This is a genomic window from Bacillus sp. 105MF (assembly GCF_000374885.1).
In the GTDB taxonomy this organism is placed as follows: Bacteria; Bacillota; Bacilli; order Bacillales; family Bacillaceae_G; genus Bacillus_A; species Bacillus_A pseudomycoides.
The window spans coordinates 1-57,671 of the sequence record NZ_KB895577.1; the positions used below are offsets into that span (position 1 = coordinate 1).

Below are 57,671 nucleotides of genomic sequence, written 5' to 3' on the forward strand. Positions count from 1 at the left end.
TTGAATTGCTGTACTATAGTTATTGCTAGATGTTTGATTAAATTCATGTAGATGATCTAACTTTTCTTGCAGTTTGTGCCTCATGGCAGTAAAAAGATTCGCCATAGCGTCCATACCCGGGAGTGGCATAGCTTGACTGACAGCTTCCATACTTGTTTTCATTCGGTCAATTTCTTGAATTTGTTCTAATATTTCTTGTTCGATTACATCCGTTGAAGCTACTTGTGATTGAAATTGACTTGGAAAGGCATTATTCTGACGGATTAATTCTTCACATAAGTAAATGATTCCTTGTGCTAAAGGACGAAAGGTTTGTACAAAAAATGATTTTGCACTGCTATATGTTTGTCCTTGTAGAACAGTATCAATTGCAAAAGCGTCAATCGCCTGAATGGCTTGTTCCATACCTTGAATGGTAGCGGTACATACAGCATTCATGCTTTGAGTCTGATTCTGTACTTCTCCCAAATACATATTTAAACTCATGCATTGACCTCCCTTGCTACTTGTTGTTACTGATAGGAAAGGTCGTTTTCTAAGTCACGAAGGTCTCGTTTCACTTTAAGCAACGTTTCTTTTTGGTTTTCTAATTCGAATGTAAGTTTTCGCTCAATGTGCCCTGCTTCTTGACGCATATTCATAAAAAAATGAGATAATTCTTTATCGCCGTGCCAAGTTTCTAGAATTCGGTTAAAGTTTCCTCAAAAAATACAGTTTATGTCATATGTGTTTCTCGTAGTTATTAACAGGCTGACAAGATAATAGAGGTAAAAAGGGAGAAAAGAATATAATAGAAGAAATATAAAAAAGTGCTAGCAAGTTTGCAAACGAACTTGCTAACACCTATACGAAATAGATATAAAATAGCGCTGATATGTCACTTGGTAAATTGATAATAATTTAAATAGATAAAACGAATAAACATTCCTTAGAAAGCAAGACTTAGTATATTCTATATAACTATGAAATACAATAAATTGCAAAGACTCTCTGCTCCACGATAAAAAGTCTTGCCAGAAGCGACAAGACTTTTAAATTTGTAAACTATAATTGTATACCAAATGTTGCGTACAATAGGTCTGCATATTGTTCTTTTGTAATCTCTTCTTTACTCTGTTTTCCTTGCTTTGTTACTGTGAAACGATCTTTTGTTAGAGTAGCATGCCCATCAGAAGTTAGTTTTACGGTGAGAGGTACTTTATTAAAAGGAGAGTCTGTATGTTCTACAATTGTTTTTTGTGCTTCATTTAATTTTCTTTCATCAACTGCCTCTATATAAAATGCGTAACCTAATGCCCAATCTTGAGAAGAATCCTGATTTAGAAATTCATTATTTTTTTTCATCTCTAAAATATAGTTTCCCTTTGTAGTTGTTTCTTTTCGAATGCGATAGTCCCCAGTAACGGAATGAACAATCTCACCGGTGAAAGGAACCGGTGAAAGTGGAAGGTTTGAACCGAAACCGACTTCAATTAAATAAAATTCAGTATTATGTTTTAAAACAGTTGCCACATGCCCTGAATCAACAGCCCAAGTATTAGAAGCGGCATGATAAACTGTTCCTGATACTAAGTGAACATCAAAACCGCAATCTTTAAGGAAGTAATACATCGTTGGATTTAATTCGTAACAAAGGCCACCGCGGTTATGAACTAAAATTTTTTCTTGAAGGTTTTCTTTTGATATTTCTTTCACTGTTCCTTGAATAATATCCAAATTTTCAAATGGAACTGCTTGAGCCATTGCATGAAGGATTTCGTTTAAATCTTCAAATGAAATGGACTCTCTTTCTTGTATATTTAATCTGGAAAAGAATTGCTTTTGTAGTTCTGTCATGTGAATCGCTCCTTATCCATGTTACTTATATATAATTGTATCGAATGTTGAATAAGAAAACATCCGTAATACGTTGAATAAACAATTCATATATATACTTACGACTAAAGTATAATAAGAAGAATATTGTAAAGTATGGAACCTTTACTTCTGTCGTAACATATAGTATGATAATTTCAATAAATTAGATTTCAATGAACATAATTATAAATTAATGAGAGGTGCTTTTTGTGAGTGCGGTAGGTTCTAAATAGGAAAAAATTGAATGAAATAAATCTAATGAGAACAGGGGATTTTTATATACTTCTAACCCCTAACTTTGTCATGGATTTATTTCAAATAACCTATGAAGATACCTACAATACTTTATAAAGCGTGTAATGATTATGGGATAGCCATATGTTTTTTTGAGATGGTTTTATTTCCTTATATATTGCACAGGCCTTGTAAATGTAAAAAGCTGCGGTATCTACGCAGCTTTTTTGTGTTTATTTTTATCATATGAAAGTTATATTTAATTAAATATATCTCATTGAAATCTAATGGGTAGGTATCTTCATTTTTGATGTGAGTAAATCATAGTGAGGAGAATAGGAATTGAATAAAATGACTTTTGAAAAGTTGCAATATAACGAGTTAAAGGAAATAGTTAAATCGTATTGTGTGAGTGGATTAGGAAAACAATTGTTAGATAAATTGGAGCCAAGCGCAAGTATCAAAGTAGTGAAAAATCGTTTGAATGAAACAACGGAAGCACGGGCGATATTGGATGCAGAAGGGCATGTTCCTTTTTTCGGAATTTCTAATATCGATAGTACAATTCAAAAATTGGAAAAGGGAATGATTTTAGATCCAACCGAGCTAGTTAGTGTATCAGACTTTTTACGAGGGTGTCGAAAGGTTAAAAAGTTTATGCTGGATAAAGAATTTTTTGCACCAGTACTAGCATCATATGCGAATTCAATGTCTGAATTCAAAAGTGTGGAAGAAGAAATTAACTTTTCAATTAAAGGAAATAGTATTGATTCTGCTGCAAGCAAAGAATTAAAACGAATACGAAATAATATCGACTCCGTAGAGGGGAAAATTAAGGAACGTTTAAGCAAATTTTTAAATAGTAGTGCAAATAAGAAATATATTCAAGAGTTCTTCATTAGTAAAAAAGACGATCGATATACGATTCCAGTGAAAGCTTCCTATAAAAATCAAGTTGCTGGAACAATTGTTGAAGTTTCTTCTAAAGGCTCTACCGTTTTTATAGAGCCAAATACAGTTACAAAGTTAAACGTGGAACTAGCAAGTTTAAAAGCTGAAGAAGCGATGGAAGAATATCAAATATTAGCCACTTTATCTGGAATGATCTTAGAGGACATTTATAACATTAAGATTAATATGGAGCTGATTAGTCAATATGATATGGTGTTTGCAAAAGCGAAATTTAGTAAACATATTGGCGGGATAGAGCCGAAATTAAATGATTATGGGTATGTAAAGTTAGTTCATTGTAAACACCCATTATTAGCAGGTGAAGTTGTACCACTTCACTTTGAAATTGGACCAAATTACCGAAGCTTAATTATTACAGGGCCAAATGCTGGAGGGAAAACGATTGTTTTGAAAACAATTGGATTATTAACATTGGCGACAATGTCAGGATTGCACATCGCTGGAGACAAGGAAACGGAAATTGCTGTTTTTGAAAATATATTTGTAGACATTGGTGATAATCAAAGTATAGAAAATGCGCTAAGTACATTTTCATCTCATATGAAAAACCTTTCAGAAATCATGAGAGTATCAAATAATAATACACTTCTACTATTTGATGAAATAGGCAGCGGTACGGAACCGAATGAAGGAGCGGCACTTGCGATTTCTATTTTAGAAGAATTTTATCATATGGGTTGTACGACTGTTGCAACTACTCATTATGGTGAAATTAAACGCTTTTCAGAAATGCACAGTGACTTTATGAATGCGGCGATGCAATTTAATAGTGAAACATTGGAACCAATGTATAAGTTAATGATAGGGAAATCAGGAGAGAGTAATGCTCTATGGATTTCTAGAAAAATGAACGTGCGAGAAAACGTACTGCAAAGAGCGAAAGGCTATATGGAAAATAAAGAGTACCACTTAGAGCGAGTGAATGAAAGTAGACTGAGAAGGCCTAAGATTGTCAAGGAGAAAGCAGAAGAGAAGAATGAATATAAAAAAGGGGACCGTGTGAAATTATTAGACTATGATGACTTTGGAATTGTATATAAAGAAAAAGACAATTTCTTCAATATCGTTGTGTTTTATAATGCCCAATTCATTGAAGTAAACGTTAAGCGAATTTCTTTAGAAGTACAGGCAAAGGAATTATATCCAGAAGGGTATGATTTAGACACATTGTTTGTGGATTATAAAGAACGGAAAATGCAGCATGACATAGAGCGAGGATCGAAAAAAGCGCTGCGAAAAATTCAAAAAGAAATAAGAAAGAATAGAGGATAAGATGCTGTGAATATAAAGATTAGACAAGAACTTGAGAAAGATTATAACGGGGCAGAAGAGGTTGTAAAACAAGCATTTTTAAATGAAGCATTTAGCGATCAGAAAGCGCACGAACTTGTAAATCGTATCAGAAAATGTGATGCGTTTATTCCAGAGTTATCATTAGTGGTGGTAGATAAGGAAGTTGTTGGTCACGTTCTATTATCTAAAGTTAAAATAGTAGATGGTGATACATCTGTAGAGTCGTTAGCCCTTGCTCCAGTATCTGTTGTACCAGACTGCCAGAAAAAGGGAATTGGAAGTCTGTTGATTTCTCATGTATTAAGAAAAGCAAAAGAGCTTGGGTATCATTCAGTAATTGTGTTGGGGCATAAAGATTATTATCCGAAATTCGGTTTTAAACCAGCTAGCATATGGAATATATGTGCGCCATTTGAGGTGCCAGACGAGGTGTTTATGGCAATGGAATTAACGGAGAATGCTCTTCAAAATATACAAGGGATAGTACAATATTCGGAAGCCTTTTCTGAATAGAACGGAAAAAAGATAGCTAGAAGAAACCTTCTAGCTATCTTTTTTATTCTGATTTTTAAGTGGAAATTATCATGGTATCAATAAAATTTTCCCTGTACTTTTTCGATTTTCCAATAATCGATGTGCTTCAGCACCGTTTTCTAAAGCGAAAGTTGTTGGAGTTTGGATATTTAATTTTCCAGCAGTAATCCAAGCAAATAGTTGGCTTGAACGGTTTTTGCGTTCTTCATACGTTGTGAGTACGTTCCAAAGATCTCCGCCAGTCAATGTTTTTGAAGTATCCATCAACATTCGCGGATCAACAGGAGCAGGATCACCACCGGCCATTCCGTAAAATACGACGGTACCACCGATTTTTGTGGCTTTAAAGCTTTCTTCTAATGTAGAACCTATTGATTCGTACACAACATCTACACCATGTCCTTTTGTGACTTGTAGTATTTCTTCATGCCATGATTCTGAATATAAAAATACGCGGTCCGCTCCAGCTGAATAGGCTGCTTCTGCTTTTTCTTTAGATGAAGTAAGGCCAATTACTTGCGCATCTCTCATTTTTATCATTTGAATGAGAAGTTGACCAACTCCTCCAGCAGCCGCGTGAACTAAAACAAAATCACCAGATTTTACTTTATAGCTGTCTTGTGTTAAGTAATGCGCTGTTAACCCTTGTAATAAAACGGAAGACGCTGTCTCAAAGGAAATAGAGTTTGGGAGTGGAATCGCTTTTTCTTTTGGAACAGCTACTAACTCTGCATTTGCGAATGGTACATCAGCAAATGCAATGCGGTCTCCGATAGTAATATCGGTAACTTCAGCACCAATTTGCTCTACAATTCCTGAGCCTTCATACCCTAATATATAAGGTGGTTTACCAGCGAGATGATAGTCACCTCTACGTCTATATATATCAGCAAAATTTAAGCCGATTGCTTTTGTGCGAACAAGAATTTCATTTGGATTTATAATTGGGTCTGACACTTCTTGATATTTTAATACATCAGCATTTCCGAATTCCTTGAAACAAAGTGCTTTCATATGGAATACCTCCAATTTGTAAGGTGCATGAATATTGTTTGTTAATGGTTCTTATCATACAATACATATATCAATAGGAAAAGAGGATTATTTCGATGAAATCAATCGGAAATATCGATTGAAAAGAGGGAATGATATTGGAAATAAAACAATTAATTACATTTAAAACCGCTGCGGAAAATTTGAATTTTACGCAGACTGCAAAGAAATTAAATTTTGCTCAATCGAGTGTGACTGCTCAAATAAAAGCATTGGAAGCTGAGCTTGGCACACCACTATTCGAACGATTGGGGAAACGTCTCTTTTTGACTGAAGCGGGAAGAAAGTTTCAACTATATGCGGATAAAATGATTGCGTTAAGTCATGAAGCAAAAATGGCTCTGAAAGGTGATGAAGAAATATCCGGTACGCTAGTTATTGGTGCTCAAGAAAGTCAATGTACATATAGGCTTCCTTCAATTTTAAAAGAGTTTAAGACGCAATTTCCTCAAATAAAACTTATATTTAAGCCTGCTCATTCGAATGAAGATGTGAAGGAGCAACTGATGGAAGGAAAATTAGATTTAGCCTTTATTTTAGATGAATGTAAGGCAGAAGATGCTTTACATGTAGAGTCGTTGGTTCGAGAAAAATTAAAAATAGTAGTATTTCCTAATCATCCTTTACTTGAGAAATCTATAATTTCTACAAAGGATTTTGAAAGTGAGACACTTTTATTAACAGAGCTTGGTTGTTCCTATCGTACTATATTTGAAGAACTATTCCGTGCAGAAGACGTATATCCTGTAAACAAAATTGAGTTTGTTAGTGTGGAAGCAATTAAGCAATGTGTAATTGCGGGCTTAGGCATAGCAATTTTACCAGCAATGGTAGTAGAAAAGGATATACAACAGGGTACAATGAAAGAGTTAGTCTTGGAGAATACAATTTCTCCTATTTTTACACAAATTGCTTGGCATAAAGATAAATGGATCACTGCGCCATTGCAGCAATTTATAGAGGTAACAAGAGTGTCAATAGAAAAGTAAAATAGAACAAGCCAACTTTCTATATGGAAGTTGGCTTGTTTTTATGTTCTTTCAAATGTTTAAGCTGAGCGACAATCATGATGCTAATGACAACGAGTAAAAACCATGAACTAATCTTTCCAATGTGAACAAGGCTCCACGCTTCTCGTTGATTTGGGTATTGCCATGCTCCGAAGAAAGTAGCGATGTTTTCTGCAATCCAAATAAAAAATCCAATAAGGAAAAACGAGAGAACAAGCGGCATTGTATATGTAACGTTCTGCACTGAAAATTGAACAAACGTTCGAAAGAAAACAATAAATAAAAGGGCAGTTAAAACCCAGCGAAAGTCATATACAAAATGGTGTGTAAAAAAATTCAAATAGATCATAGCCCCTAAAGGTACAGTCCACATCGCCTTGGGCCACCTATGCATTTGCAAATGCAACCTTCTCCATGCTTGGCATATATAACTAGCAACACTAGCATACATAAATCCGCTATAAAGTGGGACACCAAAGATTTTTGAATATGCTTCTTCAGGGTAACTCCATGAACCGAAGTGAACTTTATATGTTTCTAGTAGGAGCCCGATGAGATGAAAAACAGCAATTACTTTCAGCTCATCTTTTGTTTCCATACCCGTTTTGTACATGATGTATTGCATAAGAAGGCATACGATAAGGATAAAATCATAACGATAGAGTCCTGGGATTGAAATGAATTTTGACAGAGCAAGTGTTACAAAAATAACGACAGGGAAAATACAAGATAAAGCTTGTTGATAAGCAAAGAAAAGAAGTTGTTTGATATAAAACATTGTTTCTCCTTTCTTACATGTGAGTTAGTTTTCTGAAAAAACAGGATGGAAACTTACTATACTATAAATCTTTAGAATAAAAAGTCAATAGTTAAAAATACAAGGATAAAGTAGTGAATATTAATCATACATCCATCAAGGGAAGAACTAAAAAGTAAGTTGAATGAATAATCCGAAAAGTATAAAATGAATGTAATCATATGAAAAGGAGCTGTGCCAATGTTATCGCTTATTGTAAATATCCCATCATTACTGAAGACTATGGAACAAGGGGATAGATAGTCCTGATAAACTACAGAGCTATCCCCATAATTGAAAAGGGGGATTTTTGAAATGAACACGAGATTGAACAATCTTTTTCTAGGTGAAAATATTAAGTTATCAGCAATCAGAGCTGAAGATATTGAACAAATGGCTATTTGGCAAGAGGATAGTGAGTATTTAAGAAATGTAGATACGGATATAGCGATTCTACAATCTTTACATGAAATAAAGGAAAATGAGCTATTAATAGGGAAAAAGTCAAATAGTGTTTCTTTTATGCTAAGAACGATTCAAGATGATAGTTTAATTGGCTTTGTGGCACTTCATAGCATAGAGTGGAATAATAGAGCTGGCTTGCTAGCAATTGGTATAGGTGATAAAAATTATAGAGGTAAGGGATATGGTACGGAAGGATTACGCCTTATTCTGAAATATGCTTTTTACGAATTAAACTTACATCGTGTAGGTCTCGATGTTATTTCATATAATAAATCGGCAATTGAAGTATATAAAAAGGTTGGATTTAAGGTGGAGGGAAGTATGAGAGAAGCTGTTCAGCGAGATGGGAAGAGCTTTGATCGCATCATAATGGGTATATTGCGAAATGAATGGATAGCCATGCTAGAATAATTTATCCCGCTATTTGCGGGATAGTAATTAGTGGGGGAAGAAAGAAACCTTACTGATTAAAGTTTCAATTTTTTCATAGCATATGGTGTTGTGGCATATAAAATTAACCAATTGATGTTTATTATGAATGAAAATATTGCTATAAATACATTCAATAACATGCATGTGTTTTGTAGGATAAAGAATAATTCGTGTCGAAATTTTACAGTATATGGATTGGAATAAGGAGTCGTGTCAGATGAATTTAGAAAAACCAAAACCAGTAAATGAAGAGATAGCCGAATTAAAAGAACTTGTAAAAGAATTACATGGTAGTGTACATCAGCTACAAAGTGAAGTTCAGCAGCTTAGGCATGAAAAGCCGGTTGTTGAAGTAAGAAAAGGGGTTCAATTATCACCAACAATCGTTGGACAAATTGGTGGTATGATTTTAGGTGCATTGGCAATTATTGGGATATTTTGGTGATAAAAAGGTTTGCAGCAAATTGCTGCAAACCTTTTTACATTAAATAACGTAAATATATATAAGCATGTGATAATAATAATGCAATGATTGTTAAGGGTAAGCCAATTTTTAAGAAATCAAGGTAAGAAAATCCGTGTCCTTCGCGGTTAGCAATACCGGCAACAACTACGTTTGCAGAAGCACCAATTAATGTTCCATTTCCTCCTAAGCAAGCACCAAGTGATAATGCCCACCATAGTACTTCAATTTGAGGAGAATCAACAGAAAGTCCAAGTCCTGATGCTAAATCTTGAATCAGTGGAATCATCGTTGCGACAAATGGAATATTATCAATAGTAGCTGATGCTGCCCCTGATACCCATAAGATAAGAATCGCTGCAAAACCGATATCACCATTTGTTATATCAATCACTTCTTTTGCCAGAGATGAAATAAGTCCGATATCAATTAAACCACCAACAAGAATAAATAATCCAGCGAAGAAGAAAATTGTTACCCATTCTACATGAGCAAATACATCTTCTAATTCATGTTGTTTCACACCAATTAGCATGAGGAGCGTTGCACCGGTCATCGCGATAACTGCCGCATCTACATGAATAATTGAATGAAGAACAAACCCGAGAATTGTCAAACCTAAAATGGAAAGAGATTTTAGGAGTAAGCTTCGGTCACGAATATAGTCTTTTTCATTTAGTGCCATAAGCTTGGCAATTTGTTCAGATGTTGTTTTTAATTTGTTACGATACATAAGATAAATAATGCCTAATGTAACAATAGAAATGATAAGTACAATTGGCGTTAAATTAAGTAAAAAGGCATTGAAATCTAGGTGTTTATTAGCAGATCCAATCATTATGTTTGGAGGATCACCAATTAATGTCGCAGTACCACCAATATTTGAAAATAATACTTCAGAAATCAAATAAGGAACAGGTTGTACCTTTAAAATGCGTGTGATAGATAGTGTAACAGGAACGATTAATAAAACGGTTGTTACGTTATCTAAAAATGCAGAGCCGACTGCGGTTAATAGGGATAAAAATAATAAAATTCGAATGGGCTTTCCGCCCGCTGCTTTTGCTGCTTTAATGGCTACATATTCAAATACACCAGATTGACTCGTAATATGTACGAGAATCATCATTCCAATTAAAAGGGTAATGGTCTCCCATTGGATATGCGATGTAAAGGCAGTATGTAAGTCTACAATGCCAAAAATAATCATTATGGCAGCACCCAGCAGTGCAATTACAGCACGGTTCAATTTCTCAGAAATAATAAATCCGTATGTTACTAAAAATACGGCGATTGCAAAATAATATTGCCAATTTGCTACTTCATGTGCTGAATGTTCCAACATGTCACCTTCTTTAAAATATGTATTAAATTGTCGAAATATATCCCTCCGCATAAACTCTATTGTAGCAAATTCAAAAAAGAAAGAAAACTATTTATGGATAGTGAGGGAATAGTAAAATTTCATATCTCGTATTAAAAATTAAAAAATAAAATACAAATTATTATGCAAAGTAAGTAATGTCCTCTATTATAGAGATAGCAATTTACATTGTTTTTGCGTAAAATGGTTTAAAGAGGTGAAATCCGATGGAAATAGTAAAAGATAGTGCTGTTATTCAACATGAAATCGAACGTTTTGTAAATAAAGATGTATATATTCATTTAGAAACGACAAATGGAGCATACGCTTCACATTTTAATGAAAAAATGATGACAGTCGGAGCGTTCATTCGAAATGCGATTATTCGTTTTGAACGAGGGAAAATAACAGGAACAAATCCATACCGAGTTGGTCTCAAAATGGACCATGGCTGGGTATATGCTGAAGGTATTACGCATTGGGAAGTAGACGAGCAAGATCGTCTGTTACTAGCGGGACATGATAATAAAGGGCGCTTAGCTGTAGCACTTGAGTTAAGCTTAACACCATTTAAATAAAAAGGAGGGGAAAGTATGGAAAGACATGTGCTTGTTGTATTTCCGCATCCAGATGATGAATCATTTGCAGCAGGAGGAACAATTAGTTTATTAAGAAAGCAAGGAGTACCTGTAACATATGCGTGCGGGACGCTTGGACAAATGGGACGCAATATGGGTAAGAACGTTTTTGCCAATCGCGAAACGATTCCAAATATCCGTGAAAAGGAATTAAAAGATGCGTGCGAAGCAATGGGCATTGAAGATTTAAGAATGCTTGGTTTCCACGATAAAACATTAGAATTTGAAGATGTAGATTTTGTAGCAGATAAAATTGAAACAGTCATTCGCGATGTACAGCCATCACGAATTATTACATTCTATCCAGAGCACGGTGTTCATCCAGATCATGATGCATTCGGCCGTGCTACCGTTCGTGCAGTCTCACGTATGCCAAAAGAAACACGTCCGGTCATTCATGCAGTTGCGATTACAAAAAATCGTGAAGAAGTATTAGGTGAACCAGATGTTGTCAACAACATTAGTGAAGCCTTCGAACAAAAATTAGCAGCTTTACGTGCGCATCGTTCACAAACAGAAGCGATGTTAGAAGAAACGGAAGTAAAGCTGCAAAACAAAGATGCTGCAACATTAAAATGGTTACAAATTGAACAATTTTGGACTTATAAATGGGAATAGGCTAGAGGATTTTCGGCTAGTCTTCCATACATACAAAAGCGATGTCACATTGTGGTATCGCTTTTTCTGTTAGATAGGTACTTCTTGAATGCAGGCCACATACACTACAGCAAATCTTAAAAAGAGGAGGGTCATATGTACTATTCATACGAAGATGTGTTCGGTTATTTTCGAGATGGTTATGAGATAAGTGGTGATGTGGTTGCACTTGTTGATCCATATGTTGTACAAACATTGCAATCTATCGTTGGGAAAAGAATTGTAGTGGAAACAATTCGGGGAAGTGTAAATGGAACTTTGAGAAGTGTGAAGCCAGATCATCTTGTATTAGAAGAAAAAGAAGTGCCGGTATTTGTACGAATTCAGCAGATTGTGTGGTTTACGCCGGAGTAATTAATGAATTTAAATAGTCAAAAACACCTTTCTAAGTTTAGAAGGGTGTTTTTGGCTTTATGAGCGTATTATAAATTTGCCTTTCAGTTTAAATGTAAACGAAAATATCCTAAATCACGAATATATAGTTCATTCTTTTGTGCCATGCCTGTTCGAGTTGCACTATATGCCTGATCACTTCGTTTTCCTGGTTCAATTTCCACATCAGAAAATTCTCCACTCAACAAGTCATACTCTAGTTGAATTTTCACACCAGCTTTATGACTACATCCTCCGGCACCAGGATAAGTAGCTGCAAATCGATCTGGAACTTGGAAGGTTGTAGAATCAAGGATTCGAATCCGCTCAAAATACGCAGAAAGAGAATGAGGAATCTTAGATACTCCTCCAATTTTAGCTTGTAGAAGTGTAGTAAATACAGTTCGAAAGAAGGCTACAGAAGCCGATTTAAATCGTCGATTAAGTCCCTCCGGACTTAATAAAATTCCTGTTGAAGTTTCTAATTGACTACAAAGCTGAGTAAGAGAGGTAGTAGCGATTTGTTGATTTAACCATATACACAAAGATAAGAAATGGTGCCCGTGGCACTTACGTTTTCGCTTCATCCCGCCTGCTTCTATGGCTAATTGATTAAGTGTAGCGGGAGACATATATCGATATAACTCTTCGGCAAATAAAGATAACTCTTGTTTTTGGTGCATATTCATAAAAAGCACGTCATCCTTTCTCATTAACATAAGAGAATAGTAACGTGCTTTTAACCTCAAAAATAGTCTAAATCCTTAAGTTGATGGATGTGGGGCGGTACCCCATCACCATCAAGTTAAGAAAAGCAAATACCCCAAAACGAAGAAAATGAGTTGAATTCTCATAAATAACTGTAAAATAATAAAATTTTCGTTTTGGGGGCACTTCAAAATATTAGCTTGATTGGCATGTGGTCCCACCCACATTTTAACGAATGTTGGCGGTACGCCATATAGTAGTAAATGAAGCTTATATATATGTGATATAAGAGAAAAGGGCTCCCGTAAAAGGGGGTCTAATTTTACTGCTCAAGGTATGCTAGAAAAACGTTCCACTATTACTTTCCGTTAAATATTTGGTATCTACATAACCAAGGTCTTGAACGTGTTGATCCAATTTCTGTAGTAACTCCTCATTTTTACATAAAATACTAATATCATAACTATCAACTATATTTAACAAGAATTCACAATCACTATTAATAAAATCCGTTGCTGTAATTATCGATGTATAATTTTCCTTTTCAGTAAAAGCAGACATCGTCAAAAAGAATAAATAATATTTCTGGTTTAAGGTATGTTCTAAATCACTCCCAGTTATGAAACGATCATTATTGAATGAAAATGCATTTGGAAAATCACCGTTAGAATCTTTAACGTATACTTCAGTTGTATCAATTTGCCATACATAGTTTTGGAAATTAAAAGGTTCTAATAAACTCAGTACGGATAAACTGAAATTTTCATCTTCTGGAGCGTGGAAATGTATTCCTATATTCATTGTATGATAACCTCCTATTTTTATTATTAATATATATAATTTTATTGTATAATAATGGAAATTGAGGATAGTTTTTAAAATTATTGACTGAACCCCATGCCCATCAAGCCAGGAAAATTGGTCGCCCCCCAAATGCTAAAAACAAATCAAAAATTTTTCAATCTAATAATAATTGATTTTAGAATCCAATAGAGTGCCCCTCGATTTAAGCGGATTTCAAGTGTTAATATTTACCTGATAATATTATAATTTATTATATAGAAAATATATAAGAAACGGAGAATTATCATGCTGAATATAGATATTAATCGTTTAACTGATATTTGTTTAGAATATCAACAGTCTAGATTTTATGTTGGTAGAATACCTGATGATTTCTTGTCAATTGCAAAAAAACGTTTCTCTATACCAAAGGATGATCAGATTATTGCTTTTTTAAGTTGTAATTTGTTTGGCTCAGGAAAATATGGTGTCTACTTTACAAGTTCAGGTCTATATTGGAAAAATTGGCTATTAGGTAAAGGAACTATGAAATGGGATAAATTAGATGAAGTGCAGCAAATCGTAATTGATAAAGATGGGTTTTTATCTTTTGATGCACAAAAAAGTTTTAATATTAACGGGAGTGATTATCCAACATTGTTATTTAAAGAATTACTTATAACTCTTAAAAATTCATTCCATAATTCAAAGAAAACTGATATACATCCAGTTGTAAAAACTGATGAGATAAAATCAATCTGTAATTTGTTTGAGACATATGATGAATTATTAGAACCTGATAATGGGTTGTTTATAGACACTCATATTTCAGACAAAAAGTTAAAGGTAATTTTGGCACGATATATTATTTCAAAAGAAGAAGAAATCATTGCTTTTTTAGATACATCTGTCCTTGGTAATTTGAGTAAAGGATCCGATGGGGTATTAATTTGTCAATCGGGTATATATTTTAGAGAAACTTTTGTACACTTGTATTTTCCATGGCATGTCTTTAGGAATATCCCTATTACTTTGGTTTCAAACGAGTTAGAAATCGGAAAAGGAAACATATTTCATCTTCAACATGCTAGAATGCCTAGTCAAGAGATTCTATTATTCATCAAGAATTTAAAACAGCACGTTAATTCTTTATATGAGGAAAATAAGGGTTCTGTTGCAAAGTTTTTTTACACATAGAGACATGGGAAGATTGTGGTCAATTTTTATGAAACCGTTAATAAATTCTGTAATTCGTTATACGCCGAAAAGACGGAGTCTGGTTGAAGACTTGGTCTTTGTTTGTATATGGCATGAAGTATTTCTATCCCTTTTATCGTACGTGAGGCATGACGAAGACTTTGAAATCCTAAGGAACGAGCGAAACGGCGCTTCACGTGTCGATGATCTTGCTCAATGAGATTATTGAGATATTTTGTTGTACGATGAAAGATATTTTTGTAAAAGTCTATCCTCTGTAATTTTTTTACATGCGCAAATTAAAGAAGGAGCCTTATCTGTAGTCAGAACCGTTGGTATAAGTTCGAACCAGTCTTTTCATAAAAGTATATGCCGCTTGTGTATCTCTCTTTTTACACAGTTGAATATCAAGCGTTTGCCCCTCTTTGTCAATGGCACGATATAAATAACACCATTTTCCTTTGACTTTAATATAGGTTTCATCCAAACGCTAAGATAACTGTACCGTTTTGTTTTTCTTTTTCCAAATCTGATACATCAGATTGCCATATTCATGTACCCAGCGCATAATCGTTGTGGGATGAACTGAAATACCCCGTTCCTTCAGAATTTCAGACACATCACGATAGCTTAGAGAAAAACGACAATAATAGCCAACGGCTACTAAAATGATATCTTTCTTAAACTGTTTTCCTTTAAAATATCTCATCTTGTCGTGCTCCTACTCATTTTTTCTAAAATGTAACGTGTTTTAGAGAACTTTGCAACAGAACCAAAGATTTTATGTAGCAAAAAACATCAAGAATAAAAAATATTCATTTGATATGATTTAGATAGACGAAATGACAAGGGGGCTATCAAATTGTTTCAAGTAAAGGGGTATTTTGCATCACTAAGTGGAAGTTATTATGAAATCGGTAGACAACAAGGTGAATTTGTTAAAAATAATCCATTTCTTGTATCTCACTTTATACAACAAGAAAAATATATATCTGACGAGTATTGAACAGAATCTAGAAATATTTTGGAACAGTATTGCCCAGGGATAAATGAAGAAATTGAAGGATTTTGTGATGTGCTAAAAATCTTTCCTAGACAAGTCATGTATTATTATCAAACGTATTTAAAAGCAGGATGTAGTCACTGTGCGATATTGCCTCAGAAAACAGATTCAAAACATACATATGTATTAAGAAATTATGATTTATCACCACAAGTTGATGATATGCGTTTTTGTTCTACTCGTGTGTCAGGTTCATATTATCATAGCGGCTTTTCTACTCAGTTTTTTGGAAGAACTGAAGGTATGAACGAACATGGATTATCTGTTACCTTTTCAGCATGTGGTCAACCGGTTGGAAATATTGAGGGAATGAAGAAGCCAGTTATAAATGGTGTGCAGTGCTTTGCTGTGATTCGTGTTTTATTAGAAAAATGTAAAAGTGTGGAGGAAGCAATTACATTAATAAAAGAAATGCCAATCGCGGCAAATATAAATGTGATTATATCTGATTGTTTTAGGGTGGCACGGATCGAAATATTTGATGGATGTAAATCTGTAACAAGAATAGAAGGTAATGAAGCTTTTATTGTATCAACAAATCACGCAGTTAGTTCTACAATCAAGAAGTTAAATAATAGGAAGTTAGAACACTCTTCAAAAAGATTTCAGGTTTTGCATAATAATTTAGTTCAAAAAGAATACATAAGCATGGAGAAGCTGAAAGAATTAGTAGAGAATGAATATCCTGCTGGCTTAACAGTTCATAACTATCAAGAGTGGTTTGGAACATTACACTCATTATTGTTTGATTTGCATGAACGAACAATGGATGTTTGTTTTGGGTCGCCACTTTTAAATAAATGGTACTCTTTGAAAGTTGGGGAGGAGCTTCCGTTTTCTGTAGTGGATGTGAATTTTGTAAATCGACCATACGCTGATTTTTGGAGAGTAGAAAATAATTGAGTAATAGGGGTCACTATACATGCCCATCAAGTTAAGATTTTATTGCACCCCCAGAACGAAATTTTTAGGCCTTTGGGTAACAAAGAAATATATTTTATCGTTTTGGGGGTGACTTGATTTCTTAAGTTGCTGGCGATGGGTACCGCCAGCATTTCGGAAAAAACCCACGCTAAGAGCATGCAAGATTTTATACAGTTTTTCGGCTAATCCAGTAACAAACGAGAATCCTAAAACCACGCCAGGATAGGAATGTATAAAAAAATGCATAGATCCATAGAACAAAAAAAGGAGGATCCCTTGTGAGAGTAGGGATCCTCCTTGTCCTTGCTACCGATAATGGGACGTTATGTCAACCTTATATGTATAGGATATATATAATAAAAGGATGTATTTGTTTTATATAAATTCCCTTTTGAGCAGGGTTATATTATAAAAAACAAGAAATAGTGCTTAAAGTAGAAAGGAATGGGGAGATTTGATGAAATTAAGGTTATCTTTCATTGCCTTATCTGTAATACTTAGTGTTGCATGCGTATTCTTTATACAAAAAAAGGATGTCATTTTTCAAGAAGGAAATCCGATACCACTGGCAATTGCTATGTCAAAGATGGTACTTGCAGATAAAAATATAATGGAAGTGCAAACAGATGATATTACCCACCCTTATTTAGTAAAACGAGGAGAGCTAGATCCTTATATTGAAATGAAAGAGAAAAACGGATGGGAATTTATAAGTAGAGATATATATGGAAATTCTTTAACTTTTCAAAAAGGAAATACAACAGAAAGTATTCCTTACAGATATTTCACACGATATTATACAATCATTAATTTCCAATATTAGTAGATGCATTTACTTCCAATAACAAGAATTATGTAAATGAGCTGTCCATATGGACGGCTTATTGTATTTTTTGCTTAGCGTGGTTTTTTTTCAAAATGCTGGTTGTACCCCATCGCTATCAAGCTAAGAAAATAGATAACCCCCAAAACGAAAATTTTTTGCCTTTTATAGCAACAAAGTTCATTTTTATCATTTTGAGGCATTAGATAAGAAAGGATGATTCGTTCAATATAGAGGCGAATATCCTTTCTTTTTTATACATATCAGAAATATAAACAATAGCCTCAAAAACTGGAGGCTATTCAATTTCACAATCTATTATGATCAATTACAATAGGTAAGCTCTTTAAAGCCTGTCCCATCGCTGAATCCGTTAAATGATGAATAACATCAAACCCCTCAACTTGACGGATATTAGCGAACCGTTTCACAAATGAAGTTAAAGCGATGCGCGCTTCCATTCGAGCGAGCGGGGCGCCCAAACAGAAATGTGGACCAGATCCAAAGGCGAGATGGGATTGGTTCTCTAGGCGATGGATATCGAACTCTTCCGCATTGGTAAATTGAGATTCATCTCGGTTGGCAGCGCCGATCCAGACCATAACCATTTGTCCCTGTTTCATTTCGTGCCCAAAAACTTTCGTATCTTGCACTACCTTACGATCATTGGTAGACGGAAAGCGAAAACGGAGCACTTCCTCAATCAACTTGGGAACCAATGAGAAGTCAGCTCGCAATTCTTGATAAACACCTGGTTTGTCAAACAGCATAGAATAAAATATGTTAGAAATTAGTGTCGTTGTCGTTTCATTCCCCGCACCAAGTAGTCCAATGGCGGATATAACAACCTCTTCCTCTGTCAATCTTTCACCCTCGAGCTCGGCTTTAGTCAAGTCGGAGATAATATCATCAGCAGGATGCTTCCGTTTCTCCAGAACAATTGGATACAAGTAGTAGTAAAACTCCTTCATAGCTTCCTCTTTTTTGGTGACAATGTCGCTGTAAGTTTCTTTCTCATACGGGAAGAAGAGGATGTCTGACCAAGATTTAATCATCGCCCGATCTTTAGAAGGAACACCAAGAAGCTTGGCGATAACAATTACCGGAAGTGGAATCGCCAGCTTCTGTATAATATCTACAGCTGATTGTCCTTCCATCTCTATGAGCAATTCATCAACAATTGCTTGAATTCGCGGTTCCCAGCTTTCAAGAGAGCGCGGGGTGAATGCTTTTGCTAACAGAGCGCGTCGATTTCGGTGTTGTGGCGGATCGCAGAAATTTACGTTGCTTCTATTATCCATGATTTTAGGAATAGGAATAAAGCTTCGTTCTTTTTTGTTGGAAAATAATTGATGATCAAACAGCACACGTTTGGCATGTTCATACAAAAATACATTCCAAACATCCTGCTCGGCATCGTAAAAAACAGGATGATTCTCTCTCATATACTGATACCAAGCATACGGATTCCAAAGCTCCTCTTTTGTTTTCAGTTTGGAAATTTCATTAATTAAAATTACATTTTCAGGTGATTTCATAGCCTCTTCCTCCCGTTTCTTTTACAATACAATTATGAGGTCAACCTTACAGCAATGTATAACCTAACATATGTTATTTTAACATATGTTAGGTTATAATTTTCCAAATGTAAGCTTGAGAAATAATAGGGGGATTTATATGTATGTTGATATTCTATTACTAGCTGAACTAACATCTGGACCAAAATACGGATATGAAATCAAGAAAAATATTCAAAATCGTCTGGGAGAAAATTTTGAATTAAATCATAACATGCTTTATCCTGCCCTCCGTCGCTTTGAAGATATGGGTGGTATAACAAAAAAAGTCCATCAACAAATAGGGAAACCAAATCGTAACATCTATGAGCTAACTCTTATAGGAGAAGAACTTTTATATGAAATGATCCGAGAATTTCCTGAAAAAATTGCTGCTAATAATGCAGAATTTCTTGTACGTATTTCTTTATTTGAGAAACTTGATTATGAAGCTAGAAAAGAAATATTAACAATACGTTGTGATATCTTAAATAAGCAACTAATATCTATAAAATCATTAAATGTAGTATCTCCTTTTCCTTCTGAAGTGGTGCAATATAGTAAATCACGGATTGAACATGAGTTAGAATGGATTATGTCTCTCATGAAAAAAATATGAATAATAACAATTACTTAGTAAGAATAAATTTTCATGGGGTACAGTAGAATGATTAGGCAAGCTGTAGGTGCAATCGTATTCCAACATAATGAGTTTTTATTGGTACATAAGGTGAAAATTAGCAATATAGCAGAAGAACATACTATGTTAAAGGGTGAATGGGACTTTCCAAAAGGAGGAGTAAAACATTCAGATGATGACTTAGCAAGTGCTATTTTGAGAGAACTTGAAGAGGAAACTGGTTCCAAAGAGTTTAGGGTTATTAAACAATTCAAAGACAAGATTTGTTTTGTTTTCCCTAAAGAAATCCAATCGAATCTCGGATATGAAAAACAAGAAACCACTATGTTTTATGTAGAATATATAGGTGATAGAACAGATTTACATCCAAAAGATAATGAAATAAGTCATGTGGAATTCTTTGAAACACCTAATTTATTGGGGGTTTTAAATCATGATGATACAAAGGGGTTTTTTGAAAGGATACTTTTAAAGAATTTTCAATAATCCTTAATTATTTGTGTCGCGCGTTCATCAAGTTGGGACTTTTATGTCGCAGAGTAAAAGGAAACATAACTAAACTTAAAATGCCAAGAGTAACGAACGAGGTGACTGTATGAAAAAAAGAGTAAAAATGGGTTTCATAAGTGTATTACTAGGAACATGTTTAACACTTACAGGATGTAAAGTTGCGTATAAGGATATTGTCAAAGCACTGGATGAAGGTGATATGAAGACTGTCATGGCTACAAGTGATGATGGGTATGCTTATGTGTCAGTGGGTGTTTATAGAATTCTAGAGTATCCGAAGGTGGAAGAGAAAAGGGATGAAGCAAGAATAGATCAGGTCACGGAAGGAACTTTTTCGATAAGGGATTGTTCGTTTTATGGTGTAACTTCATAGTCTAAGAGTACGTACACAATACATTACTCTGGAGAAAATATAAGGGGTACAACGGATAAAAAAGAAGAAGATGTGTATACAACAAACATAAGTTATTCCAATAAGAACATTCAGTTTTCTACACCTAATGTAGATGCATCTTTAGTTACTTTCTTTTTTACAGATTTAAAAGGGCTTGCGAAAGTTACACCTGAAGATACAAGAAGAGGACTCGATGAGCCTGTACTGGTTAGGTTTAAGTTTAATAAACAACAATTTGATAAAATTGTAAAACCAAAACTACACTTGGATTATGATGAATTTATATCAGCAGAACTAGAAATGAAGCTAAATTCACCTAATGAGCCTAATAGAATTGTGGATATGGATTTGGATATCAATTATAAAAAGAAAGTTCAGGATCAGTTGTTATCCTATCGAGAAAATTACACTGTAAGCTTTTCACCTAAACAATATAATGATAAAGATGGAAAAAAGGAGTATTTAGACTCTAAAAATAAATTTAATGAGGGGAGAGAGTAGGAATGACTAAAATCCGTTCTGATGTAGGGAAACTGGAGTTAGCCAGCGAGGGTGTTTATGATCATAAAAAGAAGGATGTTACTAAGATTAGTACAGAAGAAGGACAGTTAAAATTAGCAGGTACAGGAATTTATGCCTATGATGAGGGGAAGATGTCTAAAGAAGAATTATTAAGTCAGTATAATGCTAAAGAACTAACTGTTGGTGTTAGCAGGCCCAGCAATCCAGAAATGGGTTTTGGCGCTTATGCTTTGCAAGATGATACTACAGGAGAAATAGTCATCTCCTTTGTTGGGACACAGCCGTCCAAAGATTATGGTGCTGACATAGGAACGGATGGTGTACTAGGTCTATATAACGCGTTTCATCTCAATTTAACCCCAGATCAAGTAGAACAGGTCAATAAATTTTAGGAACAAGTAAGAAAAGATCACCCAGACGTTAAATTTACCATAATTGGTCATTCATTGGGTGGCAAAAAAAGCAACTTTATCAATCTATGTATTGAGACGGAATATGTTGTTCTTTAACTTTGTAATATAGGAAAATGAAACAAATAATATATGTTAATCTTTGTAAAGAGAAGTAATGAAAAATAAATGTTAATACCCTCCTATAGGTATTAACATGAAGCAATTGAGGTGTTCTTTTTGATGTATTATAACCGTATTTCTATCATGGCCCTCCAGTTCCGTAGTGAAAGAAAGCTCTAAATATCTGAGATTTTCTAAGTTAAAGGAGGGCATTGAAACCTCCTTTAACTTTAAGAATGGTAAATAGGAACGCAACTAATAAATCAATTTTATTTGATTTATTAGTTGCATTTATAATAAAGCGGTGCATATAATATAAATATCAAAAAAAATTGATGAAAGGAGTGAAGCGTGTGAAAGAAAACTTCGGACAGTTTGAAAAGAAATTTAAAGCTCTTGCAGATCAAAAAAGGTTAGAAATTATGTATGAGCTGTGCCAGCGTGGACAAACATGTGTGTGCGATTTAACTGAGGTATTTGGAATTTCACAATCTAAACTTTCTTACCATTTAAAAATATTACTTGATGCGAATTTAATTGTAAAAGAAACAAAGGGAACATGGAGCTATTATGATTTAAATGATGAAGAAGTAAATAACTTGTTATCTGAAGAACTGTGTTGTGTGTTCCGAAAAACTGGCAGAGGAAGTTGCTGCTAAGTTTTTTGTGCTACATAAATCAGAAAAAGTTGATTAATAAAATTGAGGGAGGAATAGGATATGCAATATGTACATGTTGGGATAAATGTGACGAATTTGAAAAAGTCAATCGAGTTTTACAGCAAGGTATTTGGCGTAACACCAGTGAAAGTAAGAGAGGATTATGCAAAGTTTCTATTAGAAAATCCGGGATTAAACTTTACTTTAAATGTAAGAAATGAAGTAAAGGGAAACCAGGTAAATCATTTTGGTTTTCAAGTAGAAAATCAAGAAGAAATCATCTTGCATAAAGAACGTTTAGAAAAAGAAGGGTTCTTTGCTCGTGAGGAAATGAATACGACTTGTTGCTATGCTGTGCAAGATAAGTTTTGGGTGACGGACCCTGACGGGAATGAATGGGAGTTTTTCTATACGAAGGCTGATAGTGAAATTCATAAAGTAGAAACGTCTAGTTGTTGTGTAAGTTCTGATGAAAAGAGTATAAATTCAACTTCGTGTTGTTAAAACAAAAAGGAGAAAAAATGAAACGGTTATCATTTTTAGATCGGTATTTAACCCTTTGGATTTTTGTGGCGATGGTAGTGGGAATTGCAATAGGGTATTTATCACCTGGGTTTGTGGATGGAATGAATCGTTTACAGGTGGGAACGACCTCGATTCCACTTGCAATTGGATTGATTTTAATGATGTATCCGCCGCTTGCAAAAGTTCGTTATGAAGAGATGGGGCGCGTTTTTACAGATGTAAAAGTCCTCATATTATCACTCGTACAAAACTGGATTATCGGGCCAATTCTTATGTTTGCTTTAGCTATTATATTTTTACAGGATAAGCCAGAATATATGGTAGGACTCATCATGATCGGCTTAGCTCGTTGCATTGCAATGGTTATCGTTTGGAATGACTTAGCAAAAGGTGATACAGAGTATGCAGCAGGATTAGTAGCATTTAACTCAGTATTCCAAATGTTATTTTTCTCAGTGTATGCGTATGTGTTTGTGACAGTCATTCCAGAATGGCTAGGAATTGAAGGGGCTGTTGTAGACATTACAATGGTAGAGGTTGCAAAGTCAGTCTTTATTTACTTAGGAATTCCGTTCATTGCTGGCATGTTAACACGCTTGATCTTTATAAAAGAAAAAGGTCGAGATTGGTATGAAAAAGTATTGATTCCAAAGATTAGTCCAGTTACCTTAGTCGCATTACTATTTACAATCATTGTGATGTTCTCATTAAAGGGAGAAGTGATTGTTAGCGTACCACTTGATGTTGTACGTATTGCGATTCCATTACTCATTTATTTTGTATTGATGTTCTTTGTTTCTTTCTTTATGGGCAAGAAGATTGGTGCAAGTTATGGGGTAACAACAACATTAGCTTTTACAGCTGGAAGTAATAACTTTGAGCTAGCAATCGCTGTAGCGGTAGGGGTATTTGGAATTCAATCTGGAGCAGCATTCGCGGCAGTTATTGGGCCTTTAGTTGAGGTGCCCGTTATGATAGCACTTGTAAATGTAGCACTATGGTTTCAGCGTAAATATTTTCAAACAGAACCGAAATAAACATTTATAATAAAAGGTGGAATTCACATGGGAAACAAAAAAACAATTTACTTCTTATGCACAGGAAACTCTTGTCGCAGCCAAATTGCAGAAGGGTTTGGAAAGAAATATTTAGGTGACAAATGGAATATATATTCTGCAGGAATTGAAGCGCATGGTGTGAATCCAAATGCGATTAAAGCAATGAAAGAAGTAGAAATCGATATTACGAATCAAACATCTGATATGATTGATCGCGACATTTTAAATAAAGCAGATCTTGTTGTTACGCTTTGTGACCATGCAAATGATGTATGTCCGACTACACCTTCTCATGTAAAACGCGTTCACTGGGGATTTGATGACCCAGCGGGTGAAGAGTGGTCTGTATTCCAACGTGTTCGTGATGAGATTGGTGAACGCATTAAGAAGTTTGCTGAAACAGGAGAATAATCAATATCGTATCAGTATAGAAAAGAGGCTGCTCTAAAAGGTTGTTTTTAAAGACATTTTCGAGTAGCCTCTTTCTATTTTTACTTTTGCTGAAGCTTTATTACACACTACAGTTTATATGATTTTTTTAATAGAATCATAAACCAAACAAGACTGAAACCAATGATAGAATGAGAGATTCCGACTATATAAGCTAATCCTTTGAAATCAGCTCCATTTAGCTGAAGAAGTCCACGAGTTGCCAGTGAAGAAAGTGTTAAAATTAATCCAATATTATGGACGATGAACCACATATTAAAACCCTTCACTTTATGAAATGCAAATGATTTTGCTAATGCTAGGGCAATTAAGAAAAATAAAAATCCAAGTACGAGCGTATGTGTGTGTAAAAGGTTCAGCAGAGTGGACCCTAGAATGCCCTTTGATTTTGCATATTCTCTAGCGAATACACCAGATAATAAACCGATAACTAAATATACGAACGATGCAAAATATAATTTTTTCATTATATACCTCCTGATGCAAACTCTGTAATGTTGGTTTTTGATTCGTAAATTTCTATTGTATTTTCAAATCATGGTAGTTACATAACCAAGACTCCTAGTTTTCCAGGAGTCTTGGTATAACAGGTTTAAAATTATTTTATCATAATTATAGGGTATTCGATTATATAAAATAATCGAACTTTATGTGAACAAAGAGAGATTGTCAGAATCGTATTTAAAAGTGATGAATCCGAACTATTAGAGCAATTCGAAAGTGAACCAGAAGACTTTTTGATTGAAGGTGCAGGCGTGTATCTGGATCATAAAATGGATCACTTAGGATTTAAATTAATAATGATTATGTCAATTTATGAAAATACAGTTGAATTAAGTCTTTCTTATAATGAAGGATACGTGTTTGATGTTAATATGGAGTTTGTGGAAAGAGAAAAGGGCTATTGATGTAAGATTTAAACAACATTTTGCAATCAATATCAGAGAATATTAAAAAGCAATATACACTGTAAACTAGGAAGGTACTCTATAAATGACAGAGAAGGAATTTCCTTATTGTACTTTAACGTAATAGGGGAAAGCCTTGGACTCTTTAGGAGGTATAATTCAGTTTTTTTAATCTTCTGGTTTTGGTAACTTTAACATTTTCTCGAAATTCATCACCCACTTCTAAACGTGAAGGCGTGATAGCCCAATGAAAGTAGGTGATGAAATTTTGTTAGGCAAAGCCGAAGCCTATTTTTTAAGTGATTTTGGTCATTATGGGCAGAAAAGGGTTAGAAAACTACTGGTAGAGTTGCAAGAGAACGGAATTTACTATAATTATAAACCAGTTGTTCGGGTTTAGTTGCTAGGCGCAGATTAGGTAGACGTTGCAGCAATGTGCCAAATGCAATCTGTCCTTCCAAGCGTGCTAATGGAGCACCCAAACAGCGATGGATACCATTGCCGAAAGCTAGATGATCATTTTCCTCACGTGTAATATCTAATGCTTCGGGATTAGAGAATTTTTGCGGATCAATGTTGGCAGCTGCTAGGGAAAACAGAACCATTTCGCCTTTGTGGATTATTTTTCCATGCATTGTGATATCTTCACCTGCAAAACGGTTACCAATCATGATCGGTCCAGCATAGCGCAACAGCTCGTCGACAGCAGAGGAAAGCATGGAAGGATTGTCCCGTAGCAGATCCATTTGTTCGGGATGTTGCAGTAACGCCAGTACGCCATTACCGATGAGATTAACTGTTGTCTCATGTCCAGCAATAATGAGAAGCCAAATCGTCGAAAGAAGCTCGTTCTTACTCAACTTGTCTTCTTTCTCTTGTGCTTGGACCAGAGCGCTCATCAGATCATCGCTAGGATTTACGCGCTTTTCCGCCAGTAATGTTTCGATGTAATGAATAAACTTTTCGAGTGTTGCAGTAACTGCAGCCCCCTGACGAGGATCCATAGCAGCGTTCATGAGCTTATGTGTCCAGTCACGAAATTGGTTTCGATCAGTAACGGGGATTCCAAGCATCTCTGAAATAACAATAATGGGCAGAGGGTAGGCAAAATCTGCAATAATATCCATTTTTCCTTTTTCCTTCACAGCATCCAACAATTCGTCGGCAATCTGCTGAATACGGGGATGAAGATTCTCGATTATACGCGGAGTAAAGGCTTTAGAGACCAACCGGCGTAAGCGGGTATGATCAGGCGGATCGACCGTAAGCATATTCGGCATATTCATCATCCATTCAAACAGCTTGCTCACAGATGTATTTTCCTCAATGAATTCCTGTTTATCTTGGGGCGGTTCGAATTTTCGTAAATCTTTGAGAAAACGCGGATCTTTCAATATGGTAACAACATCGTCATAGCGTAATGCGATCCATGCTCCTCCCATACCGTAAAAGTCATCCAGACGAAAGAGGGGCTCTTGTTGTTCGAAGAAAGGTTTATAGTACACAATGGGATCGCGCATAGTTTCCGGTGAGTTTAAATCGCCAAGAGTAATTTTTTTCATTCGTTTGCTCCTTTCATTATAACTGGTGAGTGAAATGGCTTATACATCCTCTTTACTGGACAATTCCAAAATGGATCATGCTACAAAGAACATTCATCCGATCGAACAAGTTTTGAGCATACTCGTCATCAATAGTGACCTTCTCTACAAACTTCTTTTCGAAATGTGCCAATCTAAACTGGAGTAGCTCACAATTCTTTTACGGTCAACTCCTTCTTGAAGTAGATTTTTTTAAATAACTATTTGGGTACCTGATTATTAGAAGTAATCGCATGACGATATTTCTCTTCAGGAGGAAAGACAGGAATTTCTTCTTTTTTACTCAATCTTAAATGGATTGTTCCACATCACCATCAAGCTAGCAAACACAAATTGGACAGTTCCTTCAACTGATGAAACAGAAGGGAATTTAAATGTTGCGAAATGATTGATATGCCTAAAGGATGCAATGCAATTCCTATACATGAATGTATTTTGCAAGAAACATATCTGAAATGTAGGTTGTATGTAAAATAGGATGGGAACTTCTTACCTAAAGTTAGTTAAAGAAAGGCTGGTAAAAGACCAGCCTTTCTTATATACGCATTTAAACAATTTTGTTTATTAACAACATTTCTCTTTCATTGCTTTCATCATAGACATAGTAGAATTCATCATTGCATCACATTCTTGCATTTTATTCATCATAGCTTTATCCATTTCTACATCCATTTGCATCATATTGTTCATCATCATTTTCATACATTTCATTTCACACATCATCTTTTCCATAGATATCATCATGTTTGTTGTTCCTACCATCATTGTTTTTTCCATTTTAACATCCTCCTGAAATTTTTATATCTTGCAAATATAGAAATTCGTTTTTATTTTACAAATACCTCCAGATGTTAGTGGTGGTAAATATTTAGAAAAAATTTTCTTAAAAAGAAGAAAATGAATTTTTAAGAGATAATGTTTAAATTAGAGATAAACGAATTGAGGAAATTGAGAAGAAATTACATGAATTAAAAAGGACAGCTAGCAATAGCTAACTGCTCATCTCCGAGGGGGAGGAGAAAGATTATTGTATCTACATTATTGACGGAATATTGAGGTTTATTGAAAACTGTATCGTTACTTATTAAACAGAACATATTTTTCACGAGATAATTAGAATGAGAATAGTGGCATTTAAAGGGTTAAACAATAATTTCTTTATAGAAGAAGACAACGAGAAGAAAACGAAAAAAGAAAATAAATCGGTAATATCATTTGTATTTTCATTTAATTATGATATTTCATTTCTGGTAATTGGTAATAATGTGACTCTTCATCTATGTAACAGCTTGTATAAAAATATCATATAGGGTAAATTGAAAAACAGGTATATTGACGTTTTTCAAGTTATACATCGTGCCGATGTGTAACAAACGACTGCAAGGAATTAATTCTCGATGAATTCGTTTTTTATAGTAAAACAAGAAATTTTAATATCTTTTTGAATTTCTAGTGAGGGGAACTTTTTTAGTTGATATAGATGCAGAATAAAAATGGAGGAAGGAGATTATATGTTGATAAAAAACGTATAAAGGATATGCAAAATAAAGACTATATTTTGCTAACATAAAATCAAAGTATCACAAAACCTTTCAAAGTTCCTTCAGAAGTACAGAGGGAGCTTTCCATTCACATAATCAGCGTTCTAGGAATAAAACAAATTCCCTAAAAAGTCTTTCTATCTACCTCTGTATGTAAAATTATATTTGTTCTTTAAGTGAAGAGCTTGTTCGTAATTAAGACATTATAGAGAATGCAACTATTTTATCTATAAAAAGGCATAATAAAAAAATCAGCAAGGGGAACAAAAAATTGCAGAAACTAAAGAGAATATCTAATCGAGTTTTATACTTACCACCGTATCAAGAAACAGATCGTCCTATTCTAGCTGCTGTTAAAGGGGAAGAAAAGACACTATTAATTGATGCTGGAAATTCTTCGAAACATGCTAGATTATTTTTGGAACAATTAGATACATATGATATTAAAGGAGAATGGCTTATACTTACACATTCCGACTGGGATCATATATTTGGAATGTATGAGATGCAAATGCCAATTATTTCTCATTATAAAACTTATAACAAAATTAAACAGTTACAGAATTTATCGTGGGAAGATAAATATTTAGACCAACGTGTTAAAGAGGGTCTGGAAATTCCATTTTGTGCGGATGCAATAAAGAAAGAGCTAGGAAATCAGAGGGAGATTATCCTCCCATTACCTGATATTACATTCGATAAGAAAATGACTTTGAATCTAGGTGGGGTGACGTGTGCAATTGAACATGTAGGTGGAGATCACGCTGATGATTCTACTGTCATTTATATTCAGGAAGAAAAAGTTCTTTTTCTAGGAGATTGTATGTATGCAAATCTCTACTCAAAGAAGTGGAGTTATACGATAGAGAATACACTCCAGTTAATTGAACAAATTGAGAAATACGATGCGGAAATTTTTGTTTTATCCCATCATGAAGCTCCATTAACTAAAGAAGAGTTTCAATTAGAACTTAAATTCTTAAAAACTACAGCATTGCTTACAAAAAAGTATGAAGGAAGCTCAGGGGCAATAGTTAAAGAAATGTCTAAGTCTTTACAGAGAAGTTTAACTGAAGATGAAATTGAGACCATCACTTTTTTTGTTAATGGATTTTCGGAATAACAAAGTTAATAATGTTTCAAGAGGGGAACTATAGATTAGTACCTATTTTTATATTGCTGTATTAAATTGGGGATTTAAGGTGAATCGAAATGTTATAAAGTAAAATATGTTTACCATCATACGTAAATTTAAAGTTATCAGGCTTAAGTGCGAAAAGAAGTAAGTACTATGCTGCTAGGGGATGCATATCAGTGTTATGAACGCTGGTATTGCAGCCCTTTTTTGTTCTGCTAAATTATAGATAAGTGTTCTCTGTCCTAGCCGTTGTTTTTACCGCTCATCCCGGGATGAAGTACAGAATACTGAGGTCAATACGTTTATAATTACGTTTAAATAAACAAGGCTTGCCCTAAGGTTTATTCTTATTTTTTTGCTTCTGTTCGCCTTCTTCGATTTACAAAGCCTTTGGAGGAATTTCCGGTCTTATCTATTCAAGATGCTTGGCATTACAAATATGTAGAAGGATGCGAAGTTAGAGAGGATAATGGAATAAATCTGTAAAATTAAACCGCCTATAATGGGCGGTCAATTTTTTATGTATTAATCAATTTCATGGGAAGCTTCTAAAGGAGGGAAACCTAGATAAGAAGCTTACTATGTGAATTTGAAATAAAGTCATACCGTTTATAAAAAAGTATCGCAAACCATTTAAAAGCCCCTTTAGAAGTACTTAAGGGAATTTTCATTGACATAATCAGCGTTCTAGGAATAAAAACAAATTTCCTAATAAGTCTTCCTTTCTATCTATCTTTTAAAGTAAAATTATTCCTGTATTTTAATTTTTTGGATAGAGAAAGGGAGTTCTATGAAATCTTTAATAAAAGTAACATGTACAGCATTTTTACTTACAATCTTAATGGCAGCTTGTAGTGAACAAACTACAACAAAGCAAGAAGTAACTACTCAATCAAAGAAATCATAAAAAGTGTCTGAAGAGAACAGAATGGAGAAGGATGCACTACGATATGGAGAAATTGCAAAAGGTGGATACTACAGAGCAACAGTTGAAAATGCAAAATATGAAAAAGTAGATGGAATAGGGCGCATTGTAGCTCGTGTTACGATCAATAATGCTCGGGCCGATGAAAAAGCAATTGATCTTTCAGAAATACAGTATTTTGTTAAAGATGAAAAGACGGGAAAAAAATATGAAGGTCAAGTTATGCCTATATACGAAGAGAAATTCAAAAGTGTGCCAGTTGACTACTCTTTAACTTTTGACGTTTCATTTAAGACGGAAAATCCACCAAAAGATTTCAATAATATGTATCTATATATGGATAGTAAGCTTGATCCATTTGGAGATATCCATTGGAAGCTTGATAATCTAGTATCTAAATGAAAAGATGTCTAATTTAGGCATCTTTTCTTGTTTAGTGAGTTGTCTATACCATTTATTTTTTATTTGTATACTCTTATATGATAGCAAGTTATCGTGTTGTAAATAGATGTAGTATTTTTATAGCATTGAGAAGTTTTAGTCCTTTGCTTCTTTGGTTATATTCATGACACTTACCATTCATTCGGTAGAGTTTATGCTGCAGTTCTTTTGAAGAAAACTCTCGTTTTCCAGTTTATAGAAAAAGATTATCGTGTTAAAATATCAGAAAAGTCAAAAAATAAAGGTGGATAAGAAGTATGTCTATATTAGAGAAAATTAAAGAAAATGTTTCGAAGGTCATTGTAGGAAAGGAAGAAGTAATTGATTTAGCAATGATTGCCCTAGTCGCAAACGGACATGTCCTATTAGAAGACGTACCAGGGACAGGGAAAACAACATTAGCCAAAACACTTGCGAAGAGTATTGATGGAGCTTTTCAACGTATTCAGTTTACGTCTGATACATTGCCTGGTGATGTAGTGGGATTAGAGTATTTTGATATGAAAGAAAGTGATTTTAAAACGAGAAAGGGGCCTATTTTTGCGAATCTTGTATTAGTAGATGAAATTAATAGGGCAGTTCCGCGCACGCAATCTGCATTGTTAGAAGTAATGGAGGAACGAACCGTAACAATTGCAGGCGTAACGCATGTTTTACCAAAACCGTTTATTGTATTGGCGACGCAAAATCCTTTAGAGTCGGCAGGAACTTTTACACTTCCAGATGCGCAGTTGGATCGTTTTTTATTAACCATTCGTCAAGGGTATCCAAATCGGAAATATGAGAAGGAAATGTTAAAACGATTTAAAGAAAATAATCCATTTAACGACCTGCAAAGTGTTGTAACTCTCTCTGACATATTGGAGTTACAAGAGCAATCGAAAAAGATTCATATGCACGATGAGGTGGAAGAATACTTGCTTGATATTGTAGAAGCGACGCGAAATCATGATTTAGTAGAAATTGGGGTAAGTCCGCGTGGGTCTTTAGCTTTTATGAGAGCGGCGCAGGCAAGGGCGTTATTAAAGGGGCGGGACTATGTAACTCCTGATGATTTGAAAGCTTTGGCAGCTCCGGTTTGTGCCCACCGGTTAACGTTAACAATTGAAGGGGATATGAAAACAACAAAAGTAGATGTACTGCAAGGAATTTTAGAAAAACTTGCAGTGCCAGTGGAAAGCGTATGAATGAGATTATAAAAAGGAAACATCCGTTGTTAGAGCCACTCTTTATAGGGGGAATCGGTGTTATTTGTCTCATACTCGTCGTGTTTACCAATCAATTCTTTATTGTGGCGATCCTTTTATTTTATTTGTTGTTAGTCGGATTTTTGTACTTATATATGAAAGCAATCATGAGAGTGAAATGGGACATCTCTCAAAATCAAAAGAGACTATTTATGAACGAAAGAGGGGAATGTGTAGTACAAATTATAAATGAGGCACGTTTTCCAATTTTTAAAGCAGCTCTTCAGTTTCGTTCTAATGAACAAATAGAGTGGGAAACGGATCAGAAGATGCAGCGTTCGCATCACTCTTATCACATTCCTCTCCAAATAGAAGGAAGAGATATGATAACTATTACGTTAGGGGGGAATGCAAATGAAAGAGGGAGGCAAGGATGGCAAGCTGCAGAACTTATGATATCAGATCCATTCGGCCTTTTAACTTATTACTTGCCTATTGAACAAAAGAAACTCCCTGAATTTCATATTCTTCCGCAAATGTCTAAAGTAACGATACCGGAAATGACAACATGGAAACACGGATTTCGCAGAGCAGCTGTTTCTCCGTTATATGATGAAACGAAAATAGTAGGCGTGAAAGAATATGAGGGAGAATCGTTTCGCTCGATTCATTGGGGAGCGACTGCGAAAACTGGGGTAATAAGTGCAAAAAAGTATGAATATACACAAGGCGATCGTTATGCGCTATATGTAAATGTATTAGGGCAAACAGGATATACGCTTCGTACGGATATGGAATATTTAATCCAAGTCGCGGCGGGGGTATGCCGGGAGTTAATTTCACAAGACTGCTCGTTCGAATTATGGATAAATGGAGTACGGGAACAAGGTGTCATTCATCTAAAAGGAGGAAAGCACCGAAAACAACTTTATAAAGCAATGGATCTTTTATCCTCGTTAACCGAAAAGGATACGCCGCTGAATACACATTTCTTTTATCAAACAGGATTCCGAAGACAAGAAGCAGGGTGTATCCCATTAATTATTGGATATCCACCTGAAAAACAAAAAGGGTGGATACAAATTGTGAAGTAAAGGGAGGAAGGGTGAATACATTGAAATGGAGATCACGTGTTATATTTTGTTTCCTAGCTATTGGTCTTTGCTTTATATTAGCGATTGGAATAACGAAAGGCGCTTTTTTCGCAAAGGAACAGGTAATAGATTCTTCTCAATCAAAGGTAGGAGAGGGTGGTGAACCGCTAACACCAAGAAAATGGAAATCCATAGGAGAAGGAACGCCGATGGAACCAGGGGAGGATTCAGGAGTATTATATGAAATTGAAGATCCACCAGATTTTAATAAAGATGGATATTATAAGAAAGGGGATTTCAAAGGAATTCCTCGAGATAGAAAGGTGCCAATTGGCGGCGAAGAGTTTCTAGGAGTTAGCACTGAAAATATATTTATACAAATTGGCATCCTTTTCTTAGTAATATTAATCGTATTTTTCATCTTTCGTCGTATGCGGAATAAGAAGCAGGCAATTCATCATATCGATTTGAAACAAAAAGAAATACGAAAAGTTGAGGGGAATGCAGAACAAGAAGAGCAAGATAGCTTAATACTTCCAATAGAAGAAGTAAGAGCAATGCTAATCAAATGGGAACTAACATTACTGAAGTTTGAAAAGAGAAGATTACAAGAGACGGTTCAACAATGGTTTTCTCGTATTCATAAGAACAATGATATTATTCCAATTTATGAGAAAGTTAGATATGGGGAAGAAAGTGTTTCAAATGAAGAATTACAGATGATGCGGAGATGGATAAGTGAACATGTAAAGAAAAGTTTATAGTGAAAAAAGAGATAGAAGGAGAAAGTTTGCTATTAGCGGAAGTATTACTGTATTGTTTCATCCAAACTGATATGAGAAGGTGGATATAGAATGACCGTTAAAAAACTTTACTTTTTACCAGCTGGCCGCTGTATGTTGGATCATTCTTCTGTTAATAGTACGCTTACTCCTGGTAAACTGTTGAATTTGCCAGTATGGTGCTATCTTTTGGAAACGACAGAAGGTCCAATTTTAATAGATACAGGGATGCCAGAAAGCGCAGTAGATAATGAAGATCTTTTTAAGGGAACGTTTGTTGAAGGGCAGATTCTTCCGAAAATGAAACCGGATGATAGAATCGTAAATATTTTAAAACGAGTGGGTTATGCGCCAGAAGATCTTCTCTGTGTTATTAGCTCTCATTTGCATTTTGACCATGCTGGGGGGAATGGGAGCTTCAGCCATGCACCCATTATTGTGCAACGAACTGAACATGATGCGGCTTTACATAGAGAAGAATATTTAAAGGAATGCATATTACCAGATTTGAACTATCAAATGATTGAGGGAGATTATGAAGTAATGCCTGGTGTTCAGTTGCTCTATACACCAGGGCATTCCCCGGGTCATCAATCAATACTCGTTAAAACGGAAAAGTCAGGTTCTGTTTTATTAACAATTGATGCATCTTACACACAGCAAAACTTTGAGCAGGGTGTCCCGTTCGCAGGATTTGATTCAGAAATGGCCTCCCAATCTATTAACCGATTAAAAGAAATTGTTTTGGATGAAAAACCTATCGTTTTCTTTGGGCATGATATGGAACAAGAGAAAAGGTGTAAAACATTTCCTGAATTTTTATAATGTACTCATTTTATGGAAATAAAACATAATATAACTACACCTTTTTATCATACGGATTTATGGAGATATGATTTTCTAATAAAATTTAAAAAGGTGGAAGGTATGAGGGAACTCATAATGCTGTTTAGTGTAATGATATGTTTTTTGGCGTTAAGTGGGTGTGATCGCATATTCATATGCTGGAGAAAGTAAGCATTAGAAAGGAAAATATGTTATCTCACAGACGGATGATAGCGAATTTGGAGAAGGTTCAATTACTTATAAAGGAAAAGATAGGGAAAACATCAATGAAGCAAAATGGAAAGTTGAGAATAGTAGTGGCAAACAAGAAGGAACGGGATTTATTGATAGAGGCATAATTCAATTGAAATCATCATGTTCAGGTTGTGCAGTACAGGATAAGGAAGAAGCATTTCTTGTCACAATTGAATGGGGTGGAAAGAAAGAGGCATTTGAAATGAAATACAAGTAAGTGTGATTGTTGGGCTAAATGAAAATATATTGGTTGTGAACTACCCGCCACTTAAATTCTAACGAACTTTGAAGTGGGGGGCTTCTCAGTTCCACGACGAAAGTAACCTTTCGTCTCCCTGAGCGTTACTTCGGGTTATTCCACCCCTAGATGTCCAACGCTTGGACGTTCTTTTTTACGGTTGATATTTTACGCAGGAACCGAACGGCTTGGTTTTCGCACTTTGTTTTCTTCCTGCAACCTTATATATCAAGTTATCAAAGAACTTCATGTGTCTAGTTTATCAAAAATCTTTTGGCTATGCCAAACCGAAATTCATCTCCCACCTAGCGTTGGGCTATCACCCTACACACGCTTGAGGAAGGAGAATTCTTTCGGATAGAGTGTTAAAAAATGAGCGGTGAAATAAAAGGCTTAGGATGGTGGATAGAATAGAATAAAAAAGAACCTTAAATTTGGGTAGATGAAAAAATTTAAGGTCCTTTTCTCTGTTAGCGAGGGTATTATTTTGTTTCTGCTTTAGGTTGGGTAAAAAAGAAGATAAAAATAATTAAAGGAAGAGCGAGCAGAAAGACCCCATTCTTAGATGGTTGAATAGTAGGAATATCGGTTAAAGCCATGTTATCATTCCTTTGTAAGTGTTTTTAATAAGCTTGGATTCACATGAAAATGTTTGGACACAACCTTTTGAAAGAAAGTATAATCTCGTTTTAAGTAAGGGAGAGAAGGTTCAAGTTTAGGAACACCGAAAATGGGCCCACTAACATTAATGGTAAATCTGCCAGGTGCAATAAAGCTACCCGTAACACCAATTTCATCATTGAGTAATAATACGGCGAGGATAACGTCTATTATATCAATAATCACATTCGTAGTTTGTTTTTCGAATTTACCTTCTAATCGACTTTCACCTGTTAATGGTCCTCCTAATGAAACGCGAAACCCTCCTGGTGTCACAAAAACTCCTATAATGGTGATTTGTCCCGTTAACAATAGTGCGACTGTCACAATATTGAGATCGCGTTGGATAGACCGTATGACTTGTATATCTTTTGTAATTTCGATATTTTTTTCCAATATTGTCACACCCTCTAGATACATATTATTCTGAGCCATGTTGAATGTGAGTAAGGATAAGGATGAAATATAGGAATTTATGTAGTAGTGGAATCAAATGTAACAATAAGTATTAGCGGATATCAAGGATGAATTTTTTTCAATGTTTGCTAATGCTTGTTGGTTGATGTTTCTTGATTACTGTACAGATGGATCGGGCTTTAACAAATTGTTTTTGTAACGAATCAATAAACCACTCTAGTGGTTGCTTGTCTTTATAATAATTATAATTAAGAAGCATAGTTATTTCGAAGGGGTGGTAGGATGAGTGAGAACTTTATTATATTTGGAGCAAGCCAAGGATTGGGCGATGCATTTGTAAAAGGCTTACCTACCAAGGGAGATACGGTATAGGTGGTGTCACGCACACGACCCAGTAGTTTAGATATAAATGATGGTGTAAATCGTAAATGGCTCACAATTGATTTATCCAGTCAACAACAAATTCCTTCTTTAAAAGAAACGTTTAAATGCTAAAGTAGTTTTGTTTTTAAAACATATTTTTTCTTTACTATTACAACAAAAAGTATGTGAACAAATACAAATTTCTAACCATCTCTTCTCTTATTTTGGGCGAATCCGTATCCTAGATGCCACCGTATTTCAAGTACCAAATGCTTTAGAGAATGTATCTCCAGGCTCTGGAGGATGTGCCCAAACAGCCGGAATCAAAATTCAATTAGAATATGATCTGCACAGTGGGAAATTTCTTAACTTTCAAGTTGGACCTGGAAAAAATAATGACAAAACATTTGGTACGGAATGCTTAGATACCTTACGACCAGGAGATTTATGTATTCGTGATTTGGGTTATTTTTCATTGGAGGACTTAGATCAAATGGATCAACGAGGTACATACTATATTTCTCGTTTAAAATTAAATACAAATGTATATGTGAAAAATCCAACCCTAGAATACTTTAAAAATGGTGCAATTAAATATGGAAAGCTAATCGCTATTTTCCTGTGCTCCTCTACTATGTTTAAAATGCGTCCGAGACGCTGTTTAAATTTAACGGTGACAGTATGGGGAGAGAGCATTTATTCTATGCAAATGCTAACATGGAGGCTTATCAGGATAAGGCCTATCTTATCATCTCAGCAATAATACTTGTTTTCTGTGTATATTATTTAATAAAACTGTACAAAAAGAATCCAAAATGGTATTTCATGAGAAGTAACTAGGATTGTTAATTATAGTTTAGGAGACCCCATGATTATCAAGCTAATCTAACGATGTGATTCTAATCCGTAATTACACTCTTTTCTGTTTATACTTTTAGTTTACCAAAAGAACCTTAAATGAAGTTCGTATTTTTATAATTTTTTAACTGGTTTTCAAGGGTATTTACAAGTAGATGGATATAGTGGTTATCATCAAGTACTGGATGTCACCCTTGTGGGATGTTGGGTGTATGCCAGACGGAAGTTTGATGAAGCCTTAAAGGCTTTACCTGATTCACAGAAGGGGGAAAAAGTGAAGTAAACAAAAAAGTAACTCCAAAATCAACTTTTATTGTATATTTTGGAGTTACTTTACGGTTACTCTATGCTTGTTTCTAAAGTTAAATCTGTATAGGAATTATCCTCACCTATATTTAAGATTACTTCACATTGACGTAATCTTAATTTAAAGAGCGTTATAGAATCATGATAAACTTCAGGATTTGATCTCATTTTATGCAGTGTATCTTGTTTTTCTTGTATTTCTAAATGAGTGTTTTCTATAGCTTGTTTCAACGCGCCAAATGGATTTTTAAAGAACATATTAATATCCCGCTCTAGTGCGTTTTCAAATAGCTCAAATTGCAAGAAAAATTTGTTTATAATAGAAGCCGTTACATCGGTATAATCTTCATTTTCTAAATACTGTTTGTATTTGTTATATAGCATAGCTTTATTTTTAGGAAGAACTCCAAATAATTTCCCGGCACTTTTCAATAAAAATTGTGCTGGTGTAAATCGGCGTAAGATATTTACTTCTTCCATTTGTATTCTAGTTGTCATTCTATCAGTATCTCTGCGCCAGTCATCAAGCACTTTAAAGTCACATTCTAACTGTATTCGATTTTCTCCACATAAAGAATTAAGTCCTTCACTGATTTCTTCTAAGTACGATTGACTTTGAAGGAACTCGTTATTAGAAATTGCAATCCAATTTTGCATAGAGCGAGCAAGATTAGGTAACACAGTTTGTTCTAGATATTTTTGAACTCTTTCGTTCATCGCTGTATTTAGTTCAATATCAATGTGCCCAAAATCGCTTTCTTCACTAATTAAATCAGAACAACTCTGCAATAGTTTCGGAATATGTTCTGTAAGATCATTAGTAATTTCGTTTTTCATTGTACGATATGATTGTGTAATTAAATGAATTTTTTCCTTCTCAAAAGCAGTAAGGTTATTAATAAAACCATTTAGTTTAACTAACATATCTTCATTCCAATTATTAGAATCCACTAGGTTGTTTTCCATCTCGACGCGTTTATCCAAAAGATATGTAATTGTTTTTCGAATGAAAAACAATAGCTTTTCAGTACGTTCTGCATCGATATTTTTATGGTTAAAGTTAAAATGAATAAACTCAGTTAAATCGTTTAGTTGTTGACTATTTGTATATAACGAAGAGTAAGGGAAAATCCTCGCATGCGGGAAATATGCGTTTATTCTCGCTTGCGTATCATGTATAACTCTTTTTGCTTCTGCTTCACTGTAAATGTTATCGATTTTATTTAATAAGAAATGAATTTTTAGATTTGGTGTATGTTCTTGAATACTTAATAGAATGTCACGTTCTTTGTCAGTAAAAGGTGAATCCGCATTCAATACGAATAATAATTCGTCTACAGAATTTAAATATTCGAATGTCTCATCTCTAGTGTCGTTGTTCCTATTAAAGCTAGGTGTAACAACGAATGTAAGTTTATTTTTACTTAAAAATCTGCATGGTAATTTAAATTCAACACATGCTCTATCTCTATATGTTTGGCGGTGTAGAGACATCATGTTATGGAAATCAGAGAAATTCTCAGTTGTTGTAATTGTTGAATCTGTTATAGCGTTAATTTCTGTATGAGCGTCATTTTTAAAGACAACTACATTTGAGATTGAGTTTTCTAATATATTTTCTCCTAGTATAGAGTTAATAAATGAAGCTTTTCCGTTTCCTGAAGTTCCAGTTACTAAAAGGCGATTTGTTCTTAAATCTGCAAGCTCGCCAACTAACCATCTAAATCGATGACCCATTTCTAAATCATGTTTTTGTGCCCACTGTGTAATAGATTCAAAAAGATGTAAACTATACTCTAAGCCATTCACATGATTAATAGAATATGACAGTAGGTTTTCCGCATGTTTTATATTTGCTGAATCTATTTTGGAAGGGAAAATCTCATCCCATGCCAATACTGCTGCAGATGGAAATACAGAATGAGACGGATTGGCTACCTTTAACCAATTTGTTAAAAGATTTGGAATGATATCGTGTAATTGTCTTAGCGTATATTGACCTTGAATTAATTCAAAGTACGTTTCTTCGTAAAGAGAAGAAATTTTGTCCCATATATCGGACGAATGTATTTCGATATGTAAGAAAAATTCATTTATTGTTTTAAGCCATAATAAGTAATTTTGTTCATTTTTATAGCTGTGCCAAAGTGATGAAACAATTTGCGTAAATTGTACTTGATCTACATTATTTAATGTAACTAATACTTTATAAAAATAGTCTGGTGAAATATTTTTAGTAAATCCTTTATCGATATATTCTTTTAGAACCTCAAACCATGGAAAAGATTCTGTTCGAATTAACTCATTCACAGCAAGCTCTACTGCACTGTCAAAATCTTGCTGTTCTTCATAAAAGGAACGTGCAATTGTTGTGACGTTTGGATAATCGGGATTTAAAGAAACCGCTTCTTTAATAACAGCGAAAGCTGAATCAAGATTATTTTGCTCGATGTAAAGAGACAGTAATTGCAGTACAATTTCGGTCATAAGTATTTTGTTATCAGTAGTAATGGAGGTATAAACATTTTCAGCAACTGATAATTGGTTAAGTTCGAAGTAAGCATCCGCAATATTTTTTTGTGCCCATGGTGCTAATTCATTACTGACTTTCTCCCATTTAAAAATAGCTGTTTCAAAATCTTGATGGTGATAATAAAATTCACCTTGTGCAAAACGAATATAAGATCCATCGGAAATCTCATTTTTTTGTTCGTTTAAATAAGCTCCTCCAAGTACTTGAAGAGGTGAATGTGTTTCATTCTCCATTAGGAATGTTTCATAATATATCTTTTTTATTAATTGTTTTTCTAATCTCATTTTTTCCTCCACTATATCTTTAAAAATACATTTTTCTCCATTTGTCAATATTTTTTTGTATTTATGCTTTTTATTTTAACAAAGAATTTCTTTTGGAAAATTTCAATTTCCTTTCATTTTTTAAGTAAGATTGAATTTTAATGAGAAAAGTTTCAGTTTTTTTTCAATTTCCTTTCACTTGTGAAACAACATTAGATGTTCCTAATAACTCAATACGAATATACATTAAGTTGTAATATTCCATGTAGGGTTCTGTTGCAAAGTTTATTAAAGAATAGAGGAAATCATCCAAAAGCTCTTTATTTTATGTAATTGCAAATAAATTTCGCAATTGATCATACGCCGAAAAACCGAAATCAGGGTTCAGATTTCGGTTTTGTTTATATAAAGCGTGAACGGTTTCAATGCCTTTCAAGGTTCGTGAAGCATGACGAAGACCAACAAAACACCCAAGAAATCCGCATGTTCCACCTCCTACAGAAGAATGGACGGAAATCTCATCGATATGAGAAGAAAACAGTCTTTGATATTTTGGGTGTTGTCTATGAGTCTAATGGATTGAGAAAGCAAAAGAAAGTGCATCATTTTTAAAAGTAGGCCTATTGAGGCTTATTCTCCGACACTGATTTTTAGAGCGGGATGGATAGATGATACCGCCCGCCCTTTTGCGAGCCGGTTTACCAATCTTTTCATCAGGATCCAAACGATTCCGCTCCTGAAAAAAAGTGACATTTATTTCCTTAATACACCCACAAATTAAGAAGAAAATAGTTATCAGGAGGTGATAAAACATGAACAATGAAAAGCAAAGAAATACCGATCACACGCACCCGGTAGAGGGGAAATATTGTAGTAATGAAGGGGAAAAAGTTTGTTCTGGTGACCGTACGTTTGTATGTAAAAATAATCATTGGATAGCTAGAGGTGAATTTTGTCCAGACGATAGTACGATGTAACTTGTGTCAAAGCGATAAGGCCTGAGAAATCAGGTCTTTTTTTACGAAAAATAATGAAGATGTTGTCGTTGTAATTCCTGTACGCTAAGGAACCGACTTTTTTAGATTGGTTGGTTCAACTAAACCAGCTTTTTCAACTTCAATGGCTTCATAAATATGGGCTTTCAAGATGGTTTCCATTTCAATTATTTCTTGAACATTGGTGAACCGAATCTGGCGCGCCGCCTGTGCATTCTCCGTTTGTTGGACTAGAATCCCATGGGCATCCTGTAACAAGGCACCTTTGTGAAACAGAAGCGCACAATATTCTTTAAATCCATGTATTAAAACTATGTTTTTTTTCTCAAACGTGTAACAAGGATGCATCCATTTAAATTCTTCGGTTAGCTCACAGTCAAGAACGATATTTCTCAACTTCTCATATTCTTCCTTCCACTTTTTGGCTGCATTTAAAAATTCATCAATCTTGAATCATTTTCCATTATCCACTTGGCAAGCGTTCTTGATTTTCTGGCAAGATGGCATCTAAACAATTAATATTTTTGGAAATTAATTGTTTTATCATTTTAACCGAGAAGACCCCCTCCTCTAAACGAAGTGAAGGTGGGGGATGAATCGGTTTTGTCTTTTTTAAAGAAAATGTCTCTTTTTTTAATAGAACGTATGTTTGTTTTGTTGTATAATGATTTTATCAAACAAAATGAAGTGAGAACAGGTGAAGAAAGCGTATTTTTCGAAACGGATCTATAAGACGGATTTACCACATGAGATGGTAGATGCATTAACACAGACAATCGAAACATTTAATCGGGCGAAACGCTTTGCATTTCAAACAATCGTCCGGGAAAAACGGTGGAACCGTAAGATGCATACAGACAGTCTTCATCTTGTTCTCAAGCGAAACTATCAATTGAATGATTACTATGCAAACAGTGCGATGCAAGAAGCAAAGGCGTTGTTTACTGGTTTAATGGAGTTACAACAAATATATGAGAAACAAACACAAGAGAAGCTAAAGAAACTCAAGAAAAAATTGAAACAAGAACGGACAAAACTAACAAATCTTCGTAAAATCAAACAAAGTTGTGTGAAAGGAAAGCTGACGTTTCTGAAAAACACCCGCTTCGCGAAGCACAACAACCCCATCTCCTTATCTCGTAAAAAAGACACCTTAATTTGGCTGAGTGAATATCTGTTTGAGCACCAGTACTTAGATGTTCAAATTAAAAGGATTCAGGCAAAAATCGGCCTTTTAACCCACCGGCAATACCGTTTAACGCAAAAACTTTCATCCTATCAAACGAATATTCCAAGCGCAGTATTTGGAAGCAAAAAACTGTTTCGATCCCAATTTACCATCGATGAGTTTGTACGTAACCATGATAAATGGAAAATATTATTTTCTCGTGCTCGAAATAAACAACTTATTCTATCTGGCCGTAAAGATGCCAAACATGGGAATTTTTCGTTTCAGTACGTGCCTGGGACAAAGGAATTATGGATGACGATAAGTTCCGGGAAAACACTTACGTTTCCATCTGTTACATTCCCGTATGGACAAGAAATCATGAAAGAAGTAATCACAACCCAATTACAGTGTAAGAATAAGAAAAAGCATGGCAAACCGATTGCATGGTCTGTTGAAGACCACGGGGAGTATTACATTGTAAAATGTTTACTCGATGTGCCGAAAAACCCTCATACGAATTACAGTAAATCAGATGGTGTCATTGGTGTGGATTGCAATCTCGAACATTTTGCTTGGGCAAATGTAACGAAGGATGGGAATTACAAAGGAAGTGGTTCCCTCCGTTTTTCAATTCTAGGTAAATCCACCGGCCGAATCACAAAGATAATTGAGGCGGAAGCCATTCGCTTAGTGGATTTAGCGGAGTGATATAACAAACCAATTGTACTAGAGAAATTAGCTTCTATCTTGGGCTCAAATGATGCTTATACCTTTATGTTAGTTTTATCTATTGTAGCGTTAATATTTGCATGCTTTATGCCTAAAAAAACAGCAATACCAAAAGCAAAGGTTAACCAAGTAACAGATTAATTAATGTCATATTCAAGATGAAAGTTAAAGCAAGTGACCTAATAATTGAGATCACTTGCTTTTTCATTATAATTGTTTAACATAGCCTTAGATAAAAATAGATCATTAGTATTGATCCTTCAAACTAATGGCATAAAGCATCGTATCTTTTTTAGAAATATCATGACTTAATTTCAAATTCACAAAAAAGCTGGATGACTTGCCCTTGAGCTTTTTTTAATAAGTATAACAAAACTGATTTATTATAATTGTTTATGAACTTAACTTTATCTTATAGAGGAATCGATCTACAGAGGGAGATCTCAAAGAAAAAATAAAATTATCCTTAGAGTAGGAAAACTAAAATTACATCTTCCAAAAAATGTCTTAGCGTGGGTTTTATGTCATTTGGTTGGCGGGACCACATTACCATCAAGCTAAGAAATTCATTGTTCCCCAAAACGAAAAAAATGAGCTGAATTATTATACATAACTTTGGAAAGATAAAATCTCCGTTTTTTATTTCGAATATTCAGAATCATAATTTTTACAACACATATTAGCTGAACTACTAAACCAAAAAATGAGACTCAAAGATACTACATCAAAAGATTCATTAGGGAATTGTAATTGCTCTGCATTCATTGGTAGAAGTGTAATAGGTTTTTTATGTGTTTTTGCTTTGTTTAACAAATCTTGTGAGAGATCAATTCTTGTAAGCTGGACATCAGAAGGTAGAAAACGAAAGTCTTATCTGGTTCCAACGCCAACCAATAAAAGATGCTGTTTTGATTTGAGAGGAAGAGGAGAAAAAGATTTCTTCCTTGCATTTATTCCGCTATTCGTGGGCAGTAAGAATCCCAACTCAAACTTCAGCAAAAGCAAAGAAGTTAGGCGGGGGATCAACTGTCCGTAAAAGCCCGATTGGTGAGGGCTAATAATCAGAGGGGGATGAAGAAAAACCCTCTGATTAAAGTTTCACTTTATAAATAATTTGTTTTGCATTCTGTAATCATGAATTACAGAACCAATTTTATCTATAACTTTAAATTTTGTGAGATTGTAGGTTAATAAAAATAGGTGTAGATGTAAAATAAAGTCATGATGTTTGTAAAAAAGCTGTATGAATGGTGTTTTAAACCATACCACTAGTGAAAGAAAATACACATGTGGTGGACCTTTTGAGATAGATGTAATTATGTAAAAATGTTAGTAAGGGGGCAAGGAAGTGTTTAATGATTTTAAGTTTGTAGACAATCGTCCGGTGTATATCCAATTGAAGGATCATTTGAAAAAAATGATTATGAAAGGTCAACTATTGGAGCATCAGAAGCTCCCATCTACCCGAGAATTAAGCAAATTATTATCGATTAGTAGAACTACTGTTCTCACTGCTTACGCAGATTTAGAACAAGAAGGCCTAATCTATGCGATAAAGGGAAAAGGAAATTTTGTAGGGAAGGTCGATGCATCCCAAACACCATCTATTGAACTAAACTGGAAAGAAAAGCTCAATAAAGTTACCTTGCAAGCTGATGAATTGGATTTAATGAAGCACGGTGTTCGCTGGGAAAAAGGCATGATTTCATTCAATAGCATTGCCCCGGATGAAAAACTTTTTGATGTTGAAAATTTTAAAAGGGCTTTTTTGACGAGGTTATCCAATGAAGGTGATATCATTTTGAACTACGGATATGCCAAAGGTTATAGACCCCTAATTCATTACCTTCTTCATTATATGGAAATGAAAGGAGTAGACATTTCCAATAAAGATATTCTTATCACGAATGGCTTCACTGAGGGTCTGGATATTTTATTGTCTTCTTTAGCTAAAAAATCCGGGCGTATTATTTGTGAAAACCCTACCCATCATACTGCATTAAAGCTTTTTCGATTACATGGATATGAAATCCACGGGATGGAGATGAAGGATGATGGTATCGATATTTGTCAAGTTGAGAAAAGCTTGTCCGAAACAGATTTTGATTTTGCATATCTAATTCCGTCCTACCATAACCCTACCGGGATTGTCACCTCCTCTGAAAAAAGGTCTAAAATTATGAAACTTTTTTCAAAATATCAAATTCCAATTGTAGAGGATGGATTTAATGAGGAATTACGTTATTCAGGTTCACATTTAGCGCCGTTATTGACTTTTTCCGGACCCGGGAACAATGTTATCTATATTAGCAGTTTTTCAAAAGTTCTTTTTCCGGGCTTACGTGTTGGTTGGATTTTAGCGGATAAGAAATTAATCCACTACTTGGAAAGTATGAAAAGGGCACGAAATATTCATACGTCCACATTGGATCAGGCAGTACTGTATCAATATTTACATGATGGCTATTTCGAAAAATATTTAAAAAAGGCCAAGTCAATTTATAAGAAAAAATATGAACTAGCCCTTAATTCTTGTAATCAATACATTCCATTTAAAAGAATGACTGGAGATGGCGGACTTCATCTTTTTATAGAGTTAGAAAAAGGAATAAATGCACGTATACTTTTGAAAAAATGTTATCAAAAGGGAGTTGTTTTTTCTCCTGGAGATGTCTTTTACACGGATGGAAAGGGAAGTAATACGTTTCGATTAGGATTCTCTCGGTTAAAAGAGGAAGATATTCTCAATGGGATTAAGATAATTGGTGATACCTTAAAAAATGAAAATTAGGAGTTGGAACAATGAGAGTTGGCGTTATTATGGGAGGCGTGTCTTCCGAAAAACAAGTGTCACTCATGACAGGGGAAGAAATGATTGCACATTTGGATAAGAGTAAGTATGAAGTAGTGCCTATTAAACTAAATGACAAAAAAGAGCTTGTTGAAAAGGTAAGAAATCTTGATATTGCATTGTTAGCACTTCATGGAGAATATGGGGAGGACGGTACGATTCAAGGTACACTAGAAACTCTCGGTGTTCCATATACCGGAAGTGTCATGCTATCAAGCGGTATTTGTATGGATAAAAATATGTCGAAAAAAATGATTCGTTATGAGGACATTCAAACACCAGATTGGATTCATCTTTCAAATACGGAAGAGCTTCAGCTTGATGAAATAGATAAAATGGGATATCCGTTAGTAGTAAAACCAAATTCAGGTGGTTCCAGTGTAGGGGTAAAGATCGTATACGATAAGGATTCTTTACTTTCTTCTCTTGAGGATGTATTCAAATGGGATTCTGAAATAGTGATTGAAAAATATATAAAGGGCGAAGAAATTACATGTTCTATTTTGGACGGAAAGCTTTTACCAATCATTTCGATTCAACATACGGCTGAATTTTTTGATTATCATGCGAAATACGATGATATCGCTACGATTGAAGAGGTTGTGGAACTTCCGGCTACAACATATGAACGTGTTGCCGAAGCTGCAATGACCTGCTATAGAGCATTAAAATGCAGTGTTTATGCTAGGGTGGATATAATTATAAAAGATGGAATCCCGTATGTGATGGAAGTGAATACATTGCCGGGGATGACAAAAAATAGCTTGTTGCCTAAAAGTGCCCATGCGGCAGGAATCTCATATAGTAAGCTGTTAGATATGATTATAGAAACCTCATTACAAGTTAGAAAGAGCGAAGGTTTCTAATGGTGTATAAAATTAAAATATAATTTGAAATCTTAAAATTCTAACAAAAACACCATTTCTAGTTACTCAGTTCATTTAGGTCTATGTGAATACACAAAGCTTTTGATAGTTGTATGAACTAAAAATTATTTCGTTTTTTCTATTATTCGCGAAATATATAAGGTTTTTGAAAAGGGGAGTAAACAAAAATTCTATGCTCATATATTTTTTCTAACATGTAAATTGGATGACAGTGTAGTCAATTCAGAAGTTGTACCGAAATTTTGTGTTGGAAAATGTAAAGATAATAGGATTACACCTAGGGGGAATCATGCATGTCCGATTGGTCTCAATTAGATAAAGAATATGTAATGTCTACGTACCACCGCATACCGGTTATTATAGAAAAGGGTGAAGGTTGTAAGCTTTATGATGTGAATGGTAAAGAATATCTTGATTTATTCTCTGGTGTAGGAGTGAATATATTAGGCTACAATCATCCTAATATTATAAAAGCCACCTTTGAACAAGTTACAAGATGCTTACATCTTCCCTTTCATTTCTTAAACCCAGTTGCTATTGAATACGCCAAAAAATTAGTCAATTATTCTTTAAAAGATGGGAAAGTCTATTATACAACCTCTGGTGCGGAGGCTACCGAGGCAACCTTAAAACTAATCCACAAGTACAGACATATAACAAATCAAAAACGTGATGGAGTAATTGTACTTAAAGAAAGTTTTCATGGACGTACATTAGGTGCTCTTCACTTTACAAGACAAGAAAGTGTATATCAAAATTTTCCGCGTACGTCTATTCCTGTATATGAAGTGGAACGAGAGAATTTAGAGGAACTAGAAAGAACCATACTCAAGGAAAATCCAATTGCTATTATGCTAGAGCCAGTATTAGGAAGTGGTGGGATATATCCTTTGTCGGGTGAATATTTAAAAGGTGTTGAAGAGCTTTGCAGACAGTATAATGTGTTATTTATTGTTGACGAGGTGCAAAGTGGGATAGGGAGAACTGGAAAATTGTTTGCTTATCAGCATTTTGATATTACACCTGATATTATTCAATTTGGTAAAGGAGCGGGAGGCGGTACACCTTTAGGGGGAATAATAGTAGGTCCACGACTTTATGATATATTCTCACCAGGTGATCACGGAACAACATTCGCACATTCACCAATTGGTACGGCTTTAGGATTAACTGTATTAGAAACATTAATGGATGATGGTTTAATGCAACAGTCTTATGAAACGTCCTTATATTTAAATGAAAAACTTCAAAAAATCCAGAAGGAAAACTCCTCTTTTATCGAAGAAGTACGTCATTGTGGAATGATGTTTGGAATCAGTATTCACGACACGAATGAAAATGTAAAAAAACTACAATTAGAATTACTAAATAAAGGCATGCTTGTAGACGTTACAAAGGGAAATACAATTCGTTTACTTCCCCCTTATATTATTACAAAAGAAGAAATCGATGAATTTATTCATCAGTTTATTTCCTGTATCGAAAAATCATTCGCATTGACAAGCTGATTGTAGTAAATGCTTATTCTCTCTTCTATTTACTATTGTGGCGTTAGAATAAAGTCGTACTGTTATATCCCTTTAGCTATTATTATAGTTAAAGGATATTTATTTTTTGATGAAAGGCATTGAAAGGCATTGAAAGGAAGTTGTTCCTATGAGTAATCCAAAACATTATGTTTCAGCGGGTGTAGTCGTTTTAAACGATGAGGGGAAGATCCTGTTAATTCGTAGCCCGCGTAGAGGGTGGGAGCAACCAGGAGGGCAAGTTGAAGAAGGGGAATCTATTCAAGACGCTGCTATAAGAGAAATAAAAGAAGAAACTGGGATTGATATTTGCGTGACAAAGTTCTGTGGTATATATCAAAATCTAAGTTCAGGTGTTTGTGCGACTTGTTGGCTAGCAAAACCGATCGGGGGTAAGTTAGAAACAAGTAGTGAGAGTTTAGAAGTCGGATTCTTTACGGTTGAAGAGGCTTTACAGATGGTTACGTGGTCAAATTTTAAAGAGAGAATTGTAAAAAGTTTAGATGAAAAAGAGCAACCTTTTTTTGTGGTGTTTTAATAGATAATATAGAGTAATCAAAAATAGAGAAAGTATAGCTTTCTCTATTTTTGATTAACGTTTTATATGATTTAAAAAGGTAATTGTTTTTTCAACCGTAGTTTTATTAATCGAATAATACTTTGTTTTACCTTTTTTTCTCACATGAAGGAGATCGCCGCTTTCTAGTACAGCTAGGTGCCGAGATACAGTGCTTTGGTGTAATCCAGTTTCATTAATAATTTCTTGGGCAAATAATTCTTTATGATTAGCAAGCACCGTTAATATCGTTAAGCGTGCTTGATCCCCTAAAGCGGTAACAGTAGGGGTGATTTCGTCTATAGTTAAAAGAGTATTGGGTGTAGTATTTTGTTGTGGAGATGTTGACTTTGGTTCAAATAAAATATACAGTATCTCATCAACTTTAAAAAGAGATAAGAAGTTTCCCATATGCAATGTTGGAATAAAAGTAATGTTTTTGGAAGAACGAATTGTTTCAATCCAAGAACTGTCAGGATATAATCCGGTAATCATGAATACATGGGTTTGGAAAGTTGGATTATTATTATCATTGGGAGAGTTCACAAAAGAGAGTAAAGAAATTTATAGTGTCATTCAAGGGTTCTTTGGATGCGTAGTAATCATTACAAATATGATGATCCCCTTCATATGGAAAAACTTGAATTTAACTATTTATACAATCGCGTCTATCATCTGGGGTGTTGGGATCTTTTTGCTTGGATTTACATTTAATATTTCATTTTATTTTGTTGGAGTATGTATAGTCGGGATTGGTCTACCGTTAGCGGGACTAACGAGGGTATACATATTACAAAAACTCGTTCCGAAAGATATGTTAGGGCGAGGGTTCAGTTTTAATGCAGTTTTGCTTTACTTAGCAGATACAATATCTCTTTTGGTATTTGGAATTCTGTCTATATTTATTTCTCTAAATGTTATGTTTATTATGTGCGGAATTGGAATGATGATAATGTCAATTGCATTGAAATTCCTTGTCTTTAGAAGACACTCTGTGAAAGAAGAGGAAAAGTTAATGTGTTGAAATTGGAGGAGTTCTTATAAAAAAGGAATAAATCCAATGTAAGCGTGCGGATGTATTCCTTTTCTATTTTTTAAAATGTTGTTAGAGCTGTACTCGACTATTTTTCACAGGTTCGTACGTCTTATCAAGTATTAAGTTATAAGTCAGTCCAAGTAATACTAAAAAGCCTCCGATTATTTTACCGATAGATACATCATTTGATGTGAAGAAATCAATTATAACTCCCATAAATAATTGCCCCACAAAAATCAATAAAGTTAAATAGAAAGATGATATTTTAGGAGTAATATAGTTTGATAATACAATTACAATAACACCAACTAAACCTCCTAAATATACTACAAATGGTATGGAGTGCAATGTCGTAGCTGATACGTGAAGAGATTCATTGCTAAAGAGTAAAAATAAAAAAGAAAAAAACAATCCCGTAATATAATTAACAAATGTTCCTTGGAAAATTCCAATCTTTGCTGCTAAGTTAGCATTAATAATTCTTGCAACTACAATGGAAATTCCGGCTAAAATTGCAATGAAAATATATAACATAGTTCCATCCTCCATTAAAAAATAGTCATTACAACAATTCCCGAAGAAATCAGAAGTAATCCAAACATTTTTTTCTTTTCAAATTTCACGACCTTCATACCTAATAAGCCGAAATGATCGATAATAATAGATGAAACAGATTGCCCAAGTAAACTTAAAGCGATTGTAATAGAGACACCGAGTGCTGTGAAGCTTATATTACTAAATAGTACGGTGAAAACACCGATAGCTCCTGCACTATAAAGATAAAGCGGTATCCCTTTTTGCATGTGAAGTTTGGATTTGCTAACGAGTAAAACAATGACAATGGCAACTAATCCAACGATATGAATCATCACACTAGATGTATAGTTACCTGTCATTTCAGATAAGATACCATTTAAAGGAATCATAATGGCGATGAAAGCACCTATAATAATTGAGAGTAAATTATACAATGACGTTCCCCCTTTATAAATTTACATGTAATGTATCATGATTAAATTGTGAGCTACTATGACATATGTCATAGTGAAAGGAAGAAATTTTCTTTATAATTAAAATGAGTTACAAAGGTGGGGGATGTATGAAGAAAATATGTAATTCTCATAAGTTAGATGATTATGTGCAAAAGAATAAAATTGCATCATTTTTTAGCAATGATATGAAATCATATATGGAACTATTACTCTTTAAAAAGAATGAGCATATTTGTAAGGAGAATGAAGATATTCACTATCTGTATTTCTTTGTTGAAGGAAAAGCGAAGGCTTATAACACATTAAGTAATGGGAAATCTGTATTATTATGTTTTTATGATAGCTTGCAAATATTGGGAGATGTTGAATTAATCCACTCGCAAAAAACAGCTTCAAATGTACAAGTGATGGTAGACTCTTATTGCATTGGAATCCCTTTAGAAAAGGTGAGAGAACGATTGCTTCAGGATGCAACCTTTTTAAGGTGTATCTGTGGTTCTTTGTCTCATAAGTTAAATAGATTGTCAAAAAACAGTACGATTAATTTACTGTATCCTCTTGAGAATAGGTTAGCAAGTTACATTCTTGCGACTGGAGAAAGACTTATTCATAATGAACAAAGAATTATATTTAATGGGAATTTAACTGAGACATCGGAATTGCTAGGAACAAGCTACAGGCATTTATTAAGAACATTAAATACTCTTTGTGATAAAAGTGTAATTAGAAAGAATAATGGGTACTTTGAAGTGACAAACATCGGCCTTTTAAAAGAGCTTGCGGCAGATGTTTATAAATAAAGAGAATGTAAAAGTATATGTCTAGTGGTATTTCAATAAGAAAGTAAATTATTAAATTGTTACTTATATCGAATTTAAAAGCACACTATTGATGATAAAAAGTTTCTTATCATCAATAGTGTGCTTTTTAGGTTTATAGGTTGAGTAGAAAGAAGAATTGTTTTCCTTGATTTGTAAAAAAGAAAACTATAATATTAAATCAAACATATGAACATATGAACAATTATTCATATGTTATTGTAATAAAAAGGAGGAGGAAATATGTTAGATGTAATTATAGTAGGAGCTGGTCAAGCAGGTTTAGCTATGGGATATTACTTACAGCAAGGAAACTATAACTTTGTTTTATTGGATGGAGGGAAGAGGATTGGTGATTCATGGAGAAAGCAGTACGATTCTTTACAATTGTTTACACCAAGGGATTATTGTGCATTGCCAGGTATGAGGTTAAATGGAAATCAAAATGAATTTCCTAGTAAAGATGAAATTGCAAATTATTTAGAAGCTTATGCGAAACGTTTTTCCATACCGGTGAGGTTAAATATCAATGTTTCCAAAATAAGAAAGAAGGGACATGCGTTTGAGGTTTTTACTCCTAACGAAATGCTACAATCTAAACGAGTTATTATCGCATCAGGTGCTTTTCAGAGGCCTTACATTCCTTCTATTTCACAAAACCTTTCCAATGATACCTTTCAAATTCATTCTTCACAATACCAATCACCAATGCAAATTCCAGAGGGATCAGTCCTTGTAGTAGGAGGGGGGAATTCCGGTACACAAATTGCAGTAGAACTAGCGAAATCTCGTGATGTTACGATTGCTGTAAGTCATCCGCTTTCTTTTTTACCACTAAAAATAATGGGAAGGAGTATTTTTGCTTGGCTGGAAACAATAGGACTATTATATGCTGGAATCAACACATGGCGGGGAAGATGGTTTCAGAAGCAGAAAGATCCTATATTTGGTTATGAATGTAGAGAGCTTATTCGTAATGGGGCGATAGCATTGAAGCCGAAGGTCGTAAATGCATTGCAGAATAAAGTAGTGTTTTCAGATGATAGCGCATGCAATGTTCAGAATGTAGTATGGTCTACAGGGTTCATACCGAATTATCAGTGGATTGAAGTAGAAGCTGCAATGAATCAAGCAGGATCACCAGTTCATACAAGAGGTGTTAGCGGGGTGCAAGGGTTATACTATATTGGTTTACCTTGGCAACATCAAAGAGGATCAGCACTGCTTTGTGGTGTGGGCCGAGATGCAGAATTTTTATTTTCAGTTATTCAAAAAGAAGATTCAATGTTTAATACAAGAATAAAAAAATAGACCGGTAGCAATTCCTACCGATCAACAATATGTACATGAATTAGGAGAGGTCAAACTTTTATTAAATTCATTATAACGTATTCTGATAATTTAGAAAACTATAAAGTGATCTTTATATGTTGAGAAAGTTTTTTTGTGCTGCAATATATGGAGAATTAAGAATATCGCATGTGAAATATGTAGTATAGGTTTTATTTTCAAGGATAATAATACCAATTTCCGTGTTATTTAGAGATAGATTTTGGTAAAGTTATAATATGGATATTAATTTATATAAAATTGTTTGTATTTCTATAGTATGTCTATTAATAGAGAGAGGGATATAGTATGAAATTTGATGATCAACGTTTACTCGGAATTAGATTAGGTTCTTTACTTGTAACAGAAGAGAATCAATATTTAGTCATAAAGAAAAAAGAACATTATTCCTTATTAAATATTGAAACGTTAGAGTGTACACCTCTTGAAGTATCATTGGAGCATCTTGAAGAAATGCTTCACGAGGATCTTCAAGAAAGTATAAAGGAAATCATCGCTCCTGAGCATCTAAAGATTGTAGCTAAAAATATTATATAAAGTAAAAAAAGAAGAATGATAATTTGATGAAAAATGTAATGTTAGGTGGGGGATATAGGTGAAAATACGCATTCATGAAAAAGATAATTCTAAAATTGCAATTATAGAAAGTTCTGAAATCGTAATAAGGGATGTGCAAGGAGCATTAGACTTGATGGCATCCGTCAATTTTTCCTATGATTGTCAAAAAATATTGATTAACAAAGTAAATATTACAGAGGAATTTTTTAACTTAAGAACTGGCCTAGCGGGTGAAATATTACAAAAATATATGAACTACCGCATAAAATTAGCTATTGTTGGGGATTTCAATGTATACAATAGTAAAAGTCTTGCGGATTTTATATATGAATGTAATAAAGGAAAAGCTGTATTTTTTTTAAAAGATGAGGAATCCGCTTTAAGTGCTCTTCACTGTGTGTAGTTTCGGATATATAATTTTTTGTACTTAACTCTATAAAAAATTTTCTGTATGTTCTTGTCAGAACTAAAAAAAGCTAGCCTTTCGCTAGCTTTTTTAATGATAGCCCTTACTAAAGCTTTCTATAGTTCTAATAAGTTAATAATTTCTCCAATAATCCCTTCATTTTGGTGAACACCTAGGTCTGAATTTGTCATAATGATAGCACCGGTGCCTTTATGTGGATATGCAACAATCATACATTGAAAGCCAACGCCCCAGCCAAGTGAAGAAATTTGTATTTCTTGCTTTGGATTGTCTAGAAATACACCTAATCCGGTCCATTTTGAGCAACCTTGTGGGGAAATCATTTCTTTCATTATTTTTGATGATAGTCCGAGTTTACTATTGCCTTGCAAAGAATGGCTGATTTCCATTACTAGAGCAGCTAAATCTGTTGGGGTGGACCAAATTCCTGCAGCAGCTGAATAGGGATAGAACGGATACTTTCCATCTACTACATGTTCGTTCTTATTGTGACCACATGCAAAGTGATCATTTGTGATCTCTTGTTTAGGAGATTCTAGTGTACTGTTATTCATATTTAAAGGTCCAAATATTAACTCTTGTAATAATAGATTAAAAGATTTTCCAGTAACGTCTTCTATCAGTTGTTCTATTATACAAAATCCAGCATCGGAATAGTGAAACTTGCTTTCAGGCTCATATTGAACTTCGATAGGGACTGAGCAATAGGATGTTTTACCTTGAAGGATCTGTAAAATCGCAGGTTTTCCTTGGATGGGGTGATATATATCAAAACTTTCATCCGGATCAATAATTCCTGATTGATGACTTAATAGATTTCGTAAGGTAACTTTTTTATCATAAGTGAATTTATTTTCAGGAACTTTCCAGGATATAAGACGGTTATTTACATTTTCATCTAAGTCCAGTATTCCTTGATCTGCTAATTTCAATACGAGCATCGCTGTGAGGAATTTACTTATAGAACAAGCGTTGAAAATAGAATTCACGTTAACTTTTCTAACCGTCCTCAATTCAAGTGCGCCAAAGCCTTCAGCATGTTCTAATTCTCCATTACGAATAATAGCTAGGCTTAATCCAGCTACCGGATATTGATTTATTTTTTCATATATATCTAGCGTTTTGAGTTCCATATGATTATTCTCCTTTTTCAATGTTATATTCACTATATAATAAACAAAATGTTAAATAAAGGAATATAATGCGATGTATCGTATTTAACTAGATTGGGAGCGGAATGTTAAAAGTAAGATATAAAGGGAGAGAGAATAGTTAGCTTTTTCGTTAGATCAAAGACGAAATCAATGCATTAATTTCACCACAAATGTAATGACCCAATAAAGAGTTGAGAGATACATAAATGATTTGTAAGGCTGATGTGATAAAACATCAGCCTTTATGTTACGTACTTATATATTCCATCTTAAAATTAGTCCTGCATGTACAAGGCCTCCACCGAATCCATACAAAAGTAAAGTGTCGCCATTATTGATTTTTCCATCTTTTAATCCAATATCAAGTGCTAATGGGATAGAAGCAGCAGAGGTGTTTCCGCAATATTGTAGACTCATGAGTGTGCGATCAAGAGAAATACCTGTTCGTTCACAAATGGATTCAATCATCCTCAAATTGACACTATGTGGAATGAACCAATCAATATTTGATATATTTAAATGATTTTTTTCTAGTAATTCTTGTACGCCTTGTGGGACTGTATTTACAGCCCATTTGTAAACGGCTCTTCCGTTTTGAACGAGGTAAGGTGTGTCTTGTAATTGAGTTCCATTCATTGTTTTGGATAAGGCAGTTTGATATAAGTTGATTCCGCCAGAACCTTTAGATCCCATATGAGTTCCTAAAAAACTAGGGTTGTTTTCATCATATTCTACAAGGGCTGCACCAGCGCCATCTCCGAAAAGTATACAAGTAGTACGGTCGCTATAATCTGTGATTTTTGAAAGAGTTTCCGCACCGATAACTAGTATCTTTTTGTTTGTCCCGGAAGTAATAAGGCCGTTGGCAACAATTAGTCCATACACGAACCCAGCGCAAGCTGCACTAATATCAATTGCGCCTGTATGAGGTATTTCAAAATGAGCCTGAACTTGACTTGCTGTATTTGGGAACATGTAATCAGGTGTAGCAGTTGCGACAATAATTAAATCAACGTCATCAATAGAAACGTGGAATCGGTCGATTAAATTTTGAACAGCTCGAATACATAAAGTTGTAGAAAATTCATCAGAGGAAGTGATTCTTCTCTCATGCATACCGGTTCGCTGCACAATCCATTCATCTGTCGTTTCAACAAGATTCGATAAATCTTCATTTGATAGAACTTTCTCGGGTACATAAGTCCCGACAGCTGTAATTCGTGCTTTTGAATTCATACAAATCCCCCTCGTTTTATCACTAAGTTATAATACCTGGTTCTGATTATAAATAAAATTTCTTATTAATTCAATTATTTGTAAAAATAAGTCATTAATTATATGATCTGAATATAGAACTGGACTAGAAGGGAGAGTTTTTGATGTTGATAAGTAGGGTTACTTTATACAGTAACGCATTAGAAGAAATGAAAGATTTCTATTTAAATAAATTAGATTTTCAGTTATTACATAGTAGTGAAATGAGTTTTAGCATCCAAGTGGGAGAGAGTGAATTAGAATTTCGAAAAAATAATTTCAATAGCAAGCCTCTTTATCATTTTGCTTTCAATATACCGTCCAATCAGTTTTCTGAAGCAAAAGAATGGGCAAAAAAGATGGTCGTTTTAAATGTAGAAGATGGAGAGGATGAAGTATATTTTTCACGCTCAAATGCACATTCGTTCTATTTTATGGATCCTGCGGGGAATATTGTAGAGTTTATCTCTAGGCATACTATATCTCCAGAAAGTAATGAGCCTTTTTCGGTTCATTCTATATTAAATGTAAGTGAAATGAGTATGACGACAGATCAGGTTCTCGCAGTA

The 57,671-nt window shown here is 34.4% G+C and carries 52 protein-coding genes and 13 pseudogenes (1 of these 65 running past the window's edge); 42 read left to right on the forward strand and 23 right to left on the reverse strand.

The features are described from left to right. The 3 genes and pseudogenes from C564_RS0117520 to C564_RS0117530 form a co-directional block, all read right to left on the reverse strand. Positions 1-486 (reverse strand): T7SS effector LXG polymorphic toxin (locus tag C564_RS0117520; protein ID WP_018766194.1); only part of this gene is annotated, 486 nt, incomplete at its 3' end. Between the two features lie 26 nt (positions 487-512). Beyond that, positions 513-695 (reverse strand): annotated as a pseudogene (locus tag C564_RS32195) (DUF3958 family protein); the annotation flags it as partial. A gap of 349 nt (positions 696-1,044) precedes the next feature. Further along, entirely contained in the window at positions 1,045-1,836 is a 792-nt protein-coding gene (locus C564_RS0117530) for an arylamine N-acetyltransferase family protein (RefSeq protein ID WP_018766195.1), read from the reverse strand. Between the two features lie 597 nt (positions 1,837-2,433). Here C564_RS0117530 and C564_RS0117535 point away from each other — a divergent pair. Next, on the forward strand, positions 2,434-4,335 hold the full coding sequence (locus C564_RS0117535; RefSeq protein ID WP_018766196.1) for an endonuclease MutS2: 1,902 nt from the start codon (positions 2,434-2,436) through the stop codon (positions 4,333-4,335). Positions 4,336-4,341: 6 nt separating this feature from the next. Further along, a complete protein-coding gene (locus C564_RS0117540) occupies positions 4,342-4,869 on the forward strand; it encodes a GNAT family N-acetyltransferase (protein WP_018766197.1) in 528 nt (175 codons plus the stop codon). 69 nt (positions 4,870-4,938) lie between these two features. Here the strand turns inward: C564_RS0117540 and C564_RS0117545 are convergent, their stop codons facing one another. Continuing rightward, a complete protein-coding gene (locus tag C564_RS0117545; RefSeq protein ID WP_018766198.1) occupies positions 4,939-5,904 on the reverse strand; it encodes a quinone oxidoreductase family protein in 966 nt (321 codons plus the stop codon). 137 nt (positions 5,905-6,041) lie between these two features. Here C564_RS0117545 and C564_RS0117550 point away from each other — a divergent pair, with 137 nt between their 5' ends. After that, positions 6,042-6,932: a LysR family transcriptional regulator gene (locus tag C564_RS0117550; protein WP_018766199.1), complete on the forward strand. Its 891-nt coding sequence runs from the start codon at positions 6,042-6,044 to the stop codon at positions 6,930-6,932. Positions 6,933-6,951: 19 nt separating this feature from the next. On the opposite strand, the gene C564_RS0117555 is transcribed toward C564_RS0117550, so the two are convergent. Then, positions 6,952-7,731 carry a DUF817 domain-containing protein gene (locus C564_RS0117555; RefSeq protein WP_018766200.1) on the reverse strand — a complete coding sequence of 260 codons (780 nt, stop codon included), beginning with the start codon at positions 7,729-7,731 and terminating at the stop codon, positions 6,952-6,954. A gap of 333 nt (positions 7,732-8,064) precedes the next feature. Between C564_RS0117555 and C564_RS0117560 the strand changes: the two genes are divergently transcribed. Further along, on the forward strand, positions 8,065-8,625 hold the full coding sequence (locus C564_RS0117560) for a GNAT family N-acetyltransferase (protein ID WP_018766201.1): 561 nt from the start codon (positions 8,065-8,067) through the stop codon (positions 8,623-8,625). Between the two features lie 238 nt (positions 8,626-8,863). Beyond that, a complete protein-coding gene (locus C564_RS0117565; protein WP_003198872.1) occupies positions 8,864-9,091 on the forward strand; it encodes a hypothetical protein in 228 nt (75 codons plus the stop codon). A gap of 34 nt (positions 9,092-9,125) precedes the next feature. On the opposite strand, the gene C564_RS0117570 is transcribed toward C564_RS0117565, so the two are convergent. Next, positions 9,126-10,451, reverse strand: coding sequence for an ArsB/NhaD family transporter (locus tag C564_RS0117570; protein ID WP_018766202.1), 1,326 nt, complete (start codon positions 10,449-10,451; stop codon positions 9,126-9,128). A gap of 248 nt (positions 10,452-10,699) precedes the next feature. Between C564_RS0117570 and C564_RS0117575 the strand changes: the two genes are divergently transcribed. The 3 genes from C564_RS0117575 to C564_RS32200 all read left to right on the forward strand — a co-directional run bounded on the left by C564_RS0117575 (position 10,700) and on the right by C564_RS32200 (position 12,121). Next, positions 10,700-11,050, forward strand: a complete 351-nt coding sequence (locus C564_RS0117575) for a YojF family protein (RefSeq protein ID WP_000407035.1) — start codon at positions 10,700-10,702, stop codon at positions 11,048-11,050. 15 nt (positions 11,051-11,065) lie between these two features. Further along, positions 11,066-11,728, forward strand: a complete 663-nt coding sequence (bshB2, locus tag C564_RS0117580; protein ID WP_003198867.1) for a bacillithiol biosynthesis deacetylase BshB2 — start codon at positions 11,066-11,068, stop codon at positions 11,726-11,728. A gap of 135 nt (positions 11,729-11,863) precedes the next feature. After that, positions 11,864-12,121, forward strand: a complete 258-nt coding sequence (locus tag C564_RS32200) for a YuzF family protein (RefSeq protein WP_018766203.1) — start codon at positions 11,864-11,866, stop codon at positions 12,119-12,121. Positions 12,122-12,216: 95 nt separating this feature from the next. Here C564_RS32200 and C564_RS33565 read toward each other — a convergent pair. Both C564_RS33565 and C564_RS0117595 read right to left on the reverse strand, forming a co-directional pair. After that, positions 12,217-12,828: pseudogene (locus C564_RS33565) on the reverse strand (IS4 family transposase); the annotation flags it as partial. 358 nt (positions 12,829-13,186) lie between these two features. After that, the gene (locus C564_RS0117595) at positions 13,187-13,648 is read right to left on the reverse strand and encodes a DUF2691 family protein (protein WP_018766205.1); all 462 of its coding nucleotides are present in this window, start codon (positions 13,646-13,648) and stop codon (positions 13,187-13,189) included. A 288-nt stretch (positions 13,649-13,936) separates the two neighbouring features. Between C564_RS0117595 and C564_RS0117600 the strand changes: the two genes are divergently transcribed. Beyond that, complete coding sequence (locus tag C564_RS0117600; protein WP_018766206.1) at positions 13,937-14,827, forward strand: hypothetical protein; 891 nt, start codon at positions 13,937-13,939, stop codon at positions 14,825-14,827. 26 nt (positions 14,828-14,853) lie between these two features. Here the strand turns inward: C564_RS0117600 and C564_RS34940 are convergent. After that, positions 14,854-15,536, reverse strand: a pseudogene (locus C564_RS34940) (IS6 family transposase). 153 nt (positions 15,537-15,689) lie between these two features. On the opposite strand from C564_RS34940, the pseudogene C564_RS0117615 reads away from it, so the two are divergent. Together C564_RS0117615 and C564_RS0117625 are read left to right on the forward strand one after the other, a co-directional pair. Then, positions 15,690-16,793, forward strand: a pseudogene (locus tag C564_RS0117615) (C45 family autoproteolytic acyltransferase/hydolase). Positions 16,794-17,271: 478 nt separating this feature from the next. Beyond that, positions 17,272-17,637, forward strand: coding sequence for a hypothetical protein (locus tag C564_RS0117625; RefSeq protein WP_018766208.1), 366 nt, complete (start codon positions 17,272-17,274; stop codon positions 17,635-17,637). Between the two features lie 308 nt (positions 17,638-17,945). On the opposite strand, the gene C564_RS0117630 is transcribed toward C564_RS0117625, so the two are convergent. Beyond that, positions 17,946-19,175 carry a cytochrome P450 gene (locus C564_RS0117630; protein ID WP_018766209.1) on the reverse strand — a complete coding sequence of 410 codons (1,230 nt, stop codon included), beginning with the start codon at positions 19,173-19,175 and terminating at the stop codon, positions 17,946-17,948. A gap of 139 nt (positions 19,176-19,314) precedes the next feature. On the opposite strand from C564_RS0117630, the gene C564_RS0117635 reads away from it, so the two are divergent. The 9 genes from C564_RS0117635 (at position 19,315) to arsC (ending at position 24,424) form a co-directional block, all read left to right on the forward strand. Continuing rightward, positions 19,315-19,812: a PadR family transcriptional regulator gene (locus tag C564_RS0117635; RefSeq protein ID WP_018766210.1), complete on the forward strand. Its 498-nt coding sequence runs from the start codon at positions 19,315-19,317 to the stop codon at positions 19,810-19,812. 48 nt (positions 19,813-19,860) lie between these two features. Then, entirely contained in the window at positions 19,861-20,319 is a 459-nt protein-coding gene (locus tag C564_RS0117640) for an NUDIX hydrolase (RefSeq protein WP_018766211.1), read from the forward strand. A gap of 109 nt (positions 20,320-20,428) precedes the next feature. After that, complete coding sequence (locus C564_RS0117645; RefSeq protein WP_003207840.1) at positions 20,429-20,716, forward strand: DUF3952 domain-containing protein; 288 nt, start codon at positions 20,429-20,431, stop codon at positions 20,714-20,716. A 72-nt stretch (positions 20,717-20,788) separates the two neighbouring features. Then, the gene (locus C564_RS32220; protein WP_003207838.1) at positions 20,789-21,238 is read left to right on the forward strand and encodes a hypothetical protein; all 450 of its coding nucleotides are present in this window, start codon (positions 20,789-20,791) and stop codon (positions 21,236-21,238) included. A 2-nt stretch (positions 21,239-21,240) separates the two neighbouring features. Then, positions 21,241-21,651, forward strand: a complete 411-nt coding sequence (locus tag C564_RS32225; protein WP_018766212.1) for a hypothetical protein — start codon at positions 21,241-21,243, stop codon at positions 21,649-21,651. 455 nt (positions 21,652-22,106) lie between these two features. Then, a complete protein-coding gene (gene arsR, locus C564_RS0117665; RefSeq protein WP_165774956.1) occupies positions 22,107-22,430 on the forward strand; it encodes an arsenical resistance operon transcriptional regulator ArsR in 324 nt (107 codons plus the stop codon). A 60-nt stretch (positions 22,431-22,490) separates the two neighbouring features. After that, positions 22,491-22,934, forward strand: coding sequence for an ArsI/CadI family heavy metal resistance metalloenzyme (locus C564_RS0117670; protein WP_018766215.1), 444 nt, complete (start codon positions 22,491-22,493; stop codon positions 22,932-22,934). Between the two features lie 17 nt (positions 22,935-22,951). Next, positions 22,952-23,992 carry an ACR3 family arsenite efflux transporter gene (arsB, locus tag C564_RS0117675; RefSeq protein WP_026008608.1) on the forward strand — a complete coding sequence of 347 codons (1,041 nt, stop codon included), beginning with the start codon at positions 22,952-22,954 and terminating at the stop codon, positions 23,990-23,992. A 27-nt stretch (positions 23,993-24,019) separates the two neighbouring features. Continuing rightward, positions 24,020-24,424, forward strand: coding sequence for an arsenate reductase (thioredoxin) (gene arsC / locus C564_RS0117680; protein WP_018766217.1), 405 nt, complete (start codon positions 24,020-24,022; stop codon positions 24,422-24,424). 107 nt (positions 24,425-24,531) lie between these two features. Here arsC and C564_RS0117685 read toward each other — a convergent pair whose 3' ends face one another. Beyond that, positions 24,532-24,930, reverse strand: coding sequence for a DUF2871 family protein (locus C564_RS0117685; RefSeq protein WP_018766218.1), 399 nt, complete (start codon positions 24,928-24,930; stop codon positions 24,532-24,534). A 207-nt stretch (positions 24,931-25,137) separates the two neighbouring features. Between C564_RS0117685 and C564_RS38220 the strand changes: the two are divergent. Beyond that, positions 25,138-25,417: pseudogene (locus tag C564_RS38220) on the forward strand (hypothetical protein). Positions 25,418-25,700: 283 nt separating this feature from the next. Here C564_RS38220 and C564_RS0117695 read toward each other — a convergent pair. Further along, on the reverse strand, positions 25,701-26,933 hold the full coding sequence (locus tag C564_RS0117695; protein WP_003198827.1) for a cytochrome P450 family protein: 1,233 nt from the start codon (positions 26,931-26,933) through the stop codon (positions 25,701-25,703). Positions 26,934-27,536: 603 nt separating this feature from the next. Continuing rightward, complete coding sequence (locus C564_RS0117700; protein WP_018766220.1) at positions 27,537-27,749, reverse strand: hypothetical protein; 213 nt, start codon at positions 27,747-27,749, stop codon at positions 27,537-27,539. A gap of 1,035 nt (positions 27,750-28,784) precedes the next feature. Between C564_RS0117700 and C564_RS0117710 the strand changes: the two genes are divergently transcribed. The 6 genes and pseudogenes from C564_RS0117710 (at position 28,785) to aiiA (ending at position 34,905) form a co-directional block, all read left to right on the forward strand. Next, positions 28,785-29,636: an MBL fold metallo-hydrolase gene (locus C564_RS0117710; protein ID WP_018766222.1), complete on the forward strand. Its 852-nt coding sequence runs from the start codon at positions 28,785-28,787 to the stop codon at positions 29,634-29,636. 805 nt (positions 29,637-30,441) lie between these two features. Next, positions 30,442-30,978 (forward strand): annotated as a pseudogene (locus C564_RS33580) (hypothetical protein). 296 nt (positions 30,979-31,274) lie between these two features. Then, positions 31,275-32,204 (forward strand): AAA family ATPase, encoded by a 930-nt coding sequence (locus C564_RS0117720; RefSeq protein WP_018766225.1) that lies wholly within the window; start codon positions 31,275-31,277, stop codon positions 32,202-32,204. Next, positions 32,201-33,298: a DUF58 domain-containing protein gene (locus C564_RS0117725; RefSeq protein WP_018766226.1), complete on the forward strand. Its 1,098-nt coding sequence runs from the start codon at positions 32,201-32,203 to the stop codon at positions 33,296-33,298. The genes C564_RS0117720 and C564_RS0117725 overlap by 4 nt, the downstream gene beginning before the upstream one ends. A gap of 11 nt (positions 33,299-33,309) precedes the next feature. Then, positions 33,310-34,062, forward strand: coding sequence for a hypothetical protein (locus tag C564_RS0117730; RefSeq protein WP_018766227.1), 753 nt, complete (start codon positions 33,310-33,312; stop codon positions 34,060-34,062). A gap of 90 nt (positions 34,063-34,152) precedes the next feature. Beyond that, positions 34,153-34,905 (forward strand): quorum-quenching N-acyl homoserine lactonase AiiA, encoded by a 753-nt coding sequence (gene aiiA / locus C564_RS0117735; RefSeq protein WP_018766228.1) that lies wholly within the window; start codon positions 34,153-34,155, stop codon positions 34,903-34,905. 1,096 nt (positions 34,906-36,001) lie between these two features. Here the strand turns inward: aiiA and C564_RS0117750 are convergent. Further along, entirely contained in the window at positions 36,002-36,463 is a 462-nt protein-coding gene (locus C564_RS0117750) for a hypothetical protein (protein WP_231382330.1), read from the reverse strand. 294 nt (positions 36,464-36,757) lie between these two features. Between C564_RS0117750 and C564_RS34960 the strand changes: the two are divergent. From C564_RS34960 to C564_RS34970, 3 pseudogenes are all read left to right on the forward strand, one after another. Continuing rightward, a pseudogene (locus tag C564_RS34960) lies at positions 36,758-36,964 on the forward strand (short-chain dehydrogenase); the annotation flags it as partial. Further along, positions 36,954-37,433: pseudogene (locus C564_RS32240) on the forward strand (IS4 family transposase); the annotation flags it as partial. The pseudogenes C564_RS34960 and C564_RS32240, both read left to right, overlap by 11 nt. Positions 37,434-37,817: 384 nt before the next feature. Then, positions 37,818-37,973: pseudogene (locus C564_RS34970) on the forward strand (IS66 family transposase); the annotation flags it as partial. A gap of 62 nt (positions 37,974-38,035) precedes the next feature. Here C564_RS34970 and C564_RS0117765 read toward each other — a convergent pair. Both C564_RS0117765 and C564_RS37515 read right to left on the reverse strand, forming a co-directional pair. After that, positions 38,036-40,819 (reverse strand): dynamin family protein, encoded by a 2,784-nt coding sequence (locus tag C564_RS0117765; protein WP_018766234.1) that lies wholly within the window; start codon positions 40,817-40,819, stop codon positions 38,036-38,038. A 304-nt stretch (positions 40,820-41,123) separates the two neighbouring features. After that, positions 41,124-41,264: pseudogene (locus tag C564_RS37515) on the reverse strand (IS6 family transposase); the annotation flags it as partial. Between the two features lie 346 nt (positions 41,265-41,610). On the opposite strand from C564_RS37515, the gene C564_RS36805 reads away from it, so the two are divergent. Further along, a complete protein-coding gene (locus C564_RS36805; RefSeq protein ID WP_003207814.1) occupies positions 41,611-41,775 on the forward strand; it encodes a hypothetical protein in 165 nt (54 codons plus the stop codon). 105 nt (positions 41,776-41,880) lie between these two features. On the opposite strand, the pseudogene C564_RS33585 reads toward C564_RS36805, so the two are convergent. Beyond that, positions 41,881-42,240 (reverse strand): annotated as a pseudogene (locus C564_RS33585) (DUF1801 domain-containing protein); the annotation flags it as partial. A gap of 250 nt (positions 42,241-42,490) precedes the next feature. Between C564_RS33585 and C564_RS32250 the strand changes: the two are divergent. Then, a pseudogene (locus C564_RS32250) lies at positions 42,491-43,669 on the forward strand (IS200/IS605 family accessory protein TnpB-related protein); the annotation flags it as partial. A 663-nt stretch (positions 43,670-44,332) separates the two neighbouring features. Here the strand turns inward: C564_RS32250 and C564_RS37520 are convergent. Next, positions 44,333-44,530: pseudogene (locus tag C564_RS37520) on the reverse strand (methyltransferase domain-containing protein); the annotation flags it as partial. A gap of 511 nt (positions 44,531-45,041) precedes the next feature. On the opposite strand from C564_RS37520, the gene pdxR reads away from it, so the two are divergent. The 4 genes from pdxR (at position 45,042) to C564_RS0117810 (ending at position 49,495) form a co-directional block, all read left to right on the forward strand. Then, positions 45,042-46,484, forward strand: coding sequence for a MocR-like pyridoxine biosynthesis transcription factor PdxR (gene pdxR, locus C564_RS0117795; RefSeq protein WP_003198784.1), 1,443 nt, complete (start codon positions 45,042-45,044; stop codon positions 46,482-46,484). An 11-nt stretch (positions 46,485-46,495) separates the two neighbouring features. Next, the gene (locus C564_RS0117800; RefSeq protein WP_018766238.1) at positions 46,496-47,410 is read left to right on the forward strand and encodes a D-alanine--D-alanine ligase; all 915 of its coding nucleotides are present in this window, start codon (positions 46,496-46,498) and stop codon (positions 47,408-47,410) included. Positions 47,411-47,724: 314 nt separating this feature from the next. Then, positions 47,725-48,939, forward strand: coding sequence for an aspartate aminotransferase family protein (locus C564_RS0117805; protein ID WP_018766239.1), 1,215 nt, complete (start codon positions 47,725-47,727; stop codon positions 48,937-48,939). 148 nt (positions 48,940-49,087) lie between these two features. Beyond that, a complete protein-coding gene (locus C564_RS0117810; RefSeq protein WP_018766240.1) occupies positions 49,088-49,495 on the forward strand; it encodes an NUDIX hydrolase in 408 nt (135 codons plus the stop codon). A gap of 54 nt (positions 49,496-49,549) precedes the next feature. Here the strand turns inward: C564_RS0117810 and C564_RS0117815 are convergent, their stop codons facing one another. After that, positions 49,550-50,008, reverse strand: coding sequence for an ArsR/SmtB family transcription factor (locus C564_RS0117815; RefSeq protein ID WP_018766241.1), 459 nt, complete (start codon positions 50,006-50,008; stop codon positions 49,550-49,552). On the opposite strand from C564_RS0117815, the gene C564_RS0117820 reads away from it, so the two are divergent. Then, positions 50,007-50,537 carry a hypothetical protein gene (locus C564_RS0117820; protein WP_018766242.1) on the forward strand — a complete coding sequence of 177 codons (531 nt, stop codon included), beginning with the start codon at positions 50,007-50,009 and terminating at the stop codon, positions 50,535-50,537. The two genes, C564_RS0117815 and C564_RS0117820, sit on opposite strands and share 2 nt — an antisense overlap. Positions 50,538-50,618: 81 nt before the next feature. Here C564_RS0117820 and C564_RS0117825 read toward each other — a convergent pair whose 3' ends face one another. Continuing rightward, entirely contained in the window at positions 50,619-51,083 is a 465-nt protein-coding gene (locus C564_RS0117825) for a DMT family transporter (protein ID WP_018766243.1), read from the reverse strand. Between the two features lie 14 nt (positions 51,084-51,097). Next, the gene (locus tag C564_RS0117830) at positions 51,098-51,520 is read right to left on the reverse strand and encodes a DMT family transporter (protein WP_003198769.1); all 423 of its coding nucleotides are present in this window, start codon (positions 51,518-51,520) and stop codon (positions 51,098-51,100) included. 128 nt (positions 51,521-51,648) lie between these two features. On the opposite strand from C564_RS0117830, the gene yeiL reads away from it, so the two are divergent. From yeiL to C564_RS0117850, 4 genes are all read left to right on the forward strand, one after another. Next, positions 51,649-52,341, forward strand: a complete 693-nt coding sequence (gene yeiL / locus C564_RS0117835) for a transcriptional regulator YeiL (protein ID WP_018766244.1) — start codon at positions 51,649-51,651, stop codon at positions 52,339-52,341. A gap of 261 nt (positions 52,342-52,602) precedes the next feature. Further along, on the forward strand, positions 52,603-53,670 hold the full coding sequence (locus tag C564_RS0117840; protein ID WP_018766245.1) for a flavin-containing monooxygenase: 1,068 nt from the start codon (positions 52,603-52,605) through the stop codon (positions 53,668-53,670). Between the two features lie 327 nt (positions 53,671-53,997). Then, positions 53,998-54,246, forward strand: coding sequence for a hypothetical protein (locus tag C564_RS0117845; protein ID WP_003198762.1), 249 nt, complete (start codon positions 53,998-54,000; stop codon positions 54,244-54,246). Positions 54,247-54,304: 58 nt separating this feature from the next. Then, positions 54,305-54,670 carry a DUF4180 domain-containing protein gene (locus C564_RS0117850; protein WP_003198761.1) on the forward strand — a complete coding sequence of 122 codons (366 nt, stop codon included), beginning with the start codon at positions 54,305-54,307 and terminating at the stop codon, positions 54,668-54,670. Positions 54,671-54,789: 119 nt separating this feature from the next. On the opposite strand, the gene C564_RS0117855 is transcribed toward C564_RS0117850, so the two are convergent. Both C564_RS0117855 and C564_RS0117860 read right to left on the reverse strand, forming a co-directional pair. Continuing rightward, the gene (locus C564_RS0117855) at positions 54,790-55,827 is read right to left on the reverse strand and encodes a serine hydrolase domain-containing protein (RefSeq protein ID WP_018766246.1); all 1,038 of its coding nucleotides are present in this window, start codon (positions 55,825-55,827) and stop codon (positions 54,790-54,792) included. 276 nt (positions 55,828-56,103) lie between these two features. Beyond that, positions 56,104-57,084 carry a ketoacyl-ACP synthase III gene (locus tag C564_RS0117860; protein WP_018766247.1) on the reverse strand — a complete coding sequence of 327 codons (981 nt, stop codon included), beginning with the start codon at positions 57,082-57,084 and terminating at the stop codon, positions 56,104-56,106. A 143-nt stretch (positions 57,085-57,227) separates the two neighbouring features. On the opposite strand from C564_RS0117860, the gene C564_RS0117865 reads away from it, so the two are divergent. Further along, positions 57,228-57,671, forward strand: the 5' portion of a protein-coding gene (locus C564_RS0117865; RefSeq protein ID WP_018766248.1) for a VOC family protein. Its footprint extends 231 nt past the window's final position; 444 of the gene's 675 nt are visible here — the first part of the coding sequence; the start codon lies at positions 57,228-57,230; its stop codon lies off the right edge, out of view.

Excerpts from the sequence above, each read along its gene's own strand:
- C564_RS0117700 (WP_018766220.1), bottom strand. The coding sequence starts at position 27,749 with ATGGAAAAAACAATGATGGTAGGAACAACAAACATGATGATATCTATG.
- arsB (WP_026008608.1), top strand. The coding sequence starts at position 22,952 with ATGAAACGGTTATCATTTTTAGATCGGTATTTAACCCTTTGGATTTTT.
- C564_RS0117855 (WP_018766246.1), bottom strand. The coding sequence starts at position 55,827 with ATGGAACTCAAAACGCTAGATATATATGAAAAAATAAATCAATATCCG.
- C564_RS0117695 (WP_003198827.1), bottom strand. The coding sequence starts at position 26,933 with ATGAAAAAAATTACTCTTGGCGATTTAAACTCACCGGAAACTATGCGC.
- C564_RS0117635 (WP_018766210.1), top strand. The coding sequence starts at position 19,315 with ATGTATGTTGATATTCTATTACTAGCTGAACTAACATCTGGACCAAAA.
- C564_RS0117725 (WP_018766226.1), top strand. The coding sequence starts at position 32,201 with ATGAATGAGATTATAAAAAGGAAACATCCGTTGTTAGAGCCACTCTTT.
- C564_RS0117825 (WP_018766243.1), bottom strand. The coding sequence starts at position 51,083 with ATGTTATATATTTTCATTGCAATTTTAGCCGGAATTTCCATTGTAGTT.
- C564_RS32225 (WP_018766212.1), top strand. The coding sequence starts at position 21,241 with ATGACTAAAATCCGTTCTGATGTAGGGAAACTGGAGTTAGCCAGCGAG.
- C564_RS0117815 (WP_018766241.1), bottom strand. The coding sequence starts at position 50,008 with ATGATTACCGGATTATATCCTGACAGTTCTTGGATTGAAACAATTCGT.
- C564_RS0117720 (WP_018766225.1), top strand. The coding sequence starts at position 31,275 with ATGTCTATATTAGAGAAAATTAAAGAAAATGTTTCGAAGGTCATTGTA.
- C564_RS0117575 (WP_000407035.1), top strand. The coding sequence starts at position 10,700 with ATGGAAATAGTAAAAGATAGTGCTGTTATTCAACATGAAATCGAACGT.
- C564_RS0117560 (WP_018766201.1), top strand. The coding sequence starts at position 8,065 with ATGAACACGAGATTGAACAATCTTTTTCTAGGTGAAAATATTAAGTTA.
- C564_RS0117640 (WP_018766211.1), top strand. The coding sequence starts at position 19,861 with ATGATTAGGCAAGCTGTAGGTGCAATCGTATTCCAACATAATGAGTTT.
- C564_RS0117820 (WP_018766242.1), top strand. The coding sequence starts at position 50,007 with ATGAATACATGGGTTTGGAAAGTTGGATTATTATTATCATTGGGAGAG.
- C564_RS0117800 (WP_018766238.1), top strand. The coding sequence starts at position 46,496 with ATGAGAGTTGGCGTTATTATGGGAGGCGTGTCTTCCGAAAAACAAGTG.
- C564_RS0117860 (WP_018766247.1), bottom strand. The coding sequence starts at position 57,084 with ATGAATTCAAAAGCACGAATTACAGCTGTCGGGACTTATGTACCCGAG.
- C564_RS0117595 (WP_018766205.1), bottom strand. The coding sequence starts at position 13,648 with ATGAATATAGGAATACATTTCCACGCTCCAGAAGATGAAAATTTCAGT.
- C564_RS0117670 (WP_018766215.1), top strand. The coding sequence starts at position 22,491 with ATGCAATATGTACATGTTGGGATAAATGTGACGAATTTGAAAAAGTCA.
- C564_RS0117805 (WP_018766239.1), top strand. The coding sequence starts at position 47,725 with ATGTCCGATTGGTCTCAATTAGATAAAGAATATGTAATGTCTACGTAC.
- C564_RS0117765 (WP_018766234.1), bottom strand. The coding sequence starts at position 40,819 with ATGAGATTAGAAAAACAATTAATAAAAAAGATATATTATGAAACATTC.
- yeiL (WP_018766244.1), top strand. The coding sequence starts at position 51,649 with ATGAAGAAAATATGTAATTCTCATAAGTTAGATGATTATGTGCAAAAG.
- C564_RS0117555 (WP_018766200.1), bottom strand. The coding sequence starts at position 7,731 with ATGTTTTATATCAAACAACTTCTTTTCTTTGCTTATCAACAAGCTTTA.
- C564_RS0117630 (WP_018766209.1), bottom strand. The coding sequence starts at position 19,175 with ATGAAATCACCTGAAAATGTAATTTTAATTAATGAAATTTCCAAACTG.
- C564_RS0117625 (WP_018766208.1), top strand. The coding sequence starts at position 17,272 with ATGAAATTAAGGTTATCTTTCATTGCCTTATCTGTAATACTTAGTGTT.
- C564_RS36805 (WP_003207814.1), top strand. The coding sequence starts at position 41,611 with ATGAACAATGAAAAGCAAAGAAATACCGATCACACGCACCCGGTAGAG.
- aiiA (WP_018766228.1), top strand. The coding sequence starts at position 34,153 with ATGACCGTTAAAAAACTTTACTTTTTACCAGCTGGCCGCTGTATGTTG.
- C564_RS0117685 (WP_018766218.1), bottom strand. The coding sequence starts at position 24,930 with ATGAAAAAATTATATTTTGCATCGTTCGTATATTTAGTTATCGGTTTA.
- C564_RS0117545 (WP_018766198.1), bottom strand. The coding sequence starts at position 5,904 with ATGAAAGCACTTTGTTTCAAGGAATTCGGAAATGCTGATGTATTAAAA.
- C564_RS0117840 (WP_018766245.1), top strand. The coding sequence starts at position 52,603 with ATGTTAGATGTAATTATAGTAGGAGCTGGTCAAGCAGGTTTAGCTATG.
- bshB2 (WP_003198867.1), top strand. The coding sequence starts at position 11,066 with ATGGAAAGACATGTGCTTGTTGTATTTCCGCATCCAGATGATGAATCA.
- arsR (WP_165774956.1), top strand. The coding sequence starts at position 22,107 with ATGAAAGGAGTGAAGCGTGTGAAAGAAAACTTCGGACAGTTTGAAAAG.
- C564_RS32200 (WP_018766203.1), top strand. The coding sequence starts at position 11,864 with ATGTACTATTCATACGAAGATGTGTTCGGTTATTTTCGAGATGGTTAT.
- C564_RS0117845 (WP_003198762.1), top strand. The coding sequence starts at position 53,998 with ATGAAATTTGATGATCAACGTTTACTCGGAATTAGATTAGGTTCTTTA.
- C564_RS0117810 (WP_018766240.1), top strand. The coding sequence starts at position 49,088 with ATGAGTAATCCAAAACATTATGTTTCAGCGGGTGTAGTCGTTTTAAAC.
- C564_RS0117645 (WP_003207840.1), top strand. The coding sequence starts at position 20,429 with ATGAAAAAAAGAGTAAAAATGGGTTTCATAAGTGTATTACTAGGAACA.
- C564_RS0117530 (WP_018766195.1), bottom strand. The coding sequence starts at position 1,836 with ATGACAGAACTACAAAAGCAATTCTTTTCCAGATTAAATATACAAGAA.
- arsC (WP_018766217.1), top strand. The coding sequence starts at position 24,020 with ATGGGAAACAAAAAAACAATTTACTTCTTATGCACAGGAAACTCTTGT.
- C564_RS0117565 (WP_003198872.1), top strand. The coding sequence starts at position 8,864 with ATGAATTTAGAAAAACCAAAACCAGTAAATGAAGAGATAGCCGAATTA.
- C564_RS0117600 (WP_018766206.1), top strand. The coding sequence starts at position 13,937 with ATGCTGAATATAGATATTAATCGTTTAACTGATATTTGTTTAGAATAT.